General features: G+C 43.9%; 43 protein-coding genes (2 of these 43 cut by a window edge). 14 read left to right on the top strand and 29 right to left on the bottom strand.

Features of this window, described 5'->3' with window-relative positions:
• The 9 genes from Q5866_RS06070 to Q5866_RS06110 form a co-directional block, all read right to left on the bottom strand.
• Window positions 1–1,257, bottom strand: the 5' end (the start) of a protein-coding gene (locus Q5866_RS06070) for a SusC/RagA family TonB-linked outer membrane protein (protein ID WP_303179474.1). Its footprint begins 2,034 nt before the window's first position; 1,257 of the gene's 3,291 nt are visible here — the first part of the coding sequence; the start codon lies at window positions 1,255–1,257; its stop codon lies off the left edge, out of view.
• Window positions 1,258–1,410: 153 nt separating this feature from the next.
• Entirely contained in the window at window positions 1,411–2,589 is a 1,179-nt protein-coding gene (locus tag Q5866_RS06075; protein WP_303179476.1) for a FecR family protein, read from the bottom strand.
• Between the two features lie 76 nt (window positions 2,590–2,665).
• Window positions 2,666–3,226, bottom strand: a complete 561-nt coding sequence (locus Q5866_RS06080) for an RNA polymerase sigma-70 factor (protein ID WP_303179478.1) — start codon at window positions 3,224–3,226, stop codon at window positions 2,666–2,668.
• 121 nt (window positions 3,227–3,347) lie between these two features.
• Window positions 3,348–4,454: a thioredoxin family protein gene (locus tag Q5866_RS06085; protein ID WP_303179480.1), complete on the bottom strand. Its 1,107-nt coding sequence runs from the start codon at window positions 4,452–4,454 to the stop codon at window positions 3,348–3,350.
• Between the two features lie 183 nt (window positions 4,455–4,637).
• Window positions 4,638–5,165, bottom strand: a complete 528-nt coding sequence (locus Q5866_RS06090) for a hypothetical protein (RefSeq protein ID WP_303179482.1) — start codon at window positions 5,163–5,165, stop codon at window positions 4,638–4,640.
• Window positions 5,166–5,191: 26 nt separating this feature from the next.
• Window positions 5,192–6,610, bottom strand: a complete 1,419-nt coding sequence (locus Q5866_RS06095) for a RagB/SusD family nutrient uptake outer membrane protein (protein ID WP_303179484.1) — start codon at window positions 6,608–6,610, stop codon at window positions 5,192–5,194.
• A gap of 17 nt (window positions 6,611–6,627) precedes the next feature.
• Window positions 6,628–9,927 (bottom strand): SusC/RagA family TonB-linked outer membrane protein, encoded by a 3,300-nt coding sequence (locus tag Q5866_RS06100; RefSeq protein WP_303179486.1) that lies wholly within the window; start codon window positions 9,925–9,927, stop codon window positions 6,628–6,630.
• Between the two features lie 232 nt (window positions 9,928–10,159).
• On the bottom strand, window positions 10,160–11,326 hold the full coding sequence (locus Q5866_RS06105; protein ID WP_303179488.1) for a FecR family protein: 1,167 nt from the start codon (window positions 11,324–11,326) through the stop codon (window positions 10,160–10,162).
• A gap of 371 nt (window positions 11,327–11,697) precedes the next feature.
• Window positions 11,698–12,243, bottom strand: coding sequence for an RNA polymerase sigma-70 factor (locus Q5866_RS06110; RefSeq protein ID WP_303179490.1), 546 nt, complete (start codon window positions 12,241–12,243; stop codon window positions 11,698–11,700).
• A 321-nt stretch (window positions 12,244–12,564) separates the two neighbouring features.
• Here Q5866_RS06110 and Q5866_RS06115 point away from each other — a divergent pair, with 321 nt between their 5' ends.
• From Q5866_RS06115 to Q5866_RS06165, 11 genes are all read left to right on the top strand, one after another.
• On the top strand, window positions 12,565–13,794 hold the full coding sequence (locus Q5866_RS06115) for a sigma-54-dependent Fis family transcriptional regulator (protein ID WP_303179492.1): 1,230 nt from the start codon (window positions 12,565–12,567) through the stop codon (window positions 13,792–13,794).
• Window positions 13,795–13,812: 18 nt separating this feature from the next.
• Entirely contained in the window at window positions 13,813–14,901 is a 1,089-nt protein-coding gene (locus Q5866_RS06120) for a YhcG family protein (RefSeq protein WP_227216596.1), read from the top strand.
• A 93-nt stretch (window positions 14,902–14,994) separates the two neighbouring features.
• Entirely contained in the window at window positions 14,995–15,513 is a 519-nt protein-coding gene (locus Q5866_RS06125; RefSeq protein WP_303179495.1) for an LptE family protein, read from the top strand.
• Between the two features lie 3 nt (window positions 15,514–15,516).
• Entirely contained in the window at window positions 15,517–16,227 is a 711-nt protein-coding gene (locus tag Q5866_RS06130) for a hypothetical protein (RefSeq protein ID WP_303179497.1), read from the top strand.
• A 1-nt stretch (window position 16,228) separates the two neighbouring features.
• Window positions 16,229–16,585, top strand: coding sequence for a preprotein translocase subunit SecG (gene secG, locus Q5866_RS06135; protein WP_099291575.1), 357 nt, complete (start codon window positions 16,229–16,231; stop codon window positions 16,583–16,585).
• 160 nt (window positions 16,586–16,745) lie between these two features.
• On the top strand, window positions 16,746–17,015 hold the full coding sequence (groES, locus tag Q5866_RS06140; RefSeq protein ID WP_099291574.1) for a co-chaperone GroES: 270 nt from the start codon (window positions 16,746–16,748) through the stop codon (window positions 17,013–17,015).
• A 102-nt stretch (window positions 17,016–17,117) separates the two neighbouring features.
• The gene (gene groL / locus Q5866_RS06145) at window positions 17,118–18,752 is read left to right on the top strand and encodes a chaperonin GroEL (protein WP_099291573.1); all 1,635 of its coding nucleotides are present in this window, start codon (window positions 17,118–17,120) and stop codon (window positions 18,750–18,752) included.
• 101 nt (window positions 18,753–18,853) lie between these two features.
• Complete coding sequence (locus Q5866_RS06150; protein ID WP_099291572.1) at window positions 18,854–20,548, top strand: Na/Pi cotransporter family protein; 1,695 nt, start codon at window positions 18,854–18,856, stop codon at window positions 20,546–20,548.
• Between the two features lie 79 nt (window positions 20,549–20,627).
• Entirely contained in the window at window positions 20,628–22,184 is a 1,557-nt protein-coding gene (locus Q5866_RS06155; protein WP_292265383.1) for a glycine--tRNA ligase, read from the top strand.
• A gap of 148 nt (window positions 22,185–22,332) precedes the next feature.
• The gene (locus Q5866_RS06160; RefSeq protein WP_186976015.1) at window positions 22,333–23,571 is read left to right on the top strand and encodes a DcaP family trimeric outer membrane transporter; all 1,239 of its coding nucleotides are present in this window, start codon (window positions 22,333–22,335) and stop codon (window positions 23,569–23,571) included.
• A gap of 162 nt (window positions 23,572–23,733) precedes the next feature.
• Window positions 23,734–24,663 (top strand): bifunctional riboflavin kinase/FAD synthetase, encoded by a 930-nt coding sequence (locus Q5866_RS06165; RefSeq protein WP_292265380.1) that lies wholly within the window; start codon window positions 23,734–23,736, stop codon window positions 24,661–24,663.
• A gap of 72 nt (window positions 24,664–24,735) precedes the next feature.
• On the opposite strand, the gene Q5866_RS06170 is transcribed toward Q5866_RS06165, so the two are convergent.
• Window positions 24,736–25,008 carry a zinc ribbon domain-containing protein gene (locus Q5866_RS06170; protein ID WP_186976017.1) on the bottom strand — a complete coding sequence of 91 codons (273 nt, stop codon included), beginning with the start codon at window positions 25,006–25,008 and terminating at the stop codon, window positions 24,736–24,738.
• 149 nt (window positions 25,009–25,157) lie between these two features.
• On the opposite strand from Q5866_RS06170, the gene Q5866_RS06175 reads away from it, so the two are divergent.
• Window positions 25,158–26,207, top strand: a complete 1,050-nt coding sequence (locus tag Q5866_RS06175) for a linear amide C-N hydrolase (RefSeq protein WP_099291568.1) — start codon at window positions 25,158–25,160, stop codon at window positions 26,205–26,207.
• A gap of 104 nt (window positions 26,208–26,311) precedes the next feature.
• On the opposite strand, the gene Q5866_RS06180 is transcribed toward Q5866_RS06175, so the two are convergent.
• The gene (locus Q5866_RS06180; protein ID WP_255469506.1) at window positions 26,312–27,031 is read right to left on the bottom strand and encodes an MBL fold metallo-hydrolase; all 720 of its coding nucleotides are present in this window, start codon (window positions 27,029–27,031) and stop codon (window positions 26,312–26,314) included.
• Window positions 27,032–27,119: 88 nt separating this feature from the next.
• Window positions 27,120–28,082: a helix-turn-helix domain-containing protein gene (locus Q5866_RS06185; protein ID WP_186976018.1), complete on the bottom strand. Its 963-nt coding sequence runs from the start codon at window positions 28,080–28,082 to the stop codon at window positions 27,120–27,122.
• Window positions 28,083–28,708: 626 nt separating this feature from the next.
• Between Q5866_RS06185 and Q5866_RS06190 the strand changes: the two genes are divergently transcribed.
• The gene (locus Q5866_RS06190) at window positions 28,709–30,148 is read left to right on the top strand and encodes a carbon starvation protein A (RefSeq protein ID WP_303179504.1); all 1,440 of its coding nucleotides are present in this window, start codon (window positions 28,709–28,711) and stop codon (window positions 30,146–30,148) included.
• 98 nt (window positions 30,149–30,246) lie between these two features.
• On the opposite strand, the gene Q5866_RS06195 is transcribed toward Q5866_RS06190, so the two are convergent.
• The 6 genes from Q5866_RS06195 to Q5866_RS06220 form a co-directional block, all read right to left on the bottom strand.
• Window positions 30,247–32,532 (bottom strand): TlpA family protein disulfide reductase, encoded by a 2,286-nt coding sequence (locus Q5866_RS06195; protein ID WP_303179506.1) that lies wholly within the window; start codon window positions 32,530–32,532, stop codon window positions 30,247–30,249.
• A 23-nt stretch (window positions 32,533–32,555) separates the two neighbouring features.
• On the bottom strand, window positions 32,556–34,109 hold the full coding sequence (locus Q5866_RS06200; RefSeq protein ID WP_186976021.1) for a PKD-like family lipoprotein: 1,554 nt from the start codon (window positions 34,107–34,109) through the stop codon (window positions 32,556–32,558).
• Between the two features lie 11 nt (window positions 34,110–34,120).
• The gene (locus Q5866_RS06205) at window positions 34,121–34,888 is read right to left on the bottom strand and encodes a DUF4843 domain-containing protein (protein ID WP_292265370.1); all 768 of its coding nucleotides are present in this window, start codon (window positions 34,886–34,888) and stop codon (window positions 34,121–34,123) included.
• A gap of 9 nt (window positions 34,889–34,897) precedes the next feature.
• Window positions 34,898–36,343 carry a RagB/SusD family nutrient uptake outer membrane protein gene (locus tag Q5866_RS06210; protein WP_292265368.1) on the bottom strand — a complete coding sequence of 482 codons (1,446 nt, stop codon included), beginning with the start codon at window positions 36,341–36,343 and terminating at the stop codon, window positions 34,898–34,900.
• 18 nt (window positions 36,344–36,361) lie between these two features.
• A complete protein-coding gene (locus Q5866_RS06215) occupies window positions 36,362–39,655 on the bottom strand; it encodes a SusC/RagA family TonB-linked outer membrane protein (protein WP_303179509.1) in 3,294 nt (1,097 codons plus the stop codon).
• Between the two features lie 141 nt (window positions 39,656–39,796).
• A complete protein-coding gene (locus Q5866_RS06220) occupies window positions 39,797–40,969 on the bottom strand; it encodes a FecR family protein (RefSeq protein ID WP_099291873.1) in 1,173 nt (390 codons plus the stop codon).
• A 107-nt stretch (window positions 40,970–41,076) separates the two neighbouring features.
• On the opposite strand from Q5866_RS06220, the gene Q5866_RS06225 reads away from it, so the two are divergent.
• Window positions 41,077–41,628: an RNA polymerase sigma-70 factor gene (locus Q5866_RS06225; RefSeq protein ID WP_303179512.1), complete on the top strand. Its 552-nt coding sequence runs from the start codon at window positions 41,077–41,079 to the stop codon at window positions 41,626–41,628.
• A gap of 77 nt (window positions 41,629–41,705) precedes the next feature.
• Here Q5866_RS06225 and Q5866_RS06230 read toward each other — a convergent pair whose 3' ends face one another.
• From Q5866_RS06230 to Q5866_RS06280, 11 genes are all read right to left on the bottom strand, one after another.
• Complete coding sequence (locus Q5866_RS06230; protein ID WP_099291559.1) at window positions 41,706–42,929, bottom strand: thioredoxin domain-containing protein; 1,224 nt, start codon at window positions 42,927–42,929, stop codon at window positions 41,706–41,708.
• Between the two features lie 25 nt (window positions 42,930–42,954).
• Window positions 42,955–43,452 (bottom strand): SRPBCC family protein, encoded by a 498-nt coding sequence (locus Q5866_RS06235; protein WP_099291558.1) that lies wholly within the window; start codon window positions 43,450–43,452, stop codon window positions 42,955–42,957.
• Window positions 43,453–43,558: 106 nt separating this feature from the next.
• Window positions 43,559–44,737, bottom strand: coding sequence for a TlpA disulfide reductase family protein (locus Q5866_RS06240; protein ID WP_099291557.1), 1,179 nt, complete (start codon window positions 44,735–44,737; stop codon window positions 43,559–43,561).
• Window positions 44,738–44,773: 36 nt separating this feature from the next.
• The gene (locus Q5866_RS06245; RefSeq protein ID WP_303179515.1) at window positions 44,774–46,615 is read right to left on the bottom strand and encodes a thioredoxin fold domain-containing protein; all 1,842 of its coding nucleotides are present in this window, start codon (window positions 46,613–46,615) and stop codon (window positions 44,774–44,776) included.
• Between the two features lie 64 nt (window positions 46,616–46,679).
• Window positions 46,680–48,188, bottom strand: coding sequence for a PKD-like family lipoprotein (locus Q5866_RS06250; RefSeq protein WP_227216585.1), 1,509 nt, complete (start codon window positions 48,186–48,188; stop codon window positions 46,680–46,682).
• Window positions 48,189–48,206: 18 nt separating this feature from the next.
• Window positions 48,207–48,947 (bottom strand): DUF4843 domain-containing protein, encoded by a 741-nt coding sequence (locus Q5866_RS06255; RefSeq protein ID WP_303179517.1) that lies wholly within the window; start codon window positions 48,945–48,947, stop codon window positions 48,207–48,209.
• A gap of 12 nt (window positions 48,948–48,959) precedes the next feature.
• The gene (locus Q5866_RS06260; protein ID WP_099291553.1) at window positions 48,960–50,393 is read right to left on the bottom strand and encodes a RagB/SusD family nutrient uptake outer membrane protein; all 1,434 of its coding nucleotides are present in this window, start codon (window positions 50,391–50,393) and stop codon (window positions 48,960–48,962) included.
• 45 nt (window positions 50,394–50,438) lie between these two features.
• On the bottom strand, window positions 50,439–53,816 hold the full coding sequence (locus Q5866_RS06265) for a SusC/RagA family TonB-linked outer membrane protein (RefSeq protein ID WP_303179519.1): 3,378 nt from the start codon (window positions 53,814–53,816) through the stop codon (window positions 50,439–50,441).
• Between the two features lie 178 nt (window positions 53,817–53,994).
• Window positions 53,995–55,152, bottom strand: coding sequence for a FecR family protein (locus Q5866_RS06270; protein WP_303179521.1), 1,158 nt, complete (start codon window positions 55,150–55,152; stop codon window positions 53,995–53,997).
• Between the two features lie 455 nt (window positions 55,153–55,607).
• Complete coding sequence (locus tag Q5866_RS06275; RefSeq protein WP_186976030.1) at window positions 55,608–56,159, bottom strand: RNA polymerase sigma-70 factor; 552 nt, start codon at window positions 56,157–56,159, stop codon at window positions 55,608–55,610.
• A 115-nt stretch (window positions 56,160–56,274) separates the two neighbouring features.
• Window positions 56,275–57,671 carry the 3' portion of a PKD-like family lipoprotein gene (locus Q5866_RS06280; protein ID WP_303179523.1) on the bottom strand. The gene runs 268 nt beyond the window's last position, so the window shows 1,397 of its 1,665 coding nt (coding positions 269–1,665); the start codon falls outside the window, past its right edge; the stop codon is at window positions 56,275–56,277.

A 57,671-nucleotide genomic window follows, 5' to 3' on the forward strand; every position in this document is an offset into this window, starting at 1 on the left:
CAACGGCTTGTTTAGCCAATAAGTATTATAACCTTTGGCAACCATTTTATACTTTTCATTAAGCTCGTCTGATTCTTTCTCGAGAAATGCCGGACGTTTGTCAATTCCATAAGCTCCGCCAATAATCTCCATTTCAACTTTTTCTCTCGCATTCAACAAATTATAGGAACGCAAATCAGGAAAATTCCCTCCTAAATCCAAGTTATACGTGACATTAATGGTACCCCCCTTGGGCAACTTCGTCGTGATAATAACTACCCCATTAGCAGCCCTTGATCCGTAGATAGCCGTAGCCGAAGCATCCTTGTGGATTGAAATTTGGGCAACACGCTGGGGGTCGAGGTCAAATATCTTTTCAGAAGAAACCTCGAAACCATCGAGAATAAACAACGGCATATTGGGATCACCCGTGTACTTCGCTTGGGCATCAAGGGATCCAACACTTTCCATTCCCGCTATACTCGTGGAACCTCGAATCTCAAGCTTGGGGATAAAGTTCGGATTCGAGCCTTGGGCAAGATTCTCTATCTGAACAACAGCCGGGTCTAAAATAGAAAGAGCCTGCAAAACGTTGGTAGGATTTACTTTTAAAAGGTCCTCACCTTTAAAAGATTTCACCGCTCCCGTGAAAGAATCTCCCGGACGATTAAAAAGCCCCATTACCACCACTTCTTTCACTTTATAACTGGCAACTTTCATGACTACATCCACCTCTTTCCTGCCCTTTAACGACTCTTCTACCGTGGTCATACCAATAAAAGAGAAAAGAAGCACGCCATCAGAAGGCACCATAATCTGGTATTCTCCTTTAACATCAGTTGAAGTACCTACCGTAGTCCCCTTTATCACGACAGTAACACCCGGCATCAGTTCACCCTCTTCATCCTTTACAACACCGGTCACACGTATCTTATTGTCCTTTTGCTTGGATTGAGATTGCTCTAAAGTATCTCTCTGCACACAAGGCTGAATAATAATCGTGTGATTCATCAACTTGTACGCCAAATTCGTTCCTTTCAAGCAAGCATCCAACACCACCTTGATATCCACATCTTCATAATGCAGATTCAGGTGTTGCACACTCTCCACGTGCCGGTCTTCGTACAGGAACGTGTAATCCGTACTTTTTTCCAACAACCGAATAACAGACTCGAACGAAGCATTCTCCACTTGCAGGGTCACCTTCGCCTCCTGACTATACACTCCGGCAGTCACTTGCATAGCCGATACTAACAAAAACAGTATCACAAACTTCATAACTAACCATGTTTTTAACCACCTTCTTTTCGAAAGAAGGTCTAAAATCCTAATTTTTTTCATACATTTGTACATTAGAGTAAAACAAATACCGGTTCGTCCGGTAACGAAAGACGGGATAGTGCCAATATTCCGTCTTTCATCTTTTTCAATTCATTTTTTGGTTATATATATCACATTGTCCTTGATATTAAATTTCACACTTCCGGTTACTTCCAACATCTCCACTAACTTATTAAACCCGTCATAACGTCGCACATTTCCAGAGAAACTAACCTCCCGGCACCAATCGTCCACGAACACCACTTTCACGTCATACCACCTCTCCACGATATTCATAATATCTTCCAGACGTTGTTTACGGAACACGAAATTTCCGTCCTTCCAAGCCGTGTAAGGATACACGTCCACTTTTCCCTTGCTAATACCTTTTTCACCTATCACACCTTGATCTCCCGGTGTAAGCTCCACGCTCTTTCCTTGCTTCGAGGTCAATAACACCTTACCCGACACTAATGTCGTCAATTGCTGTTTTTCCTCCTTGTACGAACGAGCGTTAAACTGTGTACCCAGCACCTTTATTTCACCTTCTTCCATCTCCACCACGAAAGGCATTCCCTCGTTTTTCTCCACCTCGAAATAAGCCTCTCCCGACAGATACACCCGCCGTTCCTCCCCCGTGAATTTCACCGGGTAACGCAATCGGGAAGCAGAATTCACGTAAACCACCGTACCATCCTGCAACTTAACCTTGAACTCTCCGCCTCTCGGGACTTTCAAGGTATTATACGCTAATTCTTCCTTCCCCACGCTCTCTCCCTGATAAGAAATTCCTTGCCCATCCTTCAAAATATCCACGCCATTCTCGTTCGTCAACGAATCCTGTAAATTTCCTCCCAGCAACAATCTTTCTCCCCCGGCTAATTCCAATTCCGCTTTCATCTCTCCCGGCTTTATTTCCACCACGTTCTCCACCTTCGCGACAATCGTTTTCTCCTTCTTCCCTAGAAAATGGAAAGCCACTCCCACGCACAACAGCGGTAACACGATCCCCGCGGCATACTTCATCACTTTTACCATCGGGAACAATCGCCTTCCGCCCGTGGCCTTATTCACCCGCTCCCAAGCGGCACGTTTATTTAATTCCCGAACCACCTCTCTCCGGCGTGAACGCTCTCTTCCCGCACGCAATCGTTCATACACTTCCCTATTTTTCTCGTTTTCCCGAATCCATCCCTCCAATCGCACCTTCTCCTCGGGAGTAATCTCCCCTTGCAGGTCGCTCGCAATTAACCGGGGAATATCTTCTATATATTCGTTCAAATCTTTCATTTCTTCAATTTTACACACCTATTACAATTCACATCCCATTCGGGGTGAAAAGAAAAATAAAAAAAGAATGATTTTTTTATTGATTCAATAAAACGACCAGCATACCTATATCCGCAATATTCTGTTTCAAGCGTTTATAAGCAATCTTTTTTTGTGTCTTCACCGTGTTTTCCGACACGCCCAACAATCGTGCTATCTCCTCGTTATCCTTCCCTTGCATAGCCAGCACAAAAATCTCCCTACATCTAGGTGGTAAATCCTGTTCCGTCTGAGCCAGAATACGTTCCGTCTCCTCCTCAATCACGTAATTGATAAAACAAACTAGCGAATCCAGTTCATTTACCATAGTGGCGGCATATTCATTTTTAATCCGCTCATGCTTCAAATAATTTAAAGCATTATTACGGCATACTTGATAAAGAAAAGATTTTAAATGAACCGTCGACATTATACTTTCCCGGTTATTCCACAACGAGATAAAAGCCTCTTGCACGCAATCCTCGCAAACGGCAACATCTTCCACGAAACGATGGACAAACAAGCACAAACTATCATAGAAAACATCAAAGACCTGCTGGTACACTTTCCGGTCACCAGACACTAATCCTTGTATCTCTATTGAAGTATCCAACTTCATGCTCACACCATTTAATTCATATCTCGAATTTGACAAAGGTAATAAAAAAACAAAAAGGACGGTCTAGTATGACCATCCTTTTTTATTTATAAATAAACGAAAGGATTCCCTTCCCCCGTCTTTATCTCTTTTTCATCTGATCCAACAGAGAAATCCCCACGTTGGCAAAATTCGTCAGTGAATGTTTTAATTGAGACATTTGCACCTGCTCAGCCAATTGTCTGGTTAAAGCCTCCAATTCCTTTTTCTGCTTTTTATCCCACTTCTCGCCAAGCGACGTGATCGGGTTAAAATACAAATAAGAAATTTTCTCATCCGACATCTTGGGGAACATCTCCTTACACAACCGTAAAGTTTCATCCGTATCTTCCGCCATCACGGCTTTTATCAATGCAATATACCCGTTCAAGTGTTCCTGTCCCGTCAAATGGTAAGATTCCAACAACTTTTCGGCATCCTCCACATCGGCAAGAGTCGCGTTGCGATTCCGCCCGCGGAGAATATCTTCCAGTTGCATTTCAAACAATCCCGCCACGGCAGCATCCACCTTCTCAACACCCACACCTTGCCGAAATTTCTCCACGTGCTTCAACAAATACACCATATTTCCCGAACCCACGGGCGACAACTCCCTGTTCTCGTAAATAAACCAATAAGGAGCCGAACACTTCTCGTCATCGTCCAAAGAAACCAATACTTCCTGAGCAATCCCTTTCGCTTTCTCCACGTCACGAGCCTGCACCAGAGCCTCGATATACTTCATCAAGAAATCCATATCGCGATTACCGTTCATGTACCGGACTTCCAATTTTCCGATAGAATTTTCATCCAATCCCTCCCGTACCTTCTTCAAGAACTCCTCTCCGGTTCCGGTACCGCCGATAACCCGGTGCAACAAACTTCCGTCCGTTTTCAACATCAAAAACGTCGGGTAAGACGTCACCCTGAACTTCTTCGCAATATCCCGTCCTTCCCCTTTCTCCATATCAAACTTCACGCACACGAAATGTTCGTTCATATAAGCCCCGACCTCCTCTAACGGCAAAATCTTCTCCGCCATCATCTTGCACGGTCCGCACCACGAAGTATAGCAATCTATAAAAACATATTTATCTTCCGTCTTCGCTTTCTCCAATGCCTTCTCCAACGTCAAATTCCGGAAATTCGTCTGTGCAAACGCAGACACAATCACAAACATACAAGTGAATAACAATATGATTTTCTTCATTTCTTACATTTTAAAAAATATCATTTTTACACGAACCAGATCAATATCATGACCTTCCGCCCTTCTTCCATAGCATTTCTTCACCATAGACTCCTTCTAATTCTTCACGAAGAAGCTGTTCCCAATGTCCCGTTTATCATCTCGAATGAAAGACTTTCTGAACAGCTTCTAATCATGCAATTATCAATAACCGATTTTTATCCGTCCGCTATTAATTCCCAATTCTTGTGTACCTTTATGAAAAACCTTAAAATCATCATTTCCCACCAATCTAAAGTTCAATACTTTTCTAGGATACATCGACGACGATGTAATAATTACAGGTATCATCATCTCTAGAGAATCTGACGGGATCGTGTAATATTCCTCCATAACAGGATCGTCAAAAGCCACATAATCAACCCCGGGAACAGCTTCCTCTGCCACATAACTCATATCATTGAACGTATATTGTTCCAATTTAATCTTCCGGGCATCGTGCACGTAATTTCCTCCTACACCAACTTTAAAATACAAAGTATCTCTCGTTTTACTACCCGAGGGAAGATAGACTGTCGTCTTGTAATCATAAAATGAATCTACAGCTGTTACCTTATCAGTTCGCAAGAAAAAAATATAATTATCAGAGCTCGTGTAAGGTTCCACGATTTCTTCCGAGCAAGAAACAATAAAAGCCATACATATCAACAATATCATAAACAATGTTTTCATAATCTCCTATCTTTAATTATTCAATATTAGAATTCTTTCGGGGGTAATGGCAAAACATACTGCATCTCGCCACAATCCTCACTATCTTCCGGTTGATTAAACATTCTTTTCACCTCGTGGCGTTTATACATGAAAAAATTCTGACCTTCCGCCATCAATTCCCGGATATACTCCCATAGCACCCTCTCCTGTCGATCGCCTTCCGTGTAAGGAGAGTACGTGATATTCCGCGCCACACAAAACTCTTCATAAGCAGCATTTGCCTCGCTCAACGTACCACACTCCATGATCGTCAAATACATTTCAGACAAACGCACAATCGGCATATTCGTCGCTTTAGCCTTTGAACTCGGGAATAACCCCTGGTATTTTATACAATAAACTGCCTGAAACGGTCTTGAATAAGAATAATATAGTTTAGAATAACGCAAATCGTTCGTGTTATTGTCATACAATTCCATAAAAGCATAAGTCATACCAATCATACTTACTTTAGTAGAACTCCCAAACGCCCCTTTGTTAAAATCATATAACTCCACGTCCATCCCGCATAAATGTTCCGGGTAAAATGTCAAATCGGTTTCTCCATCACCGAAACTATCTATAAGAGTTTGATCCCCCAGTTTAAACTTGGGAGTTCCGTCTGCGTTAACAGCCTCCTTCACCAGCTTGGCGTAGCGTACGGCTTCTTCCTTGTCACCGTACCATAAATGGGCTCGAGCTTGTAATCCCAAAACTCCGTAATAATTAAAACGACTCTGTCGATACAACCACTTCGAAGTCCCGTTGGCTGCATTATCCGCGTTATAAGTCAAAATAGGATCGGATTTCTTTAACAACTCCTCCGCTTCATCCAAATCCGCAAACAACTTCTGCATATACTCTTCATACGTCTGATAAGTATATTTCGCCGTCGAATACTCCGTCACGTAAGGCAAATACTTCTTAGACACATCCACCTTCGTCGGTATCGGCCCCCACAACCGAATCAAATCCAAATGGATACATGCACGTATGGCAAGAGCCTCTCCTTTCACGATATTATACACGTCCTCGTCCAAAACACCTTTGTTTTCCTCCACCCCGTCAATCAAAGGAGTCGCGTTAGCGACAATAGAATACATATTCATAAACGCGTAATTAAATAAATTCTCGGTTTGCCTATTATTCAGATTATATATATGCTTACCAAGTTCGTTCGCCGTATTCGTCCATGTAGCGGCTAAAGCTTCAGAGAAACCGGATCCTCCCATAATACCATCCGGCTGATAAATACTGGTCCGCATCAAAATATACATCCCGTTCAATGCTTGTTCCACCCCGTCATTCGTCGTGTACAAATTTTCAGCAACAATCGTCGTCTTCGGTTGAACCGTCAACCAATCCGTGCATGCACTGGCAACCACTCCTAGCGCAACGCATAATATATAGATACTCTTTTTCATTTTATCAGTCATTAAAATTAGAATGAACAAGAAATGGAGAAATTCGGGTTTCGAGAAAACGGGTAATTGATCCCTCTCTCTCTTTTTATCGTTGAAATATAGAATATATCAGACAAGTTCGCCCCGATATTCAAAGATTCCATACCCAAATACTTCTTTATAAACTCCTTCGGAAACTGGTAAGAAACATTAATATTGCTACATTGTAACACATTATCCTTCTGCACAAACATATCACAAACATTCGTGTAATCCTTATTGGGATCTATACTCATTTGTGTAAACAACGCCTGATCTCCCGGCTTTTCCCAAGAATCTTTCAAAATACGGCGGTCCAGGTTAAACTGGAACACCGCGTTTTCCGTTTTGGATAACAAAGTTTGATTAAACTGTTTTCCCCCCAAACGAACCGCGAACCCGACATTCAAAGTAAATCCCTTGTACAACAAAGAAGTCGAAATCGTCCCGTTCACCTTGGGTTCCCGTTCTCCTAGATACACCATGTCCACCATCCGTTGCCGTAAAGTGGCTTGCCCGTCATGAGTCAAAAACAAACGTTTTCCCGTCAACGGATCCACACCAATCGTACGCAACCCGTAGATAGCATCCATTGAACGCCCCTCCTGGTACTTGTAGAAGATTTCTGCGCCCGACATCTGTTGATTATCATATTGCAACTGCGCCTCCTTGTATGTATCGGATAATTTTACCACCGTATTAATATTCCGGGAAAAACGTCCTGACACATTCCACGTGAATTCACGAACCAGATCCCGGATTAAATTAGCAGTAATATTCAATTCATAACCTTCATTACGAATCACTCCAATATTAGCCTTACACATTTCCACACCGTGAGAGATCGGCAACAACATCTCCGATACCGTGTTATCGGTCTTCTTGTTATAGTAATTAAATTGGAACTGCAACACATTACTCCAAAGACTCAAATCCACTCCAATATTCCATTGATAAGTATTCTGCCATTTCAACGCGGGATTGCCAAACGTCTTCAAATAAGCCCCCATCCCGGAAAGATAAGTTTCCGTCGTGGAAAGATGATACGTTGTCAAAGCCTCCTCGGGAGAAAATCCCATATTACCGGATACACCATAGGAACCCCGAATCTTGAAATTATTTATAACGTTAGTGCATCCTGCCATAAAACCTTCATTACTTACCGTCCAGCCACCTCCTATTGAAAAGAACGGAGCGTAACGGCTCTCTTTCCCAAAAGAAGAAGACCCGTCCACGCGACAACTTATATCCACGAAATAACGCATGTCATAATAGTAATTACCGGAAAATAGCAATCCGATTCGACGACTCGTCGTTTCTTGCCCGTCAGGTTTTCCGACACTCGGGTACGCCAACGCCATTGAAGGATGGTCAATGGCATCATTAATAAAACCCGACGCGGTCCATCTCACGAGATCTTCCTTGTCTTCCTCTATCTCCCCGGAAATATTCAACGTTACCATATGCTTGTCGGCAAAAGTATTCGTGTAATCCACCCCAAGGCGTCCTTGCCATTTATTCGTCTTAGAATCCGTGCGGTAATTTGTCCCTTTCTGGTCAAGACTCTCCGTGGCAAAAGACCTGTGTGAAGATGGCTTATAGTAATTTCTTTGATTAAACTGACGCGTTAATCCCAGAGAACCCACGATATAAAAATTATCCATTACATTATAACGTAAAGAAATTGTATTCCGGATATTCGTGTATTCCGATTTATTCCAACAACCGACAACAGCGTCATAAATAGGACTGTACACTCCACTATTATCACTACTCTTTTTCAACGGATGTTGATATTCATATACCGGTGCCCCATCCTCGTCATACGGATTCCAGTATGGGTTCATATTCACGTAATCTGAGAAATTCCCGTAAGGCGAATCGGAATTCGTATTCACCCCAACGGACAACATCTCATCCACGACAAACCGTCCGGAATTATAAGTCACATGCAAAGACCCGTTAAAATTATTACGGTCCGAACCTTTCATCACGCCTATTTTCTCGTCATATGACAAGCTTGCCGCGAATTTCCATACTTCATCGCCCCCCATGATATTCAACACGTGATTCTGCCCGACCCCGTTACGCGTCGGAATATCCAACCAGTCATAATCATTTCCCTTTTCCACGGACTCTTTTAGATTTTTATACACGTCAAAATCTTTATAAAGATCCCAAACACCTAATTTTTCTTCCAAATCGAATTTTTCACGCGCGTTCAAACGATCATAAGTACTCAAATCCACTAACTCCAGGCGCAACATCCCCCTGTACTTCACCGTCACCTTTCCGGGAACAGGCTTGGCAGAAGTAATAACAATCACGCCATTAGCTCCTCGTGAACCGTAAAGAGATGTCGCACTCGCGTCCTTCAGCACGGTGATAGATTCAACATCATCATCATTCAAATCCATAACCCGTTGCAAAGAAACCTCGAAACCATCCAGAATAAATAAAGGCATATTCAATTCAGCCCTCGAGCTGTTCTGCACCTTACGAATATCCACCAAAGTCGAAGCCCCGCGTAATTGGATTTCCGGCAAGGCATTCGGGTTCGAACCAGCATCATTATTTTGCAATATCCTAAAACTCGGGTCCAAATTCGACAATGTCTGCAGCAGATTCCTCGAGTAATTCGCCTGTAGTTCCGCCTTCGACACGCTCGTCACCGCTCCCGTGAAACTCTCTCTCGGCTTATTAAAAATACCTGTCACCACCACTTCATCCACAGCCTGCAAGTCTTCTTTCATCACCACCGTCAACGGCTTCATCCCGTCCTTCACAAACACATTGTGCCGTTTAAATCCCACGAAAGAGAAGATCAATTCCAAACTATCCCGCTTCGGCAAATCAAAATCGAACTCACCCTTGGCATTCGTCACGAAACCAATAGTTGTTCCTTTCACGCGGATTGTCACCCCCGGTAAAATTTCCCCTTTCTCGTCTTTCACGATTCCCTTCACGGTAATCTTGGCAATTGAATCCGTAACCGCCGTGTACACCGGTTGAATCACGATCGTGTTGTCCACCAAACGATACGTCAACCCGGAACCTTTCAAACAAGCGTCCAGAACCACCTTGATATCAGCTTCCGTGTACTGCAAATTCAAGTTTTTGATTTGTGCCACTTGATGATCTCTATACAGGAAAGTAAAATTCGTTGAATTTTCCAACACTTTCACCACATCCTCGAAGGATGCATCCTGTAAATGAATCGTCACTCTAGCCTCTTGGCTATAAACACTCGCTGACAAATGCAGCGTCGATACAAACAGAAGTAAGACTACAAATTTCATAATCAAGCATGTTTTTAGCAACCTTTCACGCCAGGAAAGGTCATGCATTTCATTTTTTTTCATACATTTGTAAACGTTTAATGAAACAATTTCCGGTTCGTCCGGTTTCAAAAGGCGGGATACGGCCAATATCCCGTCTTTTTTATTTCTCTCTGTAAACTCTTTTTTCCAATCGTTCTACACCTCCATGACACTTCAAAAAGAAAAAGGAGGTATGTCAAATATCATTTTTTTATTTTTCCCGGATAAAAATATTATTCCCCTTAATCTCGAATTCCGTGTTCCCCGTCATTTCCAACATCTCCACGACTTTAGAAAAGTCGTCATAACGACGCATTTTTCCGGTAAAAGTAACTTCTTTTTGAGAAGCATTCTCCCAAAAAATGTTCACGTTATACCAACGGGAAACAATATTCATAATCTCCTCAAGGCGCTGTTGTTTAAAAGCGAAAACACCGTCTTTCCACGCCGTGTACAAATAAGTATCCACCTCCCGCGTTTCCAACTCGCCCGATTTATCCAGTACAGCCTGTTCTCCCGGCCTCAACACGACAGATTCTTTCCCGACAGAGAATGCCACGGAACCATGTACCAAGGTCGTCAATATCTCCCCCTCATCTTTGTACGCCCGAACGTCAAACCCGGTACCCAAGACTTTCACGGCAGAAGTTTTCAAATCCACGACAAACGGGTGTTCCTCGTCAGTCGTCACCTCGAAATAGGCCTCTCCGGACAGGTAAACCCGCCGTTCTCCTCCCGCGAATTTCACGGGATAACGTAATTCCGATTCGGAATTCAAGTACACCGCCGTACCGTCACACAACGTGATTGAATACTCCCCACTGCGGGGAACCCGCAACGTATTATACCGTACTTCTACATCAGAAGAATCACCCACGTAACTGACACCCCGTCCTTGAATGACAATATTCGCACCTTGCTGTAAAAGCAAAGAATCCGTAACGTTCGTACTCAACATTTTGGTTGTCCCGTCAGCCAGAACTAACTCCGCTTTCACCTCCCCGTGTCGGATAACTTCTGCCACTTGTTCCGGAACGACATCTTTCTTCTCTTCGTTACCCAACCAAAAGACAATAACTAATAGCGGTATCAATATCCCGGCTGCCACGGTAGATATCCTTCGGATTCGTCGTACCTGAACATTACGTTTCCTCTTCCGCAGAACTCCCATGTACCCCTTCACGACATCCACCCGTGCCGTTTCCCAGCATTTACGCTCTATATACCCGGCATTCACCACTTCCCCGTAAAGACGCTCGTTCGCCTCATCCGCCCCTCTCCATGCCTGCAAAGCCTCCCTCTCGTCTTCGCTCAACGTTCCCGCAATGGCTTTTGCCAACAAACCGGGAATTTCCTCGTGTATTCTATCGTTCTTCATATTTAAACTCGTTTACACTTGTATGACACTTCAAAAAGAAAAAGGAGGTATGCCGCCTTCAAAAAAAAATCACGCCCATGACCTACCCGTATCATACCTATAACCTGCACGAAAACAGGGATAATCCCGTATCAATTCCGGTTCACTTCCGTGTAAAACGCTATTAGTTCCCTATTAAAACGCTATTAAAACCCTATATTATAATAGCGTTTTAACAGCTTATCAAAAGCTTACTAATAATATTTCAAGCGGAAGTGAACCGGAATTGATACAGGATTCATACTCGATTCATATAGATCACTGGTAGAACAATACCTTGACATCCCATTGTAAAATACAAGATGACATTACCCGAGATATCGAAAAATACCTTATAACCAGAAAAACGTGAAAAGATTACCCAATCGTTCTTTTAATACCCGACGGGCATTTTGTTTCTGCTTCTTCACCGTTTCTATCGTGATTCCCAGTTCTTCCGCGATTTCTTTGGCGGAATAACCTTGTATCGCACGGGAAAAGACATTCCGACTACCGGGAGGAAGTTCCTCGACGATACTCATCACGATACGGAAAGTTTCCTCTTTTATATACTCGTTCATCTCGACAACATCCATTTCTTCCGTAAATGAACGGGTCGCGTCATGACGAATCTTTTCCGCCCGCAAATGATTAAAGCATTTAAAACGTACCATCTGATAGAGATAGGCAGAGAGATTTTCAACACCGCGCAATTTCTCGCGAGTTTCCCAAACCTTCACGAAAACGTCCTGCACAATATCTTGAGCTGCCTCTTCCCGCTCAACATATTTCATTGCAAATGAGATTAATGACGGGTAATAATCAACAAACAGAGCTTGAAAAACATTCTCATCACCCCCAATTAAACGACCGATATCTATAGGTGGTTCCTCTATCATAAAACCAACGTTTGTTGATATTAATAAAATTAATCATTACGCATTTTCACGACTGAAATATGAATTAATAATCAGCTCCTTACAATTCAACCTAAATCCAGTACCAGAAATAAGAGAACTATAATGAAACGTTCGATTATAGCTACAAATATATGGAAATAATTTGCATAACAGAAATCCCGTTTTCAAATTTATTCCCATTTCTATGCTATTTTGTCAGTTTAATCTGCTAATTTTGCAGATGAACAATTCATGGATAGGGGATTCACGCTTTACCGTTCGGCGGCGTAAATCACGAATCTTTAATTATTTAAATGGGATATGGAGGATATCAGGAATATCAAACAACGTTTTGAAATTATCGGTAATGACGCGAAATTAAACCGGGCGATAGAGAAAGCTGTACAAGTAGCACCCACGGACTTCACGGTACTGATTTCCGGGGAAAGTGGGGTAGGAAAAGAAATATTCCCGCGAATTATTCACAGTTACAGCACCCGCAAGCATGAACAATATATTGCCGTCAATTGTGGCGGAATCCCGGAAGGGACGATTGATTCCGAGTTATTCGGCCACGAGAAAGGTTCGTTTACCGGAGCTTTAGCCGACCGGAAAGGATATTTCGAGGTAAGTAACGGGGGAACTATTTTTCTGGATGAGGTAGGAGAATTACCCCTTTCCACGCAAGCGAAATTACTGCGCGTACTGGAAACCGGAGAATTTATCCGCGTGGGTTCGTCCAAAGTACAAAAAACAAACGTACGAGTGATAGCTGCCACAAACGTGGATCTCCCGACGGCGGTGAAAAACGGGAAATTCAGGGAAGACTTGTATTACCGGATCAACACGATTCCTATTCCCATCCCTCCCTTAAGGGATAGAAAAGAAGATATTTCTTTGCTTTTCAGGAAATTTGCCGCTGACTTCGCGGAGAAATACCGGATGCCCCCGGTAAGACTGACAGAAGATGCCGTGCAAGTACTTGAAAACTATCGTTGGCCGGGTAACGTGCGGGAACTGAAAAATATCACGGAACAAATCTCTATCCTCGAACAGGAGAGATCGGTGGATGCCCTGACGTTAAAAGGGTATCTTCCGGCACACAACAACAGTCTTCCGGCTTTGACATCCATCCCGGAAAGCGACCATAGTTTTGCCAATGAACGGGAAATCTTGTACAAGATTCTTTTTGACATGAAAAAGGATATGAATGATCTGAAACATCTGGTGTACGACATTATGCAAAAAGAGCATATCGCGCCGGAGCCGGAACCCCCGACCTCGATCGTGTTACGCAATCTTTACGAGACTCCTCAATCAGAGTTTCTTGCCCCACAACCGCCAAAATCTTTCTCGGCAGAGAAGGAAAGACATATAGAGGACACGGAAGCCGTTATTGAAGAATCGTTATCCCTTGAAGAGAAAGAGAAAGAAATGATTATCAAAGCTTTGGAGAAAAACCACGGCAAACGGAAACTAGCAGCGCAAGATCTGGGGATATCGGAAAGAACGCTGTACAGGAAATTGAAGGAATATAATATTGATAATTGAAAATGAGAAGATGCCCCCATGAAAGATGATTCTATTAACGCGATAGACAGCGAATATATAGAGTGGTTAAAAGCCATCAAACAGCAAATTCGTTCCACGAAGATACGAATGATAAAAACAGCCAATACAGAGTTAATACACTTTTATTGGCAGTTAGGACAAATGATTTCTCTAAAACTGAAAGAACAGAACTGGGGGGACAAAGTTATAAACAAACTTTCAGCAGACTTACGCAATGAGTTTCCTGATATGCAAGGCTTTTCTCGTCAGAATCTATATTATAGTAAGAATTTCTACGAGTTCTATGCAGAACAAATACATATTTTGCCCAATAATCCAATTGTCCCCCAAGCTGAGGGACAATTACAAGCAGCTAATAATTATGACATTATCTTCAACATACCTTGGGGACATCAAAAGGTAATAATTAGCAAAGCCCAAAACATAGAAGAAGCGTTGTTCTACGCACACCAAATCCTGTCTAATAATTGGAGCAGAAGTGTTTTGGAGAATCAATTCAAGCAACAATTCTACAAACATTACGGGCAAGGACAGACAAATTTTTCACAGACGTTACCAGCCCTAACGGCAGATATGGCTCAAGAAGTTGTTAAAGACCCATATTGGTTTGATTTTGTGTCCGTATCACAAAAAGCACGAGAAAGAGATATTGAAAAACAGCTTGTTACTCACATTACCCAATTTCTTCTCGAATTAGGTAAAGGATTTGCATTTGTAGGAGAGCAATATTGTTTGAATCTAAATAACAAGGAATACTTCTGTGACCTTCTGTTCTATCATATTCCTTTAAAAGCTTATGTCGTTATAGAACTTAAGAATGGAAGCTTCAAGCCGGAACATTTGGGACAGCTAAACTTCTATCAAAACCTAATCAATAACTCGCTAAAAGGAGAATATGATAACCCGACTATTGGAATGTTACTTTGTCGGGATAAGGATAGGATTGAAGTTGAATATGCTTTGCAAAATATATCTTCACCAATTGGAGTTAGTGAGTTTAATGTTAAGGAGCTACTTCCTGAAAACTTGAAAAGTAAATTACCAACAATTGAAGAAGTTGAAGAAGAACTTAACAAGATTCTATAAAATTTAAAATCTAAAATTAACAAGAGGTGGTTTCTAATTTTATTATCTTTGTCGAAACGATAGATTTACTCATAGTTCATTATTAAGAATCAGATGATTAAAAGAATTTTACCTATATTATTATTAGCCGTGACGTTCAGCGGGTGCAAGTTGTCAAGCGTGAAATACGCTTTCTCGGGAGTATCTCTGACCAACGGGGAGAAGACTTTCTCGGTGGATTATTTTTCGAATAAAACACCTTTTGCACCGAACTTGGGTTCTGATTTCACGGAGGCATTGAAAAAATACTTGAGGGACCGCACCAGTCTGACGGAAGTGACAGACAACAACGGGGATATCCGGTTCGAGGGACAAATCACGGGCTTCACACAACGCCCGGTGGATATCCAACGGGATGAAGTGGCAGCACAGAACCGCCTCACGATCACCATCCGGGTGAAATACACGAACACGAAAGACGAAACAGGCAAATCCGATTTCGACAGTAGTTTCTCGCATTACGAGGATTACGGGATAGACGCGAATTACGACGCGGCGGAACCGGAATTAATAAAGAATATCACGGACAAGATTATCGAAGACGTGTTTAATAAAGCACTTGTAAACTGGTAGAATTTGAACACGGAAGAATTAATAGATATTATACGTTCCGGACGTAACGAAGGAGAGCTTATCGGGGAGGTTGAATCACTGATAGAGCAATACCCTTATTTCTCCACGGCACGTGTCGTGTACTTGAAAATGTTACATGACACGGGACATCCGGCATACCCGGAGAAATTACGTCAAAACACCATTTTCATCCCGGATCACAAACAATTCTACCGTTACCTGAATAACCTGTTATCCCTTGAGAGTACTTCGCACGAGCAAGTTTACCAGCAGGAACCCGTCGCCATTGAACTTCTCGAAGATCGGGAAGAAGAGAAAAAAACTCGTTTACCGATGCCGTATTACCAGCTGGAAAATGAATTTCCAGAAGAAAAAATGTTATCACTTGACGAACTTGCGAACGAGTGGTTGACCAAAAAGAAGCAAAAAGAGGATCGACGGGACACGTTGATCGAGAAATTTATTGAAACGGAACCCTCTATCGCCAAATTCACGAGCGAAAGCGCGTCTTCCCCCGAGATCACGGCAACTGACACGGATTCGACAACAGAATTTTTCTCGGAAACATTGGCTAAAATATACATCCGTCAGCAATTATATGACAAGGCTATCGCAACTTATTCGAAATTAAGTTTGAAATATCCGGAAAAAAGTGTTTACTTTGCGAGTCAGATTGAAAAAATAAAAGAGAACTTAAATAATAATACGAATTAATATGTACTTAGTTGTTTCTATTTTGATCTTTATTGTTTGCGCTTTATTAATATTGATCGTATTGGTGCAAAACTCAAAAGGCGGTGGTTTATCTTCAACCTTTGCTTCTTCAAATCAAATCATGGGTGTAAGAAAAACAACCGATTTCCTTGAAAAAGCAACGTGGACACTAGCCGGCGCTATGCTCGTTTTATGTATCGTGGCTGCCATGGTGATCCCGAGAGGTCAACAAGGTGGGAAACAATCGGCGATTCAAGAACAATTGAACCAATCGGCACCGACTCAAAGTGTTCCTGATTTCGGCGCACCGGTTAGCACGACTCCAGTGGATGACAACAGCGGAGATACCCAAGAATAACTAGAAGATTCTATATTTTATATTATAAACAAAAAAATGTCAGTATGTCAGTCATACTGACATTTTTTTTGTTTGGCACGGAATGTGTACCGTCAATGACGTATTTGATTTTAAAAATAGAGATAATTTCAATTAATAATAAACTTTTAAATTAAGAATTATGGCACTTAAGACAGTTCTTAACAAAATTATTGTAGAGCCGGTAGAGGCTGAAACTAAAACTGCTTCAGGAATCATCATCCCTGATTCCGCAAAAGAAAAACCACAGAAAGGCGTCGTAGTTGCAACCGGAAACGGAAAACATGACGAACCGATGGAAATCAAGGTAGGCGACACCGTTTTATTCGGTAAATATTCAGGCACGGAAGCCACGATTGACGACAAGAAGTACTTGATCATGAATCAATCCGATATTCTAGTGGTTCTATAACAATTGAAAATGGAGAATTGAGAATTGAAAATTGAAAATGAATTACACGCTATCGATTTTCAATTTAAAATTTAAAATCTAAAATCTAAAATTAAAAAGGTTATGGCAAAAGAGATAAAATTTAATGTTGAAGCCCGCGATTTATTGAAGAAGGGTGTTGACGAGTTGGCAAACGCTGTAAAAGTGACACTCGGTCCCAAAGGACGTAACGTGGTTATCGAGAAAAAATTCGGTGCGCCGCATATCACGAAAGACGGTGTTTCCGTGGCAAAAGAAATCGAATTATCTGACCCGTACGCCAACATCGGCGCTCAAATGGTGAAAGAAGTGGCTTCCAAAACAGGTGACGATGCCGGTGACGGTACTACTACCGCTACTATTTTGGCTCAATCCATCATCAACGTGGGATTGAAGAACGTTACCGCCGGAGCTAACCCGATGGATTTGAAGAGAGGTATCGACAAAGCCGTTGCTGAAGTGGTGAAGAATTTGGAAAGCCAAAAAGAAGAAGTAGGAGAAAACTACGATAAGATTCGTCAAGTGGCACGTATCTCTGCTAACGGGGATGACAATATCGGTGCTTTGATTGCCGAGGCAATGGAAAAAGTAACGAAAGAAGGTGTTATCACGGTAGAAGAAGCCAAAGGAACTGAAACAGAAGTGAAAGTGGTTGAAGGTATGCAATTCGACCGCGGATATATCTCCCCGTATTTCGTGACCGACACGGAAAAGATGAACGCAGAATTCGAGAAACCGTACATCTTGCTTTACGATAAGAAAGTTTCCACGATGAAAGAATTGTTGCCCGTTCTGGAGCCTGTTGCTCAAGCCGGACGTGCATTGATTATCATCGCAGAAGACGTGGAAAGCGAAGCGCTGGCTACTTTGGTTGTAAACCGTTTGAGAGGTTCTTTGAAGATCGCGGCAGTGAAAGCCCCGGGATTCGGTGACCGCAGAAAAGAGATGCTGGAAGACATTGCCATCTTGACAGGCGGTGTTGTTATCTCCGAGGAGAAAGGTTTGAAGTTGGAAACTGCCACTTTGGATATGCTGGGATGTGCCGACAAGGTAACCATCGACAAAGAGAATACCACTATCGTGAACGGTTGCGGTTCCAAGGAAGCTATCGCGGAACGTGTAAACCAAATCAAGAAATTGATCGAACATTCTACTTCTGATTACGATAAAGAAAAACTGCAAGAGAGATTGGCTAAATTAGCCGGAGGAGTTGCCGTTCTTTACGTGGGTGCCGCTTCTGAAATCGAAATGAAAGAGAAGAAAGACCGCATCGACGATGCTTTGAGCGCAACGCGTGCCGCTATCGAGGAAGGTATCATCCCCGGAGGTGGTGTTGCATATATCCGCGCTACTGCCGCTCTTGAAAACTTGAAAGGCGAAAACGAAGACGAAACTACCGGTATCGAGATCGTGAAACGCGCTATCGAGGAACCGCTTCGCCAGATTGCCGCTAACGCCGGAGTAGAAGGCGCCGTGGTAGTTAATAAAGTGAAAGAGGGTGAAAAAGACTTCGGTTATAACGCTCGCACGGGTGTTTACGAGAACTTGTTGACAACCGGGGTTATCGACCCGAAGAAAGTGGCTCGCGTAGCTTTGGAAAACGCCGCTTCTATCGCCGGAATGTTCCTGACGACCGAATGTGTATTAGTCGAGGAAAAACAGGAAAATCCCGCTCCCGCAATGCCGCCGATGGGTGGAGGGATGCCGGGTATGATGTAATACCGACAATTAAAATAAAAAAAGCTCCCGCATGGGGGCTTTTTTTATTTAGATTGTTATACCTTTACGTCGCAAATTCTATTTATTACAAATAACTGTTTATGAATTACACGATTCTCGATTTCTTGCAATTGATCGGATCATTGGGTGTGTTCCTCTTTGGAATGAAGATGATGAGTGAGGCCTTGCAAAAGGTAGCGGGTAATAAAATGAGAACCATCCTCGCCGCAATGACATCCAATCGCGTGAAAGGTGTTATCACCGGTCTTCTAATTACCACAATCATTCAAAGTTCGTCAGCGACCACGGTAATGGTCGTCAGTTTCGTGAACGCCGGGTTACTTGACCTTGTAGGTTCCATCGGGGTTATCATGGGAGCCAACGTGGGAACCACGTTCACGGCATGGTTGATTTCCATCCTCGGCTTCAAAGTCAGCATGGTAAGCCTGTCGCTTCCCCTGATCGGTCTGAGTTTACCGCTTCTGTTCTCGGCAAAGCGGATACGAAAGAGCTGGGGAGAGTTAATCATCGGTTTCGGTCTTTTGTTTATCGGGTTGAACTTCTTGCAGGAGAACATGCCGAATATACACGAGAATCCTGAAATTCTAAACTTTCTGCATAATTACACGGACATGGGATACGGTTCCTACATCCTGTTTATGCTGATAGGAACAGCCTTAACGATATTGATACAATCCTCTTCCGCCACGATGGCATTGACGCTGGTCATGTGTGCCAACGGATGGATCGGGTTCGATATTGCCGCTTCCATGGTGTTGGGTGAAAACATAGGAACCACTATCACGGCAAATCTTGCCGCCATGGTTGCCAACACGACAGCGAAAAGAGCCGCGTTCGCACATTTCCTGTTTAACGTGTTCGGGGTATTATGGGTACTGGCCATCTTCCCGATATTCCTCGGCTGGGTGGCAAAACTCAGTATAATTCTGGGTATCGGTAACCCGTTCACGGAGGTCGGTTCCGTGCCGGTTGCCTTATCATTATTCCATACTTGTTTTAATGTCGCTAACGTGTTCTTACTGATTTGGTTCACGAAAGTGATTGCCCAGTTGGTTACCCGGATGATTAAATCAAAAGAATCGGCAGACGATGCGTTCACGCTGAAACACATCAAAATCGGGTTGCTTTCTACCCCGGATGCTTCTCTATTCCAAGCGAAACAAGAGATTTCACATTATGCAAAGAATACGTTGGACATGTATCGCCAAGTGGTAGAAATCATGCACACGCCGACAAAAGAGTTCGAGAAGAAATTCAACCGCATCGATAAACTGGAAGACGAGAGCGACGTGGTGGAAGTAGAAATCGCCGATTACTTGACCAAGGTTTCCGAGTCGAAACTCTCCACGGAAAATACACAACGGTTGCGTGCCATGTTTAGAATCGTATCGGAAATTGAAAGTATCGCGGATTCCTCATTGAATGTGGCAAAGGCTATCGGTCGCCGGAATGAACAGAATATAGAATTTCCCGACTTTCTTGACGAGAAGTTACGCCACATGATGGCTATCGTGGACGAAGCTCTCGTTGTCATGTGCGCCAACCTTGCCCTTGAATACAAGGAAGTAAAAGCAAAAAAAGCTTACGAGGTGGAGCAAACGATCAATGATTACCGTACTATCCTGCAACAGGAACATTTGACGGCTATCGAGGAGAAGAAATATAATTACGCGACAGGTATCGTTTACAGTGACATATTCTTCGAATGTGAAAAAATCGGAGATTACGCTATCAACGTGACCGAAGCGATAAAAGAAATTGGAGTAGACAATTAATTTACGATTTCAGATTACAGATTTACGATTACAAACGCAAACTGAATCTAAAATTTAAAATCATAAATCTAAAATTAAAATGGCACAAGAGGATGTTTTTAAGAAGCTGGTAGCACACTGTAAAGAATACGGGTACGTGTTCCAGTCATCAGAGATATATGACGGGTTGGCTGCCGTGTACGATTACGGTCAGTACGGGGTGGAATTGAAGAATAATATCAAGAAATACTGGTGGGACTCGATGGTACTCCTGCACGAGAATGTCGTGGGACTGGATTCCGCTATTTTTATGCACCCGAGCATCTGGAAGGCTTCCGGACACGTGGATGCATTTAACGATCCGTTGATTGACAATAAAGATTCCAAGAAGAGATATCGTGCCGACGTGTTGATCGAAGACCATATCGCCAAATACGAGGATAAGATCGAGAAAGACGTGGCAAAGGCCAAGAAAAGATTCGGGGAGAAATTCGACGAAACGTTATATCGCCAAACAAATCCCCAAGTGCTGGAGAATATCCGAAAAAAAGAGGAACTCACGGCAAGAATGGCAAAGGCGTTGAACGATAACGACCTGACGGAAGTGCGTCAGATTATCATCGACAATAAGATTGTATGCCCTATATCCGGTACCTGCAATTGGACGGAAGTACGCCAGTTCAACCTGATGTTCTCCACGGAGATGGGTTCCACGGCAGAAGGTGCCAGCAAGATTTACCTGCGCCCGGAAACCGCACAAGGTATTTTCGTGAACTTTCTGAATGTTCAGAAGACAGGACGGATGAAGGTTCCTTTCGGTATCGCTCAAATCGGTAAAGCGTTCCGCAACGAAATCGTGGCTCGCCAATTTATTTTCCGTATGCGCGAGTTCGAGCAAATGGAGATGCAATTTTTTGTACGCCCCGGTTCGGAATTGGAGTGGTTCAAGAAATGGAAAGAAACCCGCATGAGCTGGCATCAGGCTCTCGGTTTCGGGGCTGAAAACTATCGTTTCCACGATCACGAGAAATTGGCTCACTACGCAAATGCCGCCACAGACATCGAATATAAATTCCCGTTCGGGTTCAAGGAAGTAGAAGGTATCCATTCCCGCACGGACTTTGACCTGAAACGACATCAAGAATTCTCCGGCAAAAAATTACAATATTTTGATCCGGAATTGAACGAGTCATACGTGCCGTACGTGGTAGAAACATCTATCGGGGTAGACCGTATGTTCCTGCAAATCCTTTCCGCCGCGTACAAGGAGGAGGAGATCGTGAAAGAAGACGGCTCAAAGGATGCGCGTGTCGTGTTGAAATTGCCGCCCGCTTTGGCTCCGATCAAACTTGCCGTTATGCCATTAGTGAAAAAAGACGGGCTACCAGAGAAAGCGGAAGAAATCATGAAATTATTACGTCTTGATTTCAGATGCCAATACGATGAAAAGGATTCTATCGGTAAGCGTTACCGTCGGCAAGATGCTATCGGAACCCCGTTCTGTATCACGGTTGACCATCAAACACTGGAAGACAATGCCGTGACCATACGTTATCGTGACACGATGGAACAGGAACGCGTGGCTATCGACCAATTATATGACATTTTGAAGAAGAAGACCGACTTACGGGAAATCCTGAAAGAGGTCAAAATATAATTCGATGAGGGCGTGTTTTGACACGCCCTCTAGTCCATAAAGTCTTAAAGTCCATAAGGTCGTAAGGTCAAATCACTGAATTACCTGAACTTTTACTATCCTCCCCCGTATATAGTGTTACTAAATTAACCAACTAATTTGTAGCACTATGAAAAAATTGACATTGCTATTGTTGATTGCTATCTCTTGTGGAATCTACACGGGAGCACGAGCGCAAGTCAACGTGACTTCCGTGTCGGCAAAAAATGATGCGGATAACTTTTACAAAATGATGAAAGAAGCTTTTCCGCTATCCTTTAACGATCCCGCTTCCCCGAGATTTGTGTTTTTCAACAAGGATAAAAACTTCGTATTCGGCGTGGGAGGGTTTGTACAGGTGCAGGGAATTTACGATTTTAACGGAGTTCCCAATGACAATTACTTCGAAACGAACTCTATCGCCCTGAAAGGTCATCAATCCGGCGGACGTTACGGTATCGACGTGGGACAGTCCCGGTTATTCTTCAAACTGGTAGGCGATACAGAAGTCGGCAGACTGGTTACTTACATGGAAATGGAGTTCGAAGGCTCACAAAACGCTCCTATCCTAAGACAGGCTTTCATTAAATTCAGAGGCTTCACTATTGGTAAGACATGGAGTACTTTCTGTGACATTTCCGCGGGTCCTGCCACAATCGACGAGGAAGGCCCGACCAGTGAAGTTGCCTTACGTCAACCGCAAATCCGGTACACGCGGGATTTCAACGAGCATTGGCAAGCCTCTTTAGCCCTTGAATACGTGGAACCGTCTTACACGGAAGGAGAATTCACGGATTATATTCATCAAAGGATTCCCGACATCCCGCTTAACGTGAGATACAGTTTCAAAAACGGCAGTCACTTGCAAGCCGGAGCGGTATTAAGAAACATGTATTACAAGGATGAAATCAAGGACAAAGACCAAATCGTAACGGGCTGGGGAGCCTCTTTAAGTGGAATCTGGCAGTTCTCGGAAAGCACGTCTTTCTGTTTCCAAGGTGTTTGCGGTAAAGGTATTTCCAATTATATACAGGATATATCCGGTATAGGTCTTGACCTCGTACCCAGTGCCACCGCCGAGGGAAAATTGAAAGCATCCTGCGCATGGGGAGCCTATGGAGGTTTCTCTCACAAATGGAATGAAGAGCTTTCTTCCAACATCATGTACAGTTACGCCCGTGTAGAGGAACGGTTCGGCATGCCGACCACCTCATACAAATACGCTCAATACGCCGCCGCCAATCTATTCTGGGATTTCAGCGAATACGGTTCATGTGGTATCGAATACGTCTTCGGACGCCGTAACGACTTCAACAAAGACTACGGTAACGCAAGTCGTATCAACACGATGATACAATACAGATTCTAGTCAAAAGTCATAAGGTCCGTAAAGTCCGTAAGGTCAAAGATGTCTTTATGGACTTTATGAACCTTACGGACTTTATAGACTTTATAGACTTTATAGACTTTATAGACTCCATTATTCGGTTATTTATATTACTTTCGCGTCAAATTGTTCAACCCATTTGAAATGAAAGTTCACCACGGAGTCGAAGGTATTAATATCAAGAACCCGGTTGTCACTATCGGTAGTTTTGACGGAGTGCATTTAGGACACGCCCGCGTGATTCAACACTTGAAAGAGAAAGCTGACCGTATCGGCGGAGAGTCCGTTATTATCAGTTTTGAACCTCACCCACGGGAAGTGTTGTATCCTCTGGAAAAGAAACCGGGTATACTGACAACTCTCGAGGAGAAAATTGCCATACTGGAGCAATACGGGGTAGACCATTTGATTATCTTGAAATTCACACTCGAATTTTCCCAACAACCTTATCAAGATTTCGTGAAAAATATTCTGGTGGACAAGATTCATATCAAAGGTCTTGTCGTGGGATACGACCACCGGTTCGGGAAGAATCGGGCGGGGAATTTCGAAAGCCTGCAGGAATTATCCTTGAAATACGGTTTCTTTCTGGAACGGGAAGTTGTATTCGAGGAGAATGACGTGAATGTCAGTTCCACGAAAATACGAAACGCTTTGGCAGTTGGCGATATCAACACGGTAAACCGTTTTCTCGGTTACCCCTACTCCATTACCGGGAAAGTCGTGGACGGACGCAAATTAGGTCGGGAAATCGGCTTTCCCACGGCAAACGTGCAAATCCCGGAAGAAAGAAAATTACTTCCCGCGATAGGCGTTTATGCCGTAGAAGTTTTCATCGGGGAACAGGTTTTCCATGGGATGTTAAATATCGGGATACGCCCGACGGTGAGTAAAGAAGGCATCGTTTCCTGTGAGGTTCATATTTTCGATTTCAACCAAAATATCTACAACCGGACTATCACGATAAAACTGATTACCCGCCTTCGGGGAGAACGAAAATTCGAAGATATAAAGGAGCTTCGGGAACAATTGGAAAAAGACAAGACCGAGGCTATCAGATTGTTTCAGAAATAAAAATCCTTTTGATTCCTTGACTGGCGGTTCAATGATTTTCCAGAATCATTGAACCGTCAATTAAAGCACCATTCAGTTTTTCCATCGTTTCAACGTGGGGAAAAATTTTCTCATCTCGGCTCTGGCCTCTTCTCTCGTGAACGGACGCTCCACATCTTTATTGAATTCATCTAAAAATTCAAGATTATGGTCTATCATCTCATTCATGGTATAATTGCCCGTGAAAGCCCCGTCTTGATAACAATATGTACAATACTCGGTATTCATACTACCGTCATCATTAGTACCGAATTGCTCCTCTGCCATCATGGGCATACCGCAACTCTGACAAATTTTATTCTTCATAATATTTGATGTTTAGATTCTAACATGACAAATATATCGAATTTCTACCAAATAAAGATTCACTCTATCAGCGAATAATATTTGATTTTCATATAATTTTAAGAAACTTGTCAAACGTAATTTCCGTTTAACACATAAAACATTAAAGTATGAAGAGGAAAACATTATTTATCGCAACATTATTACTGGCAGGAACGCTGGTATCGTATACCGATGCATGTACCCGAGTGGTATATATCGGACAAAACGGCATGGTCGTAACAGGCAGGACTATGGACTGGAAAGAAGATTTAAAGTCAAATATTTACGTGTTTCCCAGAGGGATTGAGAGAGCGGGAGCCGACAAAGGGAACACGATGCATTGGAAATCAAAATACGGTAGTGTCATCACCGCCGGATATGATATCGGTACTTCCGACGGGATGAACGAGAAAGGATTGGTTGCCAACCTCCTGTATCTGGCTGAATCCGATTACTACCGTCCGAATGACACTCGTCCAGTAATGGGAATCAGTATATGGACACAATACGTGTTGGACAATTTCGCCACGGTAGACGAGGCGGTAAACGAATTGCGCAAGGAAACTTTCCGCATCGACGCACCGGATATGCCGAACGGAGCCAAATCAACATTACATCTTGCTATCTCGGATGCCTCGGGTAACAGTGCCATTTTTGAATACATCAAAGGCAAACTGGTCATACACGAGGGGAAAGAATACCAAGTAATGACAAACTCTCCTTCCTACGAACAGCAAATCACGTTGAACAATTACTGGAAGCAAATCGGCGGTCTGGTGATGCTACCGGGCACGAACCGTGCAGCCGACCGTTTTGTCAGGGCTTCCTTTTACATCAATGCTATCCCGCAAACAGACAAACAACAGGAAGCCGTGGCTGGAGTATTCAGTGTTATCCGAAATGTATCGGTTCCTCTCGGGATTTCAACTCCCGATCAACCGAATATTTCCTCCACGCGTTGGAGAACTGTTTCAGACCAAAAGAATAAGGTTTACTTCTTTGAATCTACAATAACCCCGAATGTATTCTGGCTTGACTTGAAAGGTCTGGATTTCACGGAAGGAGCACCGGTAAAGAAACTGAACTTGGCAAACGGGGAAGTTTACGCCGGAAATGCCGATAAACACATGGTTACAAGTCCCTCGTTCAAATTTCTATTCGAAGCGATTTATAATTAAAAAGAGGCTGTGCTAAAAGTGAAGTTGAAGTGAACCCTAAAAGTTTTTTGTCTAACTTTTAGGGTTCACTTCAAAATGGCTTTTGACACAGCCTCTTATTAACCTTATTGTAATTGCCGGATGCGAACATCAATCTTAGTGTCCTTCAAGTTTTTTTGTAATTCTTCCACGTAAGTATTGCCGTAGTGGTAAGGATAGAGCACTTTCGGGTTTACCATTCGGGCAGCTTTGTCCGCCTGCGCGACGGTCATCGTGTAAGGCTGATTTACCGGTAAAAAGGCAATTTCTATATCTTTCAATCTCTTCAATTCGGGAATATCTTCCGTATCTCCCGCAACATAAATTCTCGTGCCGCCTAAGGTTAGGACATAACCGTTATCCCGGTCTTTCGGGTGATACATTTCTCTTCCGGGTGTCGTGTTATAAGCAGGTACAGCCTCCACTTTCAACCAAGGAGTCACTTGTATCTGATCTCCATTTTTCATGACATCTCCTTTACCCAACTTCTCTCGGGCAGAAGCGTTAATCACGATTCTGGTATCTTTCTTCTCCACGTCCGCTATGGCTTTCGGGTCCAAATGGTCAGCATGTTCATGGGTAATCAATATCACGTCCGCCTTGGGCAAAGTGCTGTAATCCGCATAGTCGGAAACCGGATCTACATAGATGATCTTCCCGTCAAACTCAAACATCAGACTACCATGTTTTATAAAAGTAATCTTCAAAGACTTCCCGTCTTTCGTCACGAACGAATCGGATTCGAATTTCTGCGCTATACTTGTCATACCTGCAATCAATAAAAGAATCGTGAATAATGTTTTCATATTGTTCAAGTTAGTTGATAAAACACTAACCCGTTTGCCTGATTTACGACAACGGGACATTCAAAGTTATATATTATTTCTCAACGAATCACAACGTGGCCACCAATTCTCTTTGACTTTTAAAGAAATGTATCCGCTGTAAATCGCCGCTCTCGGATATCAATGTCGAGAATCTTTTCAAGGAAAGAATCCAGCTTTTCACGCTCTCGAAGGTCTTATCGTCCAAAGACGCTATCCCGTTCAACGTGAATGCCTTTATCAGACTAAGGTTATATTTCTGCGTGTGAACATAGGAGTACGTCGTGTCGAAATTAATATTGGATATATAAAAATGTATCCTGTTCCCGTTATCGAATCTCCCTTTTGCCGCCAAGCGTTCCAAACAATTCAAAAAATGGAACAATTCTTCTTTCAATTCCTGCACGTCGGCATTGGATATCAGGTTCACGCTGGCAAAATATTTGATATCATTGATCAGGTAAAGGAATATCATGTTATCGAATATATAACTCGTGTCTTTTACCCGACGAGCCTCCACGACCAAATCCTTCTGTATACGAACTAACCGTTCCTCCGGTACGATTTCATGTAATGTCTTCACGGAATCCAACCCGTCCCTTTGGGCTTTCCACTTGAACAGGTAGAACCTTGAAAGAAATTTGTAATCCTGATAAAGGGGTTGCGGCAGTATGTTCGTGGAAGATGCACTCTCGGAATAGGTTTTCTCGTCAAGAGTCCGGAATACATCCACGTAATTCTCCATCATCAGGAAATCCGTTTCCAACGGGTTAAAAAACTCTGTCAACTTCAACTGGAAAGGCCTGCTTTTCGGGGACACGGATTCCAAAAGACTATCCACCGAAATATTCATTTCTTTCGAGATCAGCGCCGTTTCCAATAACGTGAAAGGAACGTCCCCCCGTAACCGACGATATATCGCCTCCTTCCCAATACATAATATATTTCCCAGAACACTCGCCAAATTTTCCTCGTGAGGCACTTTCGTTCGTATGGCATTCAATAAGTTATCATGCAAAACTTCTTGTTTCATTTTTCCTTTCCGTATTTTTAAATATTCTTTTGCCGATAACATACGCCTCCTTCGGATGACTCGACCAAGATACGATATTTTCAAAATAAACCAAACAAGATTTTATAATATCATTTCCATTTTTTCCTATAAAATCAAATTATCGAAAATAATCCCGATTTCCGGTAAATATCATTCCAAATGACGTCCATTTCAAAAAATGAGGATTCCAACATTAGACCAAGGCTTTATTTTCAAAAATAAAAACACACGCCTGATTTTCCTTTATATTTAGAACTGACAGAGGTGAAAATCCTCATTGATTCCTACTGTAATTAGAAAATCACTCTATACATTTGTCATATAACAATTAGGTCACAAAACGTAAGGAGATTTACATAAATGATAAATAAGCATCACATCACCAATGGCCACATCCAATTCCACATCCAGAAATAATCCGTAGAACGGATTATATCAATATCGTGTCCCAGGCCAGGCGATCAGATCTAGCGCACCTCAACTACCTTCAATGCCAGACTGGTCGCCATTTCTTTTTTACCCGTGCGTGCATTTTTTCCGTCTTTAAAGACTTACTTTTCAAACTCATTTTTATAACTTTGTGTTCGTGCAAAAATTTCAAGCAAATGCTAACATTTATTATTTCAATCGGATTACTAATCGTCGCTTATTTCACCTACGGGAAATTTGTTGAACGATTTTTCGGGGCATCATCCACTATCGCTACCCCAGTAAAACGTCTTGCAGACGGAGTGGATTACCATGAACTGAAGCCTTGGCGTATTTTCGTGATTCAGTTTTTAAATATTGCCGGATTGGGTCCCATCTTCGGGGCAATTCTCGGTGCCGCCTACGGTCCCATGGCTTACGTGTGGATCGTTGTCGGTTGTATATTCATGGGCGCCACTCATGACTATTTTTCCGGAATGCTATCTACCCGTCACGACGGGACCAGTCTGCCCGACATCGTGGGCAAATACCTCGGTAACGGGGTGCGCAAGTTCATGACGTTCTTCACGGGCTTTCTGTTGCTAGCCGTCGGGGTTTCTTTCGTGAACGGTCCGGCAGAACTATTAGGCAGCCTGACCAAGATGAGCATGACGCCTTGGTTATACATCATATTTGCTTATTATATTATAGCGACCTTATTACCAATCAATAAGATAATCGGTAAAATCTATCCGTTCATGGGTGCCGCCCTGATATTTATGGCTGTCAGCGTGGGAGCCTATTTGCTTTACGGCGGATTTAGCGGAGAACTTGTTTTGGAGAACCTGACTTTCGATTCCATGCGCAATATGCATACCGATCCGCAACACAATATTCTTTTCCCGATGTTATTCATCGTGATTTCCTGTGGAGCCATTTCCGGTTTCCATGCCACGCAGTCGCCCATGATGGCACGCTGCATGACAGACGAGAAGTACGGGCGTCCGATTTTCTACGGGGCAATGATTTGCGAGGGTATCGTTGCCATGATCTGGGCCACGGCAGCCATGGCATTCTTCGGTGGAGCGGAAGGGCTGAATACGGCAGCACAAGGAGGTGCAACCCCGGCAATTATCGTGAACCAGATATGTAACTCTTGGCTGGGACGCTTCGGAGCAATTATTGCCATCATCGGCGTGGTCGTTTGTCCCATCACTTCCGGCGACACGGCATTCCGAAGTATGCGATTGATTATCGCCGACGCCTTGAAATTTAACCAGAAACCGATTAAGAACCGCTTGATGGTATCCATTCCAATTTTCGCGGTCGCCTACCTGCTCTGCAACGTGGATTTCTCCACTATCTGGAAATACGTGGGAATAGGTAATCAAGTATTGGCAACCATCACCCTATGGACAGCCGCCACTTATCTGGCAAAGAAAGGCAAACCGCATTGGATGATGTCGCTTCCGGCAACATTCCTGAGTGTCGTGTGCGCTACCTATTTTATGATTGCCCCTTACAAGGTCGGCGGATTATTTATTGCTCCCGCCATCAGCTACCCGGTAGGAATCGTGGTCGGACTCGGGTTATTCGTGTTATTTATTACGAAAGTAGCAAAGCATAAAACTACCTAAACACGCCTAGAACAAGAGCGGGGAATTTGCAATGAAGCCGTGCGATAGAAGAGAAGCAATAATATCTCTCGTTATGCAAATCCCCCAACTCTAAAATTTTATCTCATCATCATGGATGTTTTGGGTTTATTTTCGTTTACCAATTCTTCCAATTTATCCATCAAGGCTTTTCCTCGCAAATTGGTTCCCACGATACGTCCCTCTTTATCCAACACCAAAATATAAGGTATTCCCGAGAATTGATACTGTTTCATCACGTCTTTCCCGGCTTGTGGAGCGCATACTTGTTCCCAAGGCATATTTTCCTCTGCCAAGGCTTTTTTCCAAGCGGCATCGCTCTTGTCGATAGACACGCTGAAAAAAGCCACTCCTTTGTCCGCGTACTTCTCATAAGCCTCTTTCAAGTGAGGAATCTCACCCCGGCAAGGACCACACCATGAAGCCCAAAAATCCATGACGAGATATTTCCCTTTAAAATCTTGCGGGCCTAAATTCTTTTTCCCGTCGGGAGTCGGACAAGAAAATTCAGGTGCCATTCCACCTTGCTTTATAAGCTCCTGTTGTGCACGAGCCGCTTTAAAATCTTTCACTGCCACGCTAGTCGGATATTTTGCCTCCAGTATTGTCAAGACTTTCTGAACTGTTTCGGTATACTCTTCTCCTCGCAATTTGGCAAGGACTGTTACCACGGCTTCCCGGTCTGCATATTCCTCTGCCCAATGCAGCAAACGTCCGGACATATCATGACTAACTACTTCTCCCAACCGTGTCATCAACTGTTGTTTTACAGAATCTGCAACTCCCGCCTGACTATATACCGGACGGGCAAAAGCTCCCGCTAACTGTATATTCTGGAAAGCCTCCCAATTCAATTTATCCAACACTTCATTGTTTTTTCCTCCGGCAACACGAATATACACCGGACGAATAACTTTAATTTTGGCATTACCGAAACCGGGGAAATCAACGTGCACGTCTTCATCACCTGCCCAAAATTCAACCCGCTGTCCGCCCTGACACTCCAAAATATACACACCGGGTTGTTCCACCCTCATTTTCAATTCATAAGTCCCATCCGATTTTGCCTCACAAGAATCTATCGCTTGCTTGGAAAACCCTTCCTTCTTGAGGACTCTGATGATATTTCCTTTATCACTCAAAGCCGCAATCTTTCCGGTTATCACGATCGTGGGACGGTAATTCTTGTCATTCTTCTCCGGGTGTCTTAGCTTATCGGCAATTATCAAAAAAGAATTTTTGAATGACGCCGATTCCTTTGCATCCGGCTTCCGGTCACAAGCCATAGCAAACTGTTCCATCCACTTTGCCACCTCTTCACGCACGGTCATATCCTTGCATCCGACATTCACTCGTAACCCCCAATTATACACGACAAAAGTATTATCTTCACCCGCTTGCAAACGTTCATTTCCCAACTGCACGTACTCTTCCCAATCTCCCGCTTTCATGGCATAATTCATACGGGCATCACTGATAATCTGTCCTTTCCTATCTATATCCTTTTTCATCAAATCTCGGACATACTTCTCGAATCCTTTTTCATCGAATACTCCGATCCCGTCTTCTACCTTCCAGTATCGGTAAGCACCACCATTGTACAATTGGAATAATTTCTTTCCTACCTCTTTCTCCCCGTACAAATTAATAAACTCTTTCCGATTCTTGTACACGTATTTAGCCTCATCAGAATCGACATCCTTCACGTATTTTATAAACAAATCCCAATATTCCCGTTCTTTTAACTTGGTTTTATCCAACGTGTCAAAATAGTCCAAACAGATATCTGCCGATTTCTTTCCCTCCCCGGCAACATCCAGCACTTCCATGTACTCCTGTATAAAACCGGGCTGACGATTTCCTTCCGCATACATCTTATTCATTGAAGTATATCCGTTTCCTTCAATCGCCCGGACTGCTTCCCTTAACAGAATCTTCCCGTCCGGAGCCCCCACGATACGATGTGACATATTGCCGTCTTCATCCAAAAAAAGTAAAGTCGGGTACCCTGTCACCTTGTATCGTTTGTTCAATTCTTTCCCCTGAGCGGTTCCCATGTCCATCTTCACGTTGATAAAACGGGAATTAAAATATTCCCCAACTTCCGGCTTGGTAAATACTTCTTGTGCCAACCTTTTGCACGGTACACACCACACGGTATAGCAATCCATAAAAATCGGCTTACCGGTTTTCTTCGATTCGGCTAATGCCTCATTCCAAGAACCTTCAAAAAAACGTATACCCGTTTCTACTTCTGCTTTCGTTTGCACGGGCTGGGCAACTGTCATTTGAGCCCGAGAGTCTTTCACATCAGCCAATAACATCCCAATGATACTTACGATCGTAAGTAAATAACAATACTTCATATCCTTTTAATTTATAAATTAGTTTACTTTATTTTCCATCCCATGTCTTTCACTTTCCCGAAACCATAAAACGGTTTTTGAGTACTCAAATCCACCGCACCGCTGGAAGGATTCACTCTTAACTGGTACACCGTTCCTTTTCCTTCCTGTTCGTTATACGTGGCAATATACAACACTTCACAAGCATTAGGCGGAGTATTTGCCATCATCATCGAACCCTGATAATATTTCTGCAACCGGATACAAGTCACCTCATCCCCGTTCGGGTCTTCCCACACGGCATCACCGGTACTGTTCGTAGACTTATAATCGTACAGGTACACTTTACTACCGGCTGCATAATAGAGTATTTCACCCTTGTATCCGGCGGTCATAGAAGAAATCCCATCCGACAGTCCTTTACAATTTGCCATATCATACTTCCCGACGCCTATCATATTTTGAGTCATTATACTACAAAAATCGGCTGCCAGCAAATAGTAATGTTCTTGCCTGTCTTTCATGATCACGTATTCATAATGACTCCAACCGTAATCACTCATGACCAGTTCCAATCCCACATCATTACAATCGAACGCAATCCCCGCGCTCTGAATAGGCAAAGCGACAACCTCCGTCCGATTCGATTTTATACACATAAACTTCCGGTTCTCCTGATCATACACGACACCGCTATAACCGGAACTCATATTTGCGCACCATTTTGCCAGTTTTCCATACTCCCCGGTGCAAGGTACCCCGAAAAACAAATTCGTCCGGTCCGCCCCGCTCGTGGAAAAATTAACCGTGTGCATCTTCCCGTCATTCATTACTAATTCCCGTTTATTGTAAAAAGCGGTATAACAATCAGGAGCCTGTACAGAAGGAGTCGTCCAGAACATATCATTGAATGAATATAATTTACTGAAGGAAGAGGGTGCCACGCCAACCATATCTTTATCGGTCACCGCTATTACTGCCTGCGGATTCGTGGAAACGGAATACAGCAAACGAACAGGTTTACCGTCCAAAGGGACATCATTGAACGTCGAATATATATCCACCCATGTTTGTTCCCTAGTCACGTTCGGGGCTATCAGTTTATCCACGATCAAACCGACATCCGTTTTACCATCCCGTTCGTACAACACCATCCATCCCTCGCTCAACGCCGCATTCACTTTCAACCCGAATTTCATAAACTCCCGGGTATTCGTCTGTTTGTTCAGTACCGTGAACACCAATTCCCAGTTCCGCTCTTCCAACTCCACGGGAATCTTCAATTCAATCTGTTCGGCGACTGTATCCCGATCCGCGATCGGGGTTCCCATGCCCTGTTGATAAACTACCCAACTAAATTCCAACTCCGGGTATTGCGCCTCGGAACCATTCACCAGTTTTCCCTTGTAATACACCTTCAAAGGAATGTCCAGAACATCCATCCGGGCAATAGAATAGTCCGCTTGAATCAACCCGCCTGTCGAATCAATAACAATCTCGTCCAATTCCCGGTAATCGTAATTACCCTTGTCGTCGTAACACGCCCATAATCCCGTACAGGCAACAATCAGCGATATAATATATTTCAAAAAATTCATAGCCTTACACTTTAGAAAGTTATCGGTCCGTATTCATCCGATAGCGGACGATCCGGGTTCTCCGGGTTATTATTGTACTCCTCAACGGCAAGCCTGCATTTCGCCTGTAAATACTGGGCTTCAAAATAAGATATCTCGTAAGGTGGGGTAGGTGTACCTTGATAGATCACCCGAAGAATTATTTTTCCCGTCACCTTAATCATAAATTGATACTTCTTATGACTATACGTGCCAAAAAACTTCTTTAACGGCTGGTACGTTTCCGGATCGTCATCCCAATATTGAGGTTTTTCCTCCTTATCCTTGATATTCAATTTTAGAGAAGTATATTCCTTCGCTCCTGTTTCAAATCTTTCATTTTCCTTCAAGCCGAAAGAAAGAGAGAATATCTTATTCTTAAAATCTGACGTATTCTTCAAATATATCGGGAAACTTCCCCCGGTAGTCCCTGCCTTTAACACGTAAGACGGCAACACGTAATGCTCCCCGACAATCACTGTCGAGGCATCACCTCCCGTGGCTTCCAATTCAAACGTGTAATCCTCTTTCAACGGCACTCCCGCCAACTTCACGTAGAACATTACCGAGTCCAACTCCGTATTCAGCGGGCGGAACGCGTAATTGTATTCCGTACTATCCACTCTTCCTTCCAAAGATTCGGTTCCGAACCAAAGATTCAATGCACGCGACTCCTCATCAAACATCAGTTTGTCGTCTTCCTCGCAGGCACACAACACCAAAGCGATGATAACACCCAAATATATCATTTGTCTTTTCATAATACCTTCTTATTTATTGCTTACCCAACCCGGATTCTGTAACTCTGCTTTCGGCATCGGCAGTTTGTACACCCCCTGACCGATCACGTCCGCATCCGTCCCTTTGATCATCGGTAAATTCAACCGCTTGTAATGAAAAAATAATTGTCCTTCCCCGATTATTTCCTTCCGGAATTCAGACAACAGAACAGCATCAAAATCCGTCACATCAGCCTCTCCCAAGTCTGCAACGCCCCTGTGATGCCGTACTTCATTCAACGCTGCCAACACATCCCCGGATGTATAATGACGACACTCGGCAAGGATATAGTACATTTCCGACAAACGGAGCAACGGCATCTTGTTCCGGTAAGACGCCGGCCAAGCGGTAGTACCATTCCCTTCCAACTGATCGTATTTTTTGAGGTAGCGCAACGTATTACTCAACCCGGTGCCGGTTTTGAACTGGTACAAATAACGATAATCCTGAGCCGACTCGTAATACCCCAATAATGTTGACTCGCTCACCGCGAAAACAGAATTACTCCCGGAGAAATACTTCTCGGCACGACTTCCCAGCGTCACCACGTTCAAAGCAAACAAATGTTCCGTGGAAAAAGAAAGATCCGCCATTTTCTCGTCCGTCAAATTGGACTGTTTCACCCACTCGAACTTACCGGACTCGATGACCTCCGAGGCACAACTTGCAGCATTCGCGTAATCTTTCTTGTACAGGTACACCCGTGCCTGCAATCCTTTCACCGCATAATAGTTCAAGTGAACCTGTCGATGAAGTAAATACCCGTTATCGTCGGTTTCCGTGACGGTCTTTCCCGTGTATATCGGGTCATTTTTCAAGTACTCCAATGAAGCTCCCAGATCCTCCAGCACCTTGCCGACAACCTCCTTCACCGTTCTCTGCGGGAAGGTTTCCGGCGTGTAAGCCGTCACGTAAGGAATTGCCATCTTATCCGGATTCTCCGCGTAGCTTGCCCCGAACAAACGTAACAAATCAAAATGCAGGAATGCACGCAAAGCCAAAGCCTCCCCTTTAATCACGTCATAATTCACACCCGAAAATACCGACTTTTTGCCGTCAATCTCTTCCAGCAGTTTATTGGCATTGGCAACCGCGTTATACAAACCGTTCCACACGGAATCAATCCGCACCTCCGGTTTCGTATTCTCGTATTTATAGTCCTTATCGTCAGTATAGTCTGTCGGCAGATTATCCCACTCCTGAGCCAACACGCCCAACATCCCGAAAGTCAACTCTTTGCCGTAAAGATATTCCTGTGTCATGATACTGTAGACACCCGCCAACGCTTCCTTGAACCCGCTCTCGGAAGAATACAGGTCCTTGTCCTTCACCTGTGATTTCGGCTCTACGTCCAACCAATCGTTACATGATGCGAACATCAGCAAAACCAAGCCGCAACACAGGTATTTTCCGTAATTATTTATTTTATTTCTCATAATCCTGTTCTGTTATCGTTAAAAAGTTGCCTGCAATCCCAAAGAATAAGTTCTGGCGAAAGGATACTCTAATCCTCTTTCGGCCTTTACCGAAGATACCCGAAACACATCCGTCATATAGAACGACATTTTCAAACGTTCCACGAACTTCGATATATGTAAATGCCGGAAATCATACGACACGTTCAACGAGGCAAGTGACAATTCGTTCAAACGCTCCACGAATCGGTCAGTCGGACGGGTTGTCGTCGGCGTATCGGAAATCTTTTTGAAGAAAGTGACATCACCGGCTTCTTTCCATGTTCCCGTGAATACCCGCTTGTCCACGTTATACTGTATATCCACGTTCTCCACCCGGTCTACCAGAGTCTGGTTGTAATAATCACCCCCCAACTTGTAACTGAAAGAGCAATTCAATGAAATTCCCATGTACTCGGCGTTAAACCCGAAATTACCCTGCATCTTCGGATTGGACTCGCCACACACCACTTGATCATTGATATTCCACACGTAAGTCTTCTTCCCGTTACGGTCTAAAAACATCTCGCTACCAGTTGCCGGATCAATCCCTAGCGAGCGTACCGCCCAGATAGCACTCGTGGATTGCCCCTCTTCAAAACGGGTATACGGTTTCGAGGGATTCACGTCGTCATCATCCTGTGCCTCGTTCGATTTCGTCAAGGCGTCAGAGATTTTCACGATCTTATTCTTGTTGGAAGAAACCGAACCGAAAACCGTGAAATAGGAATCCTTCTCTATATTATTGTATAACTTCCAACTCAACGTGGCATCAAATCCCCTGTTCTGCACCTCTCCCAGATTTTCCTTGAACGTACTGAATCCCGTAGAACCCGACAAATCAAAATCCACCAGCAGATTATCCGTGTTACTGATATAATAATCGAAACGTAACGTCAACCCGTCCAATAAACGGGCATCGAAACCGATATTGATGTCCCTTGTCTGTTGCCATTTCAACTTATCGTTTGCCATACCCATCAAATACGCGCCCACGATATTATCATACTCGGCACTCGTGAAATACTTGTATGTAGCCATCGCTTGATAAGGGTTGAAATTCTGACTTCCGGTATATCCTATTGAAGCCCGTAATTTCAGTTGATTCAGCCATTCCTGATTGCTTAGAAAACTCTCGTAGTGCATATTCCAGCCGATACCGGCAGACCAGAAACTCCCCCAACGATTGTCAGCCCCGTACACCGAAGAACCGCTCAGACGATAGGAAAGATCCGCCAGATACCGGTTATCATAGGAATAATTGACGGCTCCCACCACACCGATTTCCCGGGTTGTGGCATCATCTCCCGTCGGGGTACCGTTCTCCGCGTACTGCTTGGCAAAAGCGATATGATCTACTTTATCGTTCAAAAATCCCCATGCCTCCATACCGTGATAATCATAACTATCCTGCTGTATATTCCAGTTCAGGTTGGCAAACAGTAAATGTTTGTCCCACTGCTTGGAATAATTAAATGTCGCATCAATCTTCAATGTCTTGTTCGTTCCGTCTTTGATATAATAAGACCCCCGTTTAAAATAATCATCCCCCGTCCAATCGGCAAACTTCGTGTGATTACCCGGGTAAAAATCTTCCCGGCTATCCTGTTTTTGCGTGTAACCGAAACGACCGATAAACTTCAAATCCGAGAACATCTGCCACTCGACGTAAAAATTATCGGTCACTTCCGTGTACTTCGAGAAATTCTTCGTCCCGAGGGTAGTATTATACAAGGGATTGTAATACACCGTTGCCGTTTGCCAATCTCTCGGTTGGAATTGTCCCAGCACCCGCTTCAGATTCCCGTTCTCGTCACGAGGGCTCCAGTAAGGATTCAATTTCGTGTACTCGGAAAAACTACCATAAGGCGAATCGTTCGCTTTATTGAAAGTAACGCTCAACACGTTCCGGAATAACAAACTTTTGTAACGATACGACAACGTGATCGCCCCTGCCACGTTCTCCCTATCGGAACCTTTCATGACTCCCGCGACCTTGTTGTAAGACACGTCAACCCCGTAACGCAGATAATCATCTCCCCCTTCCAGATACAAGGAATGTTTGTGTCCCACGCCTGTCCGCAACGGCTTTGCCAACCAATAGGTATTAACACCCCGGGCGATATCTTTTTGTATCTGATTGTATTGCTCCATCCGGAATTGAGTATCTTCCGGATAATAAGCCGTGTAACGTCCGGCATCCAGTTCTACCTGCAATTTCTCCCTCGCGTTACACAAATCATAACTCGTCAGATCCGGTCCCGTGATATTCAGGTCCCCGGAATAAGTCACTTTCAACATTCCCTTTTCCGGCTGTATCGTTTCGATTACGACCACCCCGTTAGCGGCACGCGAACCGTAAATAGCTTTGGCTGCCGCGTCTTTCAAAAGCGTAACCGAAGCCACCCTATTCATGTCGAGATCAAACACTTTCTCCGTGGTCGCTTCAAAACCATCCAAAATGAAAAGAGGCTGATTCGGGTTGGAACTGTAATCACCTTTCACGTTCGGTAAACTGGAAGCCCCCCGAATCTGAATATCCGGCATACGGTTCGGGTCGGAACCGAAATCCACGCTCTCCGTCACGATGAACGAAGGGTCCATGTTCTTTAAACTTTGCAAGATATTCTGATTCCCCAAGCGCTTTAAATCCGCTTGCTTGAAAGTCGTGGCAGCACCCGTGAAACTCTCCGCTTTACGGGTAAAGATACCCGTAACCACCACTTGTTCCATCTCCATCACGTCGGGTTCCATCGTCACGTTCAATTCCTTCTCACCCCGGTAAGTAACTTCTTTCGTCTGCATCCCGACAAACGAGAAAACCAAAACAATATCCCCGTCCGACGACACGGGCAGCTTATACTTCCCGTCCACATCCGTGGCACATCCCAACGTAGTCCCCTTTACAACAACCGTCACCCCCGGCAACGGTTCTCCCCGCTCATCCTTCACCGTCCCGGAAATCATACGCGGCTCCACGCGAGTAACGCTACTTTTCGTACTTTTTTTAACAACATACACGCCATCCACTTTCGAGAACTCGAATCCCGTTCCTTCCAGAATCTTCCCGAGAGCCACATCAACAGGAACGTTCACCAGATTCAATTCTTTACACTTCTGATCGCCCAAGAGTTGCCGGTTGAAAAGAATCTCAACCCCGGTCTGATCCTTGAATTTGATCAAAACATTATTCAGGCTTTCAGCTTTAGTGCTAAAGGTTACCACACGAGTCGAATCCTCCGTTGCCGCGTGAGCCAACGAAACGAAAAACAACAAGTGCAACACCAACAACATTTTTCGTGAAAATACAGACTGAATATGCCTGTCAGGTGTCTTTTTTTTTCATACATTTGTTTTATTAATTCGTTAATATTAATGAATCAGTGGAGAATGTCATCTAAAGTTTGCCGACTACAGAATGCATTCTCTACTTTTTTACTTCCTTATCACTTTTATCGTGTCACTTTCAATCGTGAACTTCACTTCAACCCCTTCCTCGAAAAGTCGTAACATGGTTTCAATCTTCCCGTAACGACTGAGAGTCCCCGAAAAGACCAATTCTTTCAGAGCCGGATCGGTGAAAACAATCTTCACGTTATACCATCTTTCCAGTTCCCGTGCAATCTCTTCCAGCGTCTCGTTTTCAAAACTGAAACGTTTATCCCGCCACGCGATCTCGTTATACACTTTCACTTCTCTGATTTCCGGCGTTTCGGAACCTTCCGCCAGACTCAACCGGTAACCCGGTTTAAGTTTCAATTCCGCAATTCGATCACTGCTGAACCCGATTACACCTTCGACCAAAGTCGCTTTCAATTGCCCGTCGTCCCGGTAACGCTTGACATTAAACTCCGTACCGTACACCTTCACGTTACCCAAATCCGTCTCCACGATAAAAGGCTTACGCTCATCCTTGGTAACGACAAAATATGCCTCCCCCGATAAATACACGCGTCTTTCATCTCCCGCAAACACGGTCGGAATCTTCAACTCCGTATCGGAGTTCAACCAAACCATTGTCCCATCACTCAATTCTACCTGATACTCACCACCCTTCGGGATCATAATCGTGTTGTACGTTACTTCCGATTTTTGAAGACCACTATACTTGATAACGCCCGCGTCTTTCTGTACCTCAATCCCGTCCACCTTATACAACATCGTATCCGCCAACATCTCCACATCCACCTTTTTCCCGTCAGCCAAAAGAATAATCGCCTTATTCCCACCGGGTACCCATTCTTTATTCACATTAGCCAACCGATCCGGCTGCTTCTCTCCTTTATTCAAGAACAAAATACCTCCGCCAACAGCCAACAAGATGAATAAACAAGCGGCAAAACGATACACGTACCGGACGATCTTCTTTCGCCTCGAATCCCGCTCTTTCCGTACATGCTCGTCAAATCCCGCGATCATCACGGATATATCCGTATCCAACTCACACGTCGTTTCGTCAGCCGACCAAACCCGATGAATACGCTCGTAATACTCCTTATGCCGTTCGTCCCTCGTCAACCATTCTTGAAACATTGCCTCCTCCGCAGGCGACAACGTCCGGCGAACTTTTCGCAACAAGATATCCCAACTAATATGATTTTTCTCCATAATTTTCAATCCAATCATTCGGTTTTGTCTATAATTAACACGAGATCAAAAGCGGATGACATGATTGAGGAAAAAAATTTATCTTTGTCAAAAATATTCTATCTCGGATGGACGAATTCTCGAAAAAGGATGAACTGGGCTCCCGAATAAAAAAGCGGGATGTAAAGGCTTTTCATGAATTGTACCGGACTTCATTCCGTCCTCTGCAACATTATGCCATGCGTTATCTTTATGACTGGAAAGAAGCAGAAGACATGGTACAAGATGCTTTTCTATCCCTATGGTCGTACCCGGAAAGGTACGATGAAAAGCTGTCCGTTTCATATTACCTGCTCGGAATCGTGAAAAACAAATGCATGAATTATTTGAGGAACCTTGACATTCAATATAAACATCAGGACAAAATCATCGAGGCAATGTTATTCTCAAATATTGAAGACCCGGAAATCGATGAAGATATTCACGAGCGACTCAACCGTATACTGGAATTATTGCCGGACAAACAACGCGAAGTCGTGTTATTGCACATCGTGGAAAAGAAGAAAATCAAAGAAATAGCGGAACAAATGGATATTGCCGAAACCACGGTAAAAACTCACTTCAAACGTGCCATGACAATCCTAAGGAACAATCTTAAATTCATTTTATTCGGGATATAAACATCATGCTGAACGCAACAAAAGACCTTGCGTTCAGCATGACACAAACAATAAAACGGACTTTCGAAACCTGTCAATCAGTTCATCCGAATAGCCCTTACAGCTTTTCCCCCGCTTCTTTTCTCCCCTTCTTTGTTATATTTTTCTTCTTCCATTTTGGCTTTGTCCGCACCTAAAGTATCGCCGTTTTTAGTCAACAGGCGGGCTTTGGAGTTCATCAAGTTAGCCTTGGCGAAATAGTCATTCGTCCGGGCACATCGAGCATCAAGCCAATCAATACCTTCCTGCACAAGGGCTTTGTCGTCACAACCGGTCAAAGCCTCGATATTGTTCTGGAAATACATCTGATCTTCCCCGCCACGGAACACGTTGTACTTGAAGGCTTCCCGCATACTGTTCAACATTCCCCGGTAATCACCCTTTCTTATATATTCGGCAGTAAATAAAGTTGCCAAAGAACCCGGCACGAAAGCATAATCCAATGACTGGAGAAGTTTGACCAATTCGGTATTTCTCGCCTCATCAAAATCCCCGTTACCCGGACGCCAATACGCGATCTCCGACACGGCTCCTTTTATTGCCATTTCCAATTTATAATCCACCACCTCTTTACCGGCAACTTCATAGAAACGACCGATATTAGCCATCACCTGCCGCAAAGGTTTTGACAACGGATCACTCACGTTCTTCTTGATCAAATCCCAGTTTTCCTTGGTCACGATCTCGTCGTCCGACAAAGCATTCAAGTATTCCGCGGCAACGGCACCCTGTTTTTCCTGCATATAGGCAGAAGCCAACGCGTTCAGATAACGACTCAACAGATCAACACTTCTCTCTCCCGCATCATAACGCATTGTCAACCCGCTCAAGTTATTCCGTGGATCATTGGCAATCTTTCCGCCCTCCATCAACCACTCGGCAGAACCGGCGCCAACCATCTTATGCACCACTTGTCGCGTGTTCGGGTCCACGAAAACCAAAGTCGGAAACGCCTTCACGTCAAAGGTGTTTTTCAGTATCACACCGTCGGCATCTTTCTCCATGTCATACTTCACGTTCACGAAATCCCGGTTAAATTGATTTCCCACGTCCTCACGGGTGAAAACATTGGCCGAAAGCATTTTACAAGGTCCGCACCATGAAGTGTAACAATCAATAAAAATCAACTTCTTCTCTTTCTTTGCTTTCTTCAGAATCTTTTTCCATTCCTTGGTTTGTTCGAAACGGATTCCCTGTTCCTGTGCCCGGGCACCCAGAACAATCGCGGTCAACAAAATGACTATCACGTACAATCTCTTCATTACATACAATATTAATTAGACATCCTTATGATTTAAACTTCTTTTTCAAACCGGAAACGATATCGTCAAACTCCTTCGTGATACCTTCTTTAAATTCCGGGCTAAGTTCGTCAAACCCGAAGAAAACCGAAAGTACTACCTCACATTTTCCATCTCCCTTGGGATAAATGTCAAACGCGTACACCCATTGTTTTTCCCCGGCATAGTCGGATTTCGTCACGAAATAACAGATTTTGAAATTGTCATAGTCAATCACGCTGATGTGTTGACTTCTTTTCTTTCCGGCTTTCGTTTCCAATTCAATTTTGGCATTCAATGCCTTTTCCTCGCAGGTAAAAGTCTTCACTCCCGAGAATTTCCTGTAATTACCCGGTTCGGACATATAGTCCCATACCTTTTGCGCGGAAGCCTTCAAAACGACTTTCTTCTCCACCGCCGGCGGGATTCTTTTAGCCGCAGTCATTTGCGCGGAGGCGATGCCTGCCGTGCAAAGTATCATCATTAAGCACAAAAACTTTTTCATCTCTCGTTTTTTTATAGAGTTGAGGAATACCGTACGGTTGCTGTGTCGATCGAAAAGAAGCATAATATCTCTCGTTATACATGTATCCCTCAAACTCTTGTATTATTTACATGCCCATTGCCGGCATGGCAACACTCTTTTTCTTCCCGCTAACCAATTCCGCCAACTTGTCGGTCAAGGCTTTTCCCCTCAAATTCTTCGCCACGATACGCCCTTCCTTATCGATAACCAAGATATAAGGGATTCCCGAGAACTGATACTGTTTCATCACGTCTTTCCCGGCTTTCGGGGCACACACTTGCGCCCACGGCATATTCTCCTCTTTCATTGCCTTTCTCCAAGCGGCATCATCCTTGTCAATCGACACGCTGAAGAATACAACACCCTTGTTACTGTATTCCTTGTAAGCCTCTTTCAAATGAGGGATTTCCGCGCGACACGGACCACACCAAGAAGCCCAGAAGTCCAACACGAGGATTTTGCCCTTGAAGTCCTGCGGTCCCAGTTGTTTCTTTCCGTCGGGCGTGGGGAACGAAAATTCCGGAGCCATTTTCCCTTCAGCCAAACGCTCCTTCTGTGCTTTCGCCTCGGCTCTATCCGCCTTGAATCTAAGCAGGGGCGCATAATTCGGGTTCACTTTTTCCAAACGGGCAAGCACCTGTTCTACCAATGCCTCGTCTTCCTCGCCACGCAACGCGGGCAGTACCGCCAACACGCTATTCCGGTCGGCATAATGCTCCGCGAGGAATCTTGCACGAGCACGGGACTCGTCACCCAACATATCGTAAAACTTCCCGGACACTTCCTGTTTTGCCGCATCGTCAATCCCGGGGATGCGATAAACTCCTTGAGAAATCCCGATCATCAACTGGTACCCCCGGTAACCGTCCCAGTTCATGAGATTCATCACCTCGTTGTTAGGTCCCCCGTTAATATACACGTAAGGGGGATTTTTGATTTTAATTCTAGCGGTATCCTCCCCGCGGAAATTAATTTCCAAATCTTCGTCCTCTGCCCAAAACGACACGGACTGCCATTTCTGGCAATCCAAGGTGTAAACCCCCGGTTTGTCCACTTTCATTTTAAACTCGTACGTGCCGTCAGCGTTCACTTTACATGAATCAAGAACCGTCTTGTCAAAGCCTTGACGTTCCACGATTTCCATGTTAAAACGGTTGTACGGGAATTTCACTTTTCCCTTGATCGTTATCGTCTTTTGGGCGAAAACAGAACTTGTAAGCATCACCATACAAGCCACAAACATTACACTTAAAAATTTCCTCATACTATTATTATTAAATCCATTAAAATTCAACGCGACTTATTTTAATTCAGCCGCCAATTTCTCGAAATAGGTACGGTACGACATCGATTCGGCAGCCGCATTCTCGAACCAACGGGCTGCACGTGCCCTCAACTCCTTGTCTTTGCAGTTCTTGGTTATCCTTAGCCCCCAGTTATACAATAACAAATCCGAAACCTTGCCATTTTTCAACAGCGCGTCACCCTCAGTCACGTAAGTTTTCCAGTCCCCGGTCTTCTCGGCATTATTCATTCTCGCGTTCGCCGCGATGTCTTCCCAACCGTCAACTTTCGCCTTTTTCATCCGCTTCACGTAACGCTCAAAACCTTTCTTATCCAACACCTTTGCGCCCTCTTTTTCCTGCACGAACCGATTCGCCCCGGTTGCCCACACGGATTGTATCTTACGATTCACTTGTTGTTCCCCGTAAAGTGAAACGAGATGTTCCCGGTTCGCGTATACATACCGGAACAAATCACTATCCACATCATTCACGTACCGGACAAAGATATCCCAATACTTTTTCTCGTTCAATTTCTCCCGGTCGAGCGTGGCGAAATACTCCAACGTCACCTTCTGTGCGTCCTCTCCCAAGTTAGCCATCCCGAGCACTTCCAGATAAGAAGTTATAAACTCCGGCTCCCGGTTTCCATCGGCATACTCGTTTTGCATATAACTTAATCCTTTACCTTCCAACACGAGTTTCCCTTGCCTGATTAATTCATCCGCACCCAATCCTCCTACCACGCAATGTACTATTTCCCCGTCACCATGAATAAAATTCAACGTGGGATAAGCTCTCACGCCATAACGCTTGCTCAATTCTTTCCCCTCGCCCTTCTCCATGTCCACCTTCACGTTAATAAACTTCTCGTTGAACAAAGCGGCAACATCAGGATCGACAAAGGTCGTTTGAGCCATTTGTTTACAAGGTCCGCACCAAGAGGTATAGCAATCCATAAATATCAATTTATTCTCTTGTTTTGCCTTTGCCAGAATCTCGTTCCAGCTCCCGGCGCTAAATTCTATCCCCTGTGCTTTTTTCAAAGCCTCCTGCCCGTACCCGATAAAAGGTTCCGCTTCGGTGTAACCACCTGCCAAATACACGAGCTTACCATCCCCGTTCACGAAAACAAAAGCGGGATACCCCGACGTCCCGTATTTCTGTGCCAATTCCTTCTCTTTACCGAAATCCAACTTCAGATTGATAAAATTCTCGTTGTAAAAATCAGCTACTTTATCCAACGAGAAGATATTCTTCACCATCATCACGCACGGTTGGCAGTAATCGGTATAAGCATCGATAAAAATCAACTTCTTTTCCTTCTTCGCCTTCACCAACGCCTCCTTGAACCCGATTTCCTCGAATAGAATAGAACGTTTGTTACTTCTCTTTACTTCCGCTTCTTTCACCGCCTTTTGTCCCTTTTCCAAAAAAACTTCCGGTTTCTGTGCTAAAATAAAAGGACTGACGACACCCAGAATATCCCCGTCCGGCATAAAGAAACCGTAAGTGGGGTACATATTCATCACCAGCTTCGGGGCAAATGCCTTCCCCGCCTCCGTTCCCATATCTATATGAATGGCCACGATATTCCGGTTACAGAAATCCATAATCCCCGGCACGGAGAACAATTTCCGCTCCGCCTCATCCCGTTTCTTCCGGTCTTCGGGAGTACGAGCCTTCATCATCGCGTCGACCAACACGATTTTGCCCTCCTTTTGAGCCAACTCCGCGGCTTGTTCCCACGTCAGATCCTTGAATACCGATTTATACTTCTGTGCTTTCACCGACAATCCAAACATCACTAACAGGAGAACAACACTCAACCACGTTCCGATTCTACTATTCTTTTTCATGGATAATTCTTTTTGAGGCTGTCTGAAAGATTCTTTTCAAACAACCTCATTTCTCTATACTTATTTATTCTTTGTACAATATATCAACGATCTTGCCGAAACCGCCATAAGGTTTATCGGTTCCGTCCACGATCGCACCCGTCAATTCATTGAATCCTACCAAGTAGATTTTTCCTTCTCCGCTACCTGTCAACGTCGAAACGATCAACAGTTTCCCGTCTTGAGCATGTCCGGAGTTTTTAAATACTTTAATCCCGGTAATTGTTTCCCCGGTAAACGAGTGAACGACAGTTCCCGCGTTTGTCGAAGCATATTTATACTGGCACAAGTCACTACCGGAAGAATAGAAACACACGTTTCCTTGATTTCCGAAAGCGTAATAAGAATCCCCGTTTATTCCTTCACAGTTATCCATCGCGTATTTCTTCACCGGCGAGGCTTCCGTTCCGGAGAAATCCATCACGTACAATGCGTACTCGGATGTTTGCGTGTCGTAAAAAACAGCATAAGTGTAAGAATTGAAACCGTTATCCATAAACTTCAACTCTTTGGAAGCACCGATATCATCCAGATCGAACTCACCGCTTGCGGTAGATTCAAACTCACCCACCTGTGAACCGAATATATTTATAGGGGCAAAACGTTTGTTTTTCTTGTCGAAAATCACGGTTGAGAATGTACTGGTAGATATACGCGGCAAATAAGGAGCCGCTTCATAATCCCCGTTCAACCGGTCGCCAAAGGTTGTCACCCCCATAGACGTGTGATCCCAAACGTAAACCAATCCGTTATTGATAAGCATCTCTATCGGGCGACTTGTTACCATAAAAGCCCCGGGAGCGGGAGTTATACTCATCGGGAAAGAGAACCACGACGGATAATCACTCGACATGATCTCGTATGTATCAATATCCAAGGTTACACCTCCGGTTTCAGTAAAGAAATAAAGTGCTTTATTATCCGTTGCTGCATCAACAGAAACAAATCCCAGAAATTTCCCATCCGTTATTTCCAGATCATTAACACCGGAATAGACATGATAATAAGTCTGTTCGTCCGATTCCAAGATATCCGGCAATAACTTGGCAGACTTTATCAAATGCAAATCATAGATACCGTTATTCTCATCCATCACGCACAACCCGCGGGAAACGAGAGTTTCAACATTCAACTTTAACGTGAAAGCCTCTTGAATATTCTGAAGATGGTCGGTCACCGTCAAGGTCAGATAATACGCGCCCGGTATCTCGTAAATAATCGTATCGAACACCGCTTTCGTGTACAACACGACTGCCGAATCATATTTAGTCACATCTTCATCCTTCTGGGGGACTTGCGGGTAAATTTTCCACTCGTACGACAGATCTTCCTTGTTCCCCGCATATTTCACATCCACGGGTACTTTAAAATTCTCGAACTGATACGCCGTTTGTTGTGCCTTAATACCTGTCGTGTCGATCTGCAACGACGTTAATTCCTTGTAATCATAATTACCCTTGTCATCATAGCAATTACATAAACTGAAGATGGCAACCAGTAAAAAAATGATCTGTATTATAAATCTCTTGTTCATAAAATCATCGTTTAATTGTTAATCCGGGAATGTTACTCGATCACCTGTTTTAGGATCTACCAGAGGCCCGTTCTCGGCTTCGTACTCTGCCAATTTTTCTTTCAAGATTCTCTTCGCCGGCGAGAATTTCGCGTCATTACCCATGAATCCCATCAGATTCCAAACTGAAAAATCCCAAACACCTAACTGCTCGTAAACGAACAAGTATTTAGTTTGATTACACTCCCCGAAATAATCACTCACTTTATTCATAAACCAATTTTCACCACCTACCCACTCTTCCGGAATGTCATCCGAAACCGTGATAAAAAGTGTTGTCCGAAGTCCCGCTTTCAAATCATCGGAATCCACGAGTTCAACCAAGAAAGATTTAGCCCCGTCCTCCAGCAAATCACTTGAACGCAAGACTTTCAACGGTATTTTTACGGAAACCTCGTTTTTAGGCAGCACAAGCCGGTCTTGTATCTCGTAATTAGTCCCGGCAACAGCTCCATTCTCGCTCGTGATCTTCAGCCCGATTGTCCGGTCGTAATTTTTAGCATACCCCATCAACAATATCTCAAGGTCAATGTCGGTATATTCATCCAGCACGAAGCCATAAACGACATCAATCGTGTCCCTTTGTAACCCCATACTCGTGTAATTAAAATTCACTCGCTCCACACCATTGTAATACGGGATTTTTTCTTTCTCGCAGGCAGTCAACACAAAGGTCAAACATACCGGAAGCCATAAAAAATATCTTATCATGAATTTCATAATCTCTGTTTTTTATTTTCCAAATTCCAGTTCATTCTCCGGTTTCGGGAATACATAATTCACCGTGTAGCCATTCAATTTCTCATCCTTCATCCGCTTATGATAGAAAAAGAGTTGTCCTTCACAAATAAATTCACGCTGGTATTCCTTCAAGATTTCTTCCTGCACGGCATCCCCGCTATTCACAACCGAAGCATCCAACAACTCCGTGTCTTCATATCCCCGGTTAGCGAGCACTTCGTTCAATCGGGCTACCGCCACGGAAGGCGTTGCCTTATCACACTCCGCCACGATATAATACATCTCGCTTAGACGGATCATCGGCATACGGTCACGCTTGGGCGTGTACAATTGACCTTCCACCGTAATTCCATCCATCTGCCACAGTTTAGAAGGTACATCCCCTATATAATTCGTGGTTTCGAAGAAGAAACTACGAAAATCATTCCCCGCAACAAACAAACTACCCGGGGAAATCCGCGTCAATAAAGGCACGCTCGTACCCGTGAAAGACCCCTCAATATAATCTTTCAACTTCCTTATATTTAAAGCGAAAAGATGTTCCGTGGAAAAAGTACGGTCACGCAACTCCTTTTTCTCGTTCAACACGTCGCCCCTCGTGCTCCAAGGAAACAACTCCCGGTTTTCGTGGGCCTCGATCACGGCAATGGCACTCTTACGGGCTTCGGTCGGATTGCCCGCGTACATGTACACGCGTGCCATCAACCCCATAACCGCGTAATAATTCAAGTGATAATTCCGGTTTATCAAATAACCGTTGTCATCACTCGCGGAAACTTCCCGTCCCGTCAGCACAGGATCATTTGCCAGACACGTAGCCGCTTCTTTCAAATCCTTGATAATTTGTTCCGTGACATCTTTCGGGGAAACCGACACGGTTACCTGCTTCGTGAGTTCATTGACATAAGGAATCCCGTCTTCAGCGGAAGCACTTGTCGCATCCGCACAAAACAAACGTAACAAATCAAAGTGCATGAAAGCCCTCAAAGCCAACGCTTCCCCTTTTATAATCTGCTTATTATCCCCCGTGAACACGGCTTTTGAATTATCAATATAAGCCAGAATACTATTAGCGTTCGCTATGGCGTTATACAACCCGTTCCAAAGCGTGTCGATAATCGGTTTCGTGTTCGTTGCCTCGTACTCGTATTTCAACGCGTTCGCGTAACGATGATTGGAGCCGATTCCTCCCCATTGCTGGGCGACCACATCCACTATCCCGTAAGTCAACTCTCTACCATACAGAGAAGATTTTGTCATCGCCGTATAAACGCCCGCCAAAGCATCCTTGAACCCATCCTCGGTGGAGAACATATCTTCGGCTTCCATCTCGGTTTTCGGTTTCACGTCCAGCCAGTCGTTACACGCCACCATGCTGAAACAAACCAAAATCCACAAACTATATTTTAAAAAACCTTTTCTCATAATCTAGTCGAATAATTGTTTAGTATATTCATAGCCTACCACCTGTTAGAATGTCGCTTGCAGCTGGAACGAGAAAGAACGGGCAAACGGGTAATCCGTACCTCTTTCCGTCTTCACCGTTGACAGACGAAATACATCATTCATGTAGAAAGACAATTTCAACCGCTCGATAATACCATTCTGCATGAACTTACAATTTCTGAAATCGTAACCGACATTCAGAGAAGTCATTTGCAACTCGCTCAAATCCTGCACGAAGCGAGATGTCGGGCGCGTGAAATAATTCGGGTCGGTAACTCTCTTGAACTCGGCTTTTTGTCCCGGTGTGGTCCATCTTCCGGTATACACCCGACGGTCCACGTTGTAAGTCATATCGCAATTCTCAACCTTGTCTACTAACGTTTGATTATACATCTGTCCGCCCAAACGGAAATAGAAAGAGGTATTTACAGAGAAACCTTTCCAATCCAAGTTAAAACCGAATGTTCCCGTGTATTTCGGCAACTCGTCACCGCAAACGACTTGATCGTTGGCATCCCACGTGTAAGTCAGTTGCCCGTCCTTTGTCAGAAACAGCTCGTTTCCGGTACCCGGGTCGATCCCCAAAGACCGCACCGCCCAAATGGCACTCATCGATTGTCCCTCGGCGTAGCGAACGGACGGTTTCGTGGTCTTTTCTTTCGTACTTTGATCATAATTGAAATCTTTGTCGGAATCCTTATCATCATTCATGCTTGACAGAGCCTCGTTAATCTCTTTGATCTTGTTCGTGTTGTGCATCAAAGAACCGAACACGTTCAAGTGCAAATCCTTATCCGCATCATTAATCGTGCGCACGCTTACCTGCAACTCGAATCCTTTGTTCTGTGATTTTCCCAGATTCTCCGTGTAAGAAGAGAACCCGGCGGAAGGCGGTAACGTTACTGGGGTCAACAAGTTACTCGTGTTCTTGATATAATAATCAAAAGTCAAATCGACACGACTGAATAATGATACATCGATTCCGACGTTATTATCCTGTGTCTTTTGCCATTGCAGGTCGGGATTAGCCAAACTCATCAAGTAAGAACCGATAATGTTATCGTAAACTTCGTTTGAATAATACTTGTAAGTAGAAACCGCCTGATAAGAATTGAAGTTCTGTGAACCCGTGTAGCCCGTGGAAACACGCAATTTCAAACGCTGCAACCACCCAATGTCATTCAAGAATTTCTCGTTGTGCATGTTCCAACCCGCGCCAACAGACCAAAAATGTCCCCAGCGGCGATCAGCCCCGAACAACGAAGACGCGTTCGCCCGATAGTTACCGTCAAACAGGTAGCGGGAATCGTAAGAATAGTTCACGGAAGCCAGAAAACTCGTTTCTCTGGACAAAGACTCGCTTCCACTCGGTTTTCCTCCGGCAAGATACTGTTGGGCATGAGTGATGTAATCCAACTTGTCATTGGCAAATCCCTCCGCTTGAAAAGTAACGGATTCCGATTTCGTTTCACCGAGGCTCCATTGAGCGTTAGCAAACATCACGTGTTTATCCCAAGTCTTCGAGTAATTCAAAGCGATATCCGTCGTTAGGGTTGTCATCTTCCCGTTCCCTTTCGTGTATTGACCTCTCTCGAAATAAGCGTCGTCCGTGATATCGATATCACGGAACATCGTGTGATCCCTCGGGTAAAAAATATCCGATTCATCCGTGCGGGAAGTGAAACCGAAACGCCCCGTGGCTTTCAAATCATCAAAGACACTCCACTCGATATAAAAATTGTTCGTTATATCCGTGTATTTACTTTCGTTTTTCGTGTTTAAAGTTTTATTTATTAGCGGGTTGTAAACCGGGTTACTCCCGTAGGCCACCTCTACCGGGTTCAACACCTCCCGAATTGTCCCGTCTTCATTTTTCGCCCTCCAGTACGGGTTCAGTTTCGCGTAATCGGAAAATGACCCGTAAGGGGAATTATCGGCTTTATTATGCAACAAAGAAAGTTGTTCCCGGAAAAGCAAAGATTTGTAACGATAAGAAAAAGTAAAACCTCCGCCAAATGTTTCCCGGTTGGAACCCTTCATAACACCCGCCACGTTGTTGTAACTCACGTTAATATTATACCGGATAAACTCATCGCCACCCTCGAAATTCAACGAGTGCTTGTGCCCGATCCCGGTACGTAACGGTTTGCTCAACCAATAGGTATTGACACCCCGCTCTACCTCTTTATTCAATCCCGCGTACAATTCATCCAACCGCTGTTGACTCACCGGGTGATTTGTGGACGAGGTATATACCCCGGACAAACGCTCCACTTCCAGTTTCTGCCACGCGTTACACAAATTATAACTACTTAAATCCGGGGCTTGGATATCCATACTCCCGGTATAACTTACCGTCATTTTACCGATCGCCGGACGTTTGGTCTCGATAACAACCACGCCGTTCGCCCCCTTGGAACCGTAAAGCGCCTTTGCCGTCGCGTCTTTCAACGTCGTGATCGACTCCACCCGGTTCATATCCATGTCCATCACCTTCTCGATAGTCTGTTCAAAACCGTCCACGATAAAAAGCGGCTGGTTCGGGTTCGTCTGGTATTTATCCTTCATGTCCGTGAAACTGGAAGCACCGCGCATCTGGATTTCCGGCACCCGGTTCGGGTCGGAACCGAATTGATTGCTCTCTATCACCTGAAAAGAAGGATCAAGGTTTTTCAAGGCTTGCAGGACATTCATATTACTCACTTTCGCCAGATCTTCCGCTTTCACGGTACGCGCCGCACCCGTGTAACTCTCTGCCTTCCGAGTAAAGATACCGGTAACCACGACTTCTTCCATCTCCTTCACGTTCTCTTCCAACGTCACGTCTATCGTTTTCTGCCCGTCGTACACGACCTCTTTCGTCAACATCCCCACGTACGAGAATACAAGTACCATATCCTTGGTCAAGGGAAGAGCCAACGAATAGCGACCGTCAATATCGGTAGCCCCACCTAAAGCCGTTCCCTTGATGACGATTGAAACCCCGGGCAACGTTTCCCCTTTTTGATCCCGCACCGTTCCCATCAACGTGATCTGTTGCACTTTCTCCGCCTTTACCGGGGCTTTCCGTATCACCACCACGTTATTGGTCAATTCATATTCCAGCCCGGTACCTTCCAGACATTCGCGCATGGCAGAATCCACGGTAACATTCTTTACCGCGTAATCCTTTCTTCCGACATGTTTCAAATCGTCGTTACTGAACATGAAACTCAACTTCGTCTGGCGTTTGATCTCGTCAAAAACCTCTGCCAACGAAGCATTTTTCATATCCACACTAACCCGATCCGTGTTTTGTTGAGCGAATGAAAATGATACTGACAACAGTACTATCTTCACGGATAACAACAATTGGCATAGCCACCGGGGATACCCCCGAAAACTTTCATGATCTCTCTTCATAAAATAATTTGTTTGATTTTACATTAGTCTATTTCACAATCTCTTCAATTCTGTTTGCGGCAGAAATGATCGGCTTTCTTTTTTTCTTTTAATTATTTTCCATAACTTTGTTTATTGATTTTACATTAGTCTGTTAGCAGACTCACAAGGGAATGGTATTTGCGGTACCGTTCTCTTTTTATTTTAGAGTCACATGGTTCCCCTCCACGACAAACGTGATCCTTTTGATTTTTTCCATCAAATCAAATATATCGGAAACCTCCTTGTACTTCAGGATATCCATCGTGAAACGCAACTCTTTCTGCTCCGGGCTGCTGTACGAAACCTTGAAATCATACCAGCGCTGCAACTCTCTCATGATATCTTCCAAACGGGCGTTCACGAACACGATCCGTCCCAGCTTCCAAGCAATATAATCATCCACGTTGACCTCTTTCACCTCTATATTACCAGCCTCATCCACCTTCGCCTGCTCGCCGGGTACAATCCGGTGCACGCGACTCTCGCTCTTCACCTCTACCGCCCCTTGCACCAGCGTTGTCAACAAATCCGCCTCGTCAGCATAAGCCCGAACCCCGAATTCCGTTCCCAGCACGGAAATATCCGCCCGCTCCGTTCTCACCGTGAACGACCGTTGTTTCTCGTGCTCGACACTGAAATACGCCTCTCCCGTCAACCAAACGACGCGTTCCTTCGAATTAAAATGCACCGGTATTCGCAGTTCCGACTCGGAATTAAGGTACACGGTCGTACCGTCCTCCAGACGCACGATATACTCTCCCCCTCTCGGTATCTGGATCACGGTAAAACTATTATCAGCGACAACCGCCTCGTTATTTCTCATGAAATTCAGCGTATCCTTCTGATTCACCATCACCGCCAACCCGTCATTCACGCGTACCGTCGTGTCCCCGAAAAGAGCAACTTTCTCCCCGTTGGATAAGGTTACCACGGCTTTGGAACTCCCGACCTTAATCTCCTCGTGTGCCAATAAAGTTGAAGAATCTCCCTGTTTTGAATCCGACATCAACCAAATCATTCCACCCACCATCAACGGGAAAATAATCGCCGCCGCCACTCGAAGCACCCGTGAACGAATCTTTCGACTCCTGATAGCCACCGTTTCCCTTCTCAACCGCTTCCACCGATCATCCCGCGACACGCGATTACGGTCCGTGACAGCCCTTTTCAAATATTTCCCCGAGTGCAAACCTTCAAAGAAATCCCTGTTCCGCCCGGATGCATTTAACCATTCATCCAACCGGCGTTGTTCATCTTCCGAAATATCATTCAAAAGTGCCTTCGTTATCAATCTCTCAATCTCCCGTGTATTCATCAATTACTCCTGTCTTAAAATATTTTTCTATCTTTCTTATCTAAGAACTCCAAAAAACAAAAAAGGTAGTATAGAAATATGGCATTTTTTCAAGAAAAAAATCTATCCTGTTCAGTTATCTTACAACAATCAATAATATATATATCAGGTATTTTGCTGTTATTAAATTTTATACAAATACAATTTAAATTCTATTATTTTACCTTTGAAATAGGCTTTGAATAGGAGTTGAATAGGAGATGAATGGGAGTTGATATAAATCAACTACAATACAAATATATCATATATATTTATTATTTAACTTATTTTACCTCGAAACCCACTCTCTCGCGAACTGACCTCACCCGGATTTTTATTCTATTTATTTCCATCCCACCCCTTCCGAAGGAAAATTTTGGGATGGGAAAACTATAAAAGAGCAATAACGTGGGGAAATCAATTTAAAATCACGGCATTCATGAATACAAGTACATCATAAAACAAAGGAGATGTTTCAAACGTTCCCTCAGATAGTTATTCGCATTTGTCTTATGTTTTTTAATGGTCGTAACGGCAATATTCAACTCCTCCGCGATCTCTTTATGACTCTTTCCTTCCAGACTCTTCGCGTACACGTTCCGACAGGCTTCCGGAAGTTCTTCAAAAATATCATTTATCAAGGCATATATTTCAGCCTCGATCATCTGGTACACGAACGACTCTTCCGCCTCCTCCACTTCAAAACCTTCCATTCGTCTATCTTGTCTCTGCTTATCCCGCAGGAACGTCAGGCAATGGTTACGCACCACCCGGTACAAGTAAGCCTTCAACTGTAACTCGTCCTCGAACTTATCCCCTTTTTCCCATAACTTAATAAAAATATCCTGCAAAAGATCACACGCCAATTCCTCATCCCCCACGTAACGCATGGCGAAATACTTTAAAGCGGCAAAATATTGTTCATATACCTCTTTAAATGTTCTCGAATCCGACAAACATATTCTTCCGCTCCGGATTGTATTTGTCATATATTCATATAATTTTAGACGAAGACAAATATAATTGTATTTCTTCAAACAAAAAAGCGGTGTCGTACACGACACCGCCTAATATCACTAAAGCATACACTATAATTCTCGCAAACTAATAGTAATATAACGCAACAGCTCCCCCGTCAAAATTTTTATTTACCCAATAATGTTTCTGTACCTCCCCGGGTTTCTGCGGATCGTCATACAATTTCAACACCCTAAAATCCCCGTTATCAAAAATAGCACCAAACACGCGCCCGTTGAAATATCGCTGGGCTGCATTGTCCCCGTCGCCTCTCCACGTTGCAGTGATAACAAAATCTTTCATATTGCCCTCTTCCGTGAATTCATGTATTTTTGAAATAGCAGTACCTTCCATACTCATCGAATACAGAGCCTTCCCCGCCCCGACATACATAAAGTCATTATAGCGCTTATCCATCGCTATTTTCACAAGACCATGTCCTTGTTCTATCAATCTTGCCGCGTCAACAGGTAATTTCAAATTAGAAACAGCTTTATAATTTATCGAATGCTCTGCCGTGTACAAAACAGTATTTAACTCGAACGTTTGTATATAAAAATCCGAACCGTCCTTATAGATAACATAAGTATTATTATTAAAAAAACTTTCATGGAAAAGTATCGCATAGATCTCTTTATCAAAATTATCAAGAAGCACATAACCGTCAGGTAAACTAGCTATATTGCTTGGACGAGATAAATCATGAACCGCATAATAATCCAGTTTTTGATTATACCCGTTTGAAGCTGTCATAGCAAGAATCCGTTTTCTTTCCTTTTCATAAATAATCGCTAATTGATCTTTCGCTGTCACACGTTCGGCTTTAATCTCTTCAGAACCTTTATCCGGTACATCATAAGGGTCGTCAAAGACCAATGGTTCAAGAATAAAACGTCCCGTGTTCGGATTCCCCGCGTCATAATTCACACGCGTGTAAATTTTCCCAGACTTATCCAACAACAGCGAGGTAGCTCCGACAGTTTCAAAATTTACCGGAATGCAATTAGTCGGTTCCCCCACGAACTCATCTTTCATGGAAACGATTTTTTTCATATCTTCAGAATTCACGGCAACGGATTTCCGCCAATCCCGGTCCAAAATTTGCAAAGCACTGTATCGAGCAGCCGGATCCGGAGCCAATCCCGTAATACGGGATATTTCCACGGGATCTTGCCCCAATTCTTCTCCATCATTGTAAAGAGGATACACGTTTTCATGTGGAATATATTCCGTGACCGAGAAATTAGAATAAAGCCTTCCGTCAAGTTCCACGTTTTTCTTCTCCCAATAACGCTCGACAAAATCCATTTGAGTGACACCATTACTTTTACCCAACACGACTATTCCGGTACTAAAAGGTCGGCGTATCTCCACGAGGAAACCATAGATCGTGGCATTACCAGCGTTTTTCCGATAAATAAACAACTGCCCGTTCCCTCCTTCCGTGAACACGTGCCGTAAATTTTGCTCTGTTGAAATCACTT

Source organism: uncultured Butyricimonas sp. (genome assembly GCF_959596855.1).
Lineage (GTDB): Bacteria > Bacteroidota > Bacteroidia > Bacteroidales > Marinifilaceae > Butyricimonas > Butyricimonas muris.

What these genes read in the sequence shown, in the direction of transcription:
- Q5866_RS06235 (WP_099291558.1), bottom strand. Translation starts at nt 43,452, where the DNA reads ATGAAAAAGTTTTTGTGCTTAATGATGATACTTTGCACGGCAGGCATC.
- Q5866_RS06180 (WP_255469506.1), bottom strand. Translation starts at nt 27,031, where the DNA reads ATGAAAACATTATTCACGATTCTTTTATTGATTGCAGGTATGACAAGT.
- Q5866_RS06210 (WP_292265368.1), bottom strand. Translation starts at nt 36,343, where the DNA reads ATGAGAAATAAAATAAATAATTACGGAAAATACCTGTGTTGCGGCTTG.
- Q5866_RS06090 (WP_303179482.1), bottom strand. Translation starts at nt 5,165, where the DNA reads ATGAAAACATTGTTTATGATATTGTTGATATGTATGGCTTTTATTGTT.
- Q5866_RS06080 (WP_303179478.1), bottom strand. Translation starts at nt 3,226, where the DNA reads ATGAAGTTGGATACTTCAATAGAGATACAAGGATTAGTGTCTGGTGAC.
- Q5866_RS06160 (WP_186976015.1), top strand. Translation starts at nt 22,333, where the DNA reads ATGAAAAAATTGACATTGCTATTGTTGATTGCTATCTCTTGTGGAATC.
- Q5866_RS06230 (WP_099291559.1), bottom strand. Translation starts at nt 42,929, where the DNA reads ATGAAGAGATTGTACGTGATAGTCATTTTGTTGACCGCGATTGTTCTG.
- secG (WP_099291575.1), top strand. Translation starts at nt 16,229, where the DNA reads ATGTACTTAGTTGTTTCTATTTTGATCTTTATTGTTTGCGCTTTATTA.
- Q5866_RS06255 (WP_303179517.1), bottom strand. Translation starts at nt 48,947, where the DNA reads ATGAAATTCATGATAAGATATTTTTTATGGCTTCCGGTATGTTTGACC.
- Q5866_RS06195 (WP_303179506.1), bottom strand. Translation starts at nt 32,532, where the DNA reads ATGAAGTATTGTTATTTACTTACGATCGTAAGTATCATTGGGATGTTA.
- Q5866_RS06215 (WP_303179509.1), bottom strand. Translation starts at nt 39,655, where the DNA reads ATGTTGTTGGTGTTGCACTTGTTGTTTTTCGTTTCGTTGGCTCACGCG.
- Q5866_RS06105 (WP_303179488.1), bottom strand. Translation starts at nt 11,326, where the DNA reads ATGAAGAACGATAGAATACACGAGGAAATTCCCGGTTTGTTGGCAAAA.
- groES (WP_099291574.1), top strand. Translation starts at nt 16,746, where the DNA reads ATGGCACTTAAGACAGTTCTTAACAAAATTATTGTAGAGCCGGTAGAG.
- Q5866_RS06205 (WP_292265370.1), bottom strand. Translation starts at nt 34,888, where the DNA reads ATGAAAAGACAAATGATATATTTGGGTGTTATCATCGCTTTGGTGTTG.
- Q5866_RS06190 (WP_303179504.1), top strand. Translation starts at nt 28,709, where the DNA reads ATGCTAACATTTATTATTTCAATCGGATTACTAATCGTCGCTTATTTC.
- Q5866_RS06220 (WP_099291873.1), bottom strand. Translation starts at nt 40,969, where the DNA reads ATGGAGAAAAATCATATTAGTTGGGATATCTTGTTGCGAAAAGTTCGC.
- Q5866_RS06175 (WP_099291568.1), top strand. Translation starts at nt 25,158, where the DNA reads ATGAAGAGGAAAACATTATTTATCGCAACATTATTACTGGCAGGAACG.
- Q5866_RS06170 (WP_186976017.1), bottom strand. Translation starts at nt 25,008, where the DNA reads ATGAAGAATAAAATTTGTCAGAGTTGCGGTATGCCCATGATGGCAGAG.
- Q5866_RS06270 (WP_303179521.1), bottom strand. Translation starts at nt 55,152, where the DNA reads ATGAATACACGGGAGATTGAGAGATTGATAACGAAGGCACTTTTGAAT.
- groL (WP_099291573.1), top strand. Translation starts at nt 17,118, where the DNA reads ATGGCAAAAGAGATAAAATTTAATGTTGAAGCCCGCGATTTATTGAAG.
- Q5866_RS06165 (WP_292265380.1), top strand. Translation starts at nt 23,734, where the DNA reads ATGAAAGTTCACCACGGAGTCGAAGGTATTAATATCAAGAACCCGGTT.
- Q5866_RS06185 (WP_186976018.1), bottom strand. Translation starts at nt 28,082, where the DNA reads ATGAAACAAGAAGTTTTGCATGATAACTTATTGAATGCCATACGAACG.
- Q5866_RS06115 (WP_303179492.1), top strand. Translation starts at nt 12,565, where the DNA reads ATGGAGGATATCAGGAATATCAAACAACGTTTTGAAATTATCGGTAAT.
- Q5866_RS06265 (WP_303179519.1), bottom strand. Translation starts at nt 53,816, where the DNA reads ATGAAGAGAGATCATGAAAGTTTTCGGGGGTATCCCCGGTGGCTATGC.
- Q5866_RS06250 (WP_227216585.1), bottom strand. Translation starts at nt 48,188, where the DNA reads ATGAACAAGAGATTTATAATACAGATCATTTTTTTACTGGTTGCCATC.
- Q5866_RS06225 (WP_303179512.1), top strand. Translation starts at nt 41,077, where the DNA reads ATGGACGAATTCTCGAAAAAGGATGAACTGGGCTCCCGAATAAAAAAG.
- Q5866_RS06155 (WP_292265383.1), top strand. Translation starts at nt 20,628, where the DNA reads ATGGCACAAGAGGATGTTTTTAAGAAGCTGGTAGCACACTGTAAAGAA.
- Q5866_RS06075 (WP_303179476.1), bottom strand. Translation starts at nt 2,589, where the DNA reads ATGAAAGATTTGAACGAATATATAGAAGATATTCCCCGGTTAATTGCG.
- Q5866_RS06260 (WP_099291553.1), bottom strand. Translation starts at nt 50,393, where the DNA reads ATGAGAAAAGGTTTTTTAAAATATAGTTTGTGGATTTTGGTTTGTTTC.
- Q5866_RS06100 (WP_303179486.1), bottom strand. Translation starts at nt 9,927, where the DNA reads ATGAAATTTGTAGTCTTACTTCTGTTTGTATCGACGCTGCATTTGTCA.
- Q5866_RS06275 (WP_186976030.1), bottom strand. Translation starts at nt 56,159, where the DNA reads ATGACAAATACAATCCGGAGCGGAAGAATATGTTTGTCGGATTCGAGA.
- Q5866_RS06200 (WP_186976021.1), bottom strand. Translation starts at nt 34,109, where the DNA reads ATGAATTTTTTGAAATATATTATATCGCTGATTGTTGCCTGTACGGGA.
- Q5866_RS06120 (WP_227216596.1), top strand. Translation starts at nt 13,813, where the DNA reads ATGAAAGATGATTCTATTAACGCGATAGACAGCGAATATATAGAGTGG.
- Q5866_RS06125 (WP_303179495.1), top strand. Translation starts at nt 14,995, where the DNA reads ATGATTAAAAGAATTTTACCTATATTATTATTAGCCGTGACGTTCAGC.
- Q5866_RS06240 (WP_099291557.1), bottom strand. Translation starts at nt 44,737, where the DNA reads ATGAGGAAATTTTTAAGTGTAATGTTTGTGGCTTGTATGGTGATGCTT.
- Q5866_RS06085 (WP_303179480.1), bottom strand. Translation starts at nt 4,454, where the DNA reads ATGAAGAAAATCATATTGTTATTCACTTGTATGTTTGTGATTGTGTCT.
- Q5866_RS06095 (WP_303179484.1), bottom strand. Translation starts at nt 6,610, where the DNA reads ATGAAAAAGAGTATCTATATATTATGCGTTGCGCTAGGAGTGGTTGCC.
- Q5866_RS06150 (WP_099291572.1), top strand. Translation starts at nt 18,854, where the DNA reads ATGAATTACACGATTCTCGATTTCTTGCAATTGATCGGATCATTGGGT.
- Q5866_RS06245 (WP_303179515.1), bottom strand. Translation starts at nt 46,615, where the DNA reads ATGAAAAAGAATAGTAGAATCGGAACGTGGTTGAGTGTTGTTCTCCTG.
- Q5866_RS06110 (WP_303179490.1), bottom strand. Translation starts at nt 12,243, where the DNA reads ATGATAGAGGAACCACCTATAGATATCGGTCGTTTAATTGGGGGTGAT.